The sequence below is a fragment of the Jezberella sp. genome (assembly GCF_964834465.1).
Genome location: NZ_CBAZRM010000004.1, coordinates 172,367 through 228,483 on the forward strand (window position 1 = coordinate 172,367; position 56,117 = coordinate 228,483).

Here is a 56,117-nt window from a genome sequence, read left to right on the forward strand (position 1 = left end):
CCATACACGCCATGGATGAGATTTTTTCAAAATGCGAGAAAATCACTCGGCTGATCGGTTTGAAAACGTCGCTTGACGAGCGCTTGTTCGGGTTCTCCCTGACGGCGCTTTTAGACCATCGTATAATCTTGCTTTGCGCTCGGAGCTTTCTATGCGTCTTATCCAAACCGCGCTCACGTTCGACGACGTGTTGTTGGTGCCCGCCTACTCTTCAGTACTGCCCCGAGATACTTCTTTGGTCACGCGTTTGACCAGAAATATCTCTCTCAATATCCCCCTAGTATCAGCCGCCATGGATACCGTGACGGAAGCCCGGTTGGCCATTGCCATGGCGCAAGAGGGCGGTATTGGCATCATCCATAAAAACCTCACTGCCGCTGAGCAGGCTCGTGAAGTAGCTCGCGTCAAACGTCATGAGTTCGGCATTGTCACTGACCCAATTACCGTGACCCCGATGATGAAAGTGCGTGATGCGATTGCGTTGCAACGTCAGCATGGGATCTCAGGCCTTCCGGTGGTTGAGGGCGGCAAGTTGGTCGGCATTGTCACCAACCGCGATTTACGTTTTGAAGATCGGCTTGATGAGCCTCTGCGCAACATCATGACCCCTCAAGAGCGTCTGATTACGATGAATGAGGGCGCCACTCTCAGCGAAGCTCAAACGCTGATGCACAAGCATCGGTTAGAGCGTGTGTTGATCGTCAATGATGCGTTTCAGTTGTGTGGCCTGGCGACCGTCAAAGACATTGTCAAAAACACTGAACACCCGATGGCTTGCAAAGATAGCCACGGTCAATTGCGTGTTGGTGCGGCGGTCGGTGTGGGTGAAGGGACGGAAGATCGGGTCGAGAAACTCGTGGCGGCTGGCGTTGATGTCATCGTCGTAGATACCGCGCACGGTCACTCTCAAGGCGTAATTGACCGCGTTCAGTGGGTCAAGCGTACTTTTCCCAAAATTGAAGTGATTGGTGGCAATATCGCCACCGCGGCGGCGGCTCGTTCGCTGGCCGATGTGGGTGCAGATGCCGTTAAAGTCGGTATTGGTCCTGGCTCGATTTGCACCACGCGCGTGGTCGCTGGTGTTGGTGTGCCCCAGATTACGGCGATTTCTGATGTTGCCCGTGCGCTCGAGGGTACTGGCATCCCGCTGATTGCCGATGGTGGCGTGCGTTTCTCTGGTGATATCGCGAAAGCACTGGTTGCTGGTGCGTCAACGGTCATGATGGGTGGGATGTTTGCTGGCACCGACGAGGCGCCCGGTGAAATTGAACTCTATCAAGGGCGCTCTTATAAATCCTATCGCGGCATGGGCAGCCTGGCGGCGATGGCTGAAGGTTCGGCGGATCGTTACTTTCAAGACCCAGCCAATAATGCCGACAAAATGGTGCCAGAAGGGATTGAAGGTCGCGTACCGTACAAGGGCAGTGTGCTGGCCATTATTTATCAATTGGTCGGTGGCATTCGCTCATCGATGGGCTATTGCGGTTGTGCCACCATCGAGCAAATGCGAACCAAACCTGAGTTTGTTCAGATCACGTCGGCGGGTTTCCGCGAGTCGCACGTCCATGATGTGCAGATCACTAAAGAAGCCCCTAACTATCGTGCTGACTAATTCATTGACCATGTCTCATCAACGTATCCTTATTCTTGATTACGGTTCACAAGTTACTCAGCTGATCGCACGTCGTGTGCGTGAGGCTGGTGTGTATTGCGAATTGCACCCTGGTGACGTCTCCGACGAGTTTTTGAAGCAGCAATTGTCACTTGGTCTCAAAGGCGTAATCCTGTCGGGTAGCCACGCTTCGGCCTATGACGTCGATTCCTTAAAAGTACCAGCCCTTGTGTTTGAGCTTGGGGTACCGGTGTTGGGGATATGCTATGGCATGCAGTCCATGGCACAGCAGCTCGGCGGCGAGGTTAGTTATTCTGATCATCGCGAGTTTGGCTATGCAGAGGTCAGGGCTCGCGGACACACTCGATTGCTCAAAGACATCGTCGATTTCACGACACCCGAAGGCCACGGCATGCTCAAGGTGTGGATGAGTCACGGTGATAGCGTCAGTCAGTTGCCACCAGGCTTCAAACTCATGGCATCGACCGACTCATGTCCGATTGCTGGCATGGCTGACGAAGTGCGTGGTTTTTATGCCGTGCAATTTCATCCTGAAGTGACGCACACTGTTCAAGGTCAAGCGATCTTGAATCGCTTTGTCAATGAGATCTGCGGCTGTGTCGGTGATTGGACCATGCCCAGTTATGTTGACGAAGCTGTTGAAAAAATTCGTCTGCAAGTCGGTGATGATGAAGTGATCTTGGGGTTGTCGGGCGGTGTTGATTCATCAGTGGCCGCGGCGCTGATTCATCGTGCGATTGGCGACCGTTTGACCTGCGTCTTTGTGGATCACGGTTTGCTGCGTCTGAACGAGGGTGCTCAGGTGATGCAGACGTTTGCACAAAACATGGGTGTCAAAATTATCCATGTCGATGCGATCGAGCAGTTCATGAGCAAGCTCGCTGGTGTGTCTGATCCAGAGGCCAAGCGCAAAATCATCGGTAAAGAGTTTGTAGAAGTGTTTCAAGTTGAAGCGGCCAAACTGAGTAAGGCCAAATGGCTTGCGCAGGGCACCATTTATCCTGATGTGATCGAGTCTGCCGGCGCTAAAACCGGCAAGGCGGTTGCCATCAAGTCACACCACAATGTCGGTGGTTTGCCTGATACCTTGAACTTGAAGCTGCTTGAACCGTTGCGTGAATTGTTTAAAGATGAAGTGCGTAAACTTGGGTTAGCCCTTGGGTTGCCTCATGGCATGGTCTATCGGCATCCTTTCCCAGGGCCTGGGCTTGGGGTGAGGATTCTGGGTGCGGTAAATAAAGAGTTTGCTGATCTGTTGCGCCGTGCAGATGACATTTTCATTCAAGAACTGCGCAACATGATCGATCCCGAGACCAAGAAGAGTTGGTATGACCTGACCTCACAGGCGTTTGCCGTATTTCTGCCGGTCAAGTCGGTCGGGGTGATGGGTGACGGGCGCACCTATGACTACGTGGTCGCTTTGCGCGCCGTTCAAACCTCGGATTTCATGACCGCTGATTGGGCGCCACTGCCTTATCCCTTGCTTGCTAAAGTAAGCTCGCGGATTATCAATGAAGTGCGTGGGATTAATCGGGTGGTGTATGACGTATCGTCTAAACCGCCAGCGACGATTGAGTGGGAGTGACTTTTTGAGCGTAAGTAGTTGATTTATATAGGTTTTCTACTTACACAAAAGTTTCACAAACTCAAAAAGTCTGTTGATTTTATTGAGAAAAGACTTTACAGTTACACGTAAAGCCGCACAGCGTTGCGGCTACTCAAAAACGTAGTTACTCTAAAGTCCAATGGCACTCAAAAAAGCTGAATTTAATGACGACGAAGTTCCAATATTTGAGGAAGCGTTAGTCTACAAACGTGGCGAATATTGGCAAATGCGTATGTGGCTTGCTAAGGAGCATACATAGTTGAGAAGGATAGAACTTAGCTTTTTGCTTAAAAGGTTAAGTTCATTATCACTATCGTTCATATCGTTCACTTTGCTTTTTTAGCTGAAGCTTTCTTTGCGTCAGCGGCTTTCTTCGCAAGAAATTCATCAACTTGCTTCTGCGTTACACGTGACTTGAGTAAGCCTTTGAAGTCTGTTGCTTTGAAGTCATAGAACTTGATTTCTTCTTTGATACGCTTAAGTGCGTCAGCTCTTTCGGATTGCTTAGCATCCTCAAGTTCAGCTTGTGCTTCTTTGATGCGGGCTTGAAGTTCTGCTACACGGCTCATAAAAGGCTCCATTTAAGTTAGTGTGACTTCCGATTGTCTTCAATTTTAGTTCCTTGTCAACAATTTACTTGTCAATTTTGTTGCCAATACTCATAAGAACTTAGGTAAGATATTCATCACTCAAGGAGTGGTGGATGATTACTTTAGAAGACATAAAGAAGATTTTTGAAGCTAACAAAGATGTATGGCTTGTTGGCACACACCAAGGCAATGACGGCAATCAAGGCAATACGCTGGAGGGCTTGTTAGGCGTTGCGGAGAATAATTTAAGCTTGCCAGATTTAGGTGTTTTTGAGTTGAAGACACAAAAAAATGAGACTGGTAGTTACATTACGCTTTTTCATAAAGAGCCTAAACCTCGTGCCTCAATTCCAAAATTACTTAAATGTTTAGGTTGGAAACATCAAGAAGCGGGTAGAGCTTATGGAGTTGACGAGATGAGTTTTCGTTCAACAACTTACGCCCATAGATATAGCGATAGAGGATTTACTATTCAACTTACAGATGAAAAAATAGAATTTGTTTTTGAACCCACTAAAGTCAATGTAGGAGCAAAAGACGCTACATCCGTCTACCAAAATTACGGAGATTGGTTGAGTGACATTGAGGCAAGAAGTCCAAACTATAAAACTGTTTTGCCGGTTTATTGGGATAGAAAAGACTTTGATAGTATATGTATTACAAAGCTTAACAATACTTTAATGTGTTATTGTGACACTAAGGTGATTGATAAGATAGAACATTTCAAAATAACTGAAGCATTTGTGTACAAGAACTTTAAGCACGATAACCTTTCAAGACTTTTTAATGAAGGTGCTGTTGTTATTGACTTTGACGCCAGAACAAGACACAACCACGGTACGAAGTTAAGGGTTAAACGTGATAAATTAGGTGAGCTTTTTGAATTTTCAGAGCGTCTAATTTAATCAAATAATCCATCTTGCTTCTTTTTCTTAGTCTCTTTCATCGGCTCCATAAAGACTTCCTTGAGTCTTTTCTCGGCAAGTTTTATGTAGTTTTTTGATAATTCAATTCCGACAAAATCTCTACCTAATTTTTTCGCGGCTATTGCTGTTGTTCCTGAGCCCATGAATGGATCAAGAATAAGTTGAGCGTCTGTACTGCTTATCACTCGTTCAATTAAAGCGACAGGGAAGGGGGCTGGATGCTCGTTTTTAAGCTCTTGTCCAATCTCCCATATGTCGCCGTGTGAGTTAGCACCTTTAGCAAGTACAAATTCTTTTTTGGTAATCATGTATATAACTTCAAAGGTTGGCAAAAAGTAACCTTTGTTAAAGTTTATGCCTCCCTTACGTCTCCAGATAATTATTTGACGTACTGGAAAGCCTTCAACTATGTCTGCTCTGTCTTGTAAAAGTCCTGCTTGTACACGCCATTTATGGTTGTAAAAGATGGCACCATTAGGTTTAAGAACACGCATCATTTGAGTTAAGCATTGGCGTTGCCAAGCAACGTATTCTTCGTGAGGTAAGTTGTCGTTGTACTCAGCTTCGGCATAACCCTTAAGTAAAGCCGCATTGGCCCACTTGCCGCCTCTACCATCTTTCATTCCGTTACCGGTTGAGTTTCTTAAGTTGTAAGGCGGCGAAGTGACGATTAAGTCTACGCATTCGTCTGGCATTTGTGCCATGACTTCTTCACATTTCCCGTTCAAAAACTTATTGATAAAGTCTTTTTGCTTCAGTACTTTTGCCATTTTTTAAGTAAACTCTTGTGTATTCTTTAGTGTAACTTTAGGTATATTCAAAGCTTCTCAGCTTTTTGCCTTGTACATTTTACTTTCTGTTGTGCTGTCTGTCTGTTTTCATTTCCTCTTAAGTGCTTACTTTTTTACTGACTACTTTCAGCCGCACATTGTGTAACAGGGGCTTGTTTAAGCTGTGGTTTAAGAATAGAATTGCCGTTACAATTTAACAACATTAAAATGAAAAAGTTACGCAAAAGTTACACACGGCTTTTAAGGTGTGCGATAAGCCGCACAAATACTGGCTTTTGTACTTGCGTCATTATTGAGTGGGAATAAGCGCGTTTGTTGACGTCGGATGAACACTGATCCCCAAGGGGGTTAGTGTTCAACCGGCGCGAACCTGGCGATCACATCGTGATTAATCCACCAGTGAAATTGTGAATTCAAATATTGGTGTTTATCTTTGCATTCGCCTGTCATAGACTATGCTTCGTCGTCAAAGCGATTGTGCTCGTATCTGTCCTGCATGCATGCCTTTGTTGATGTCCGACAAATTTGATGCAGGGCATCCTCATGAGCATGTCCAATAACGGCGTGAGCAAGCCATTGGGCTTGGCGTCGCCACAATCATTCATCTAAAGGGATCATCGATGCTCAACGAGAATCATGTTGAATTAGGGCTAGCCGCCAAAATCGGCGCGTGGCTTTTTGTTCTTTGGGGCGTACTGCACGTATGGGTGGGTGCCGAAGGTGTCAGGCAATTTTTGACTGCCGGGGCTCCGAGCTTGTGGGATATGCTGATAGGCGGAAGCGCAGTGTCGCACACTGCGTTTAAGCATGCCTCTGACCCCACAACGCTTTTGGCACACAGTCATTTAATACTGAATTTCTGCATCGACGTGGGTGGTTACGGTGTGCTGGGTTTCTTTGTGGCATGGATGATTCTCAAACAGGCCTCATGGACTGGCTATTTGCTGGGCTTGGTTGTCATCGGTATCGCGGATTTGACCTTTTTGTTTGCCATGGTAGTTTCGGGTGTAATCGAACTCAATGCTGGTACTGTCGGCGGGCCAGTCATCTGGTTTTTCGCCGTGATTCTGGTGCCGTTTGGTTTGCCCAAACGGAAGCGGTAAAAATAGTGGGGGGAGATTTTAGTTGAGGGAGGGGAGCCCCCCTCCTGTGATCACTGACGTAATCGCACCCGTGTCATCGCCAGTGCACCAATTGAACCGAACAGGATCAAACCAAACAGCATGATCACGGTGTTCATCCCCACGTGATGCGCCACCAGAACGCTGTATCCACCCACAAAGAGCAACACGGCAGCGTTCTCTGCAAAGTTTTGAATGGCTAGCGCGCGGCCCACACCGATCAACGAATGACCTTGTTCCTGCAACAGTGCGTTCAAGGGCACGACAAAAAAACCACCACAGGCACCGATGCCGACCATGACCAACATGGCCCAGTGTATGTCGTGAATCTGCATCAGCAGCAACGTCACGGGCCCCAATAGCAAACCACCGATGAGCGCTCGATTGACGTTCACGAGCGAGACAAAGGCGCCAGCTGCGACCGCGCCTAGCACGATGCCGATGGAAAGCACGCCCATCAGATTGGCGGGTGTCGAGTTGTCGTTAATGAGTAACGCGACGGGAACCCAGGCAAAAAGCACCAGACGCAGCGTTGATCCACAGGCCCAGAAAATGCTAGTCCCGAGCAAACTGAAACAGGCATCTCGATTGCTGAACAGTACCTTGAGTGCTTTGAAAAATTGCCAGATTTGAGCAAGCGGGTTGAATTGCAAGTCATGCCTTTCAGGCGCGATGACGGGGATCAATAAGTTAATGGCCGCGGCAAGTGCATAGGTGCCGGTAATCACCATCAACGCGAGATGAATGGATACGTCAGCCAGTTGACCACCGATCAATACACCGGCGAGTATGGCCACAATGGCAGACCCCTCCATCAACCCGTTGGCTTTGACCAGCAACGATGGGCCAACGAGATCCGACAAAATGCCGTATTTCGCTGGTGAGTACACAGCAGCACCCACACCAATCAACCCGTAGATCACGACTGGATTCAGGCCCTGCATCATGGCAATGGCTCCACCTAGCTTGAATAGATTGCCTGCGAGCATCACGCGCCCTTTGGGGAAACCGTCAGCGATTTGGCCAAGAAAAGGGGCGAGCACAATAAACGGGATGACGAAAGCCTCTTGCAATAAGGAATCTAGATGCTCGCTTGCTCGAGACTTTAATAAGCCGATTGCTACGATCAAGACGGCGTTGTCGGCGAGGGCCGAGAAGAACTGGGACACCAAGACTGAAACCATCGGGATGGTTAACAGGCTCTCAGCGGGTTTGATTTGCATCGAAGTATTCGTGTTCATATGTGTTGTGCCATTTGTTTGAGCGTGACGTAATCAGTTTTACCAGTGCCCAGCAAGGGCAGTGTTGCTACCTGTTGTATGTGCCGCGGGACTGCAATCTCGGGCAACCCCAACCGCTTTGCTGTCGCCACCAACGCGTCGCGCGTTAAGTGCTGAGCGTTGGTAAACAGCACGATGGCTTCCCCTTTTGCCCCATCCGGACGGCTACTTGCAGCGTGTTGAGCATCCGGTAGCGCGTGCGCGGCGATTGACTCGACAACTTCCAGTGAAACCATCTCGCCGGCGATTTTGGCGAATCGCTTCACCCGTCCAATGATTGATACGAAGCCCTCTTGGTCAATGGATGCAACATCCCCAGTTTCATACCAGCCTTCTCCCGCCTCAGAGCTCGGGGGCTGAAGCAAGCCCGGCGCCTCATGGCGATAGTAGCCGGACATCAGGTTGGGACCACGAACATGGAGCATGCCTCCCTGGGCGATCCCTGAAACGGGAATCAACTTGTACTCAACGGATGGCAACAACTGACCAACAGATCCTGCTTGATAAGCCATTGGGGTATTCACTGACAATACAGGCGCTGTCTCCGTTGCACCATATCCCTCGAGAATGCGAATGCCAAACTTGTTAAACCACGCATCACGAATTTCGTTGGATAATTTCTCAGCGCCCGAAACAACGTAGCGTAGGCGATTGAAGTCATAAGGATGTGCGTGCTTGGCGTATTGACCCAGAAACGTGCTTGTACCAAACAAAACGGTACAGTTTCGATCGTAAACGAGCTCGGGAATGATGCGATAGTGCAGAGGGGTTGTGTATAAAAATAATTTCATCCCTTTGAGCAAAGGAAGTAACGTACCTGCAGTGAGCCCGAAAGAATGAAAGATGGGCAACGCATTGAGCACCGTGTCTTCCCGCGAGAAGTCGATGATGGCGCTCAGCTGGGCGACGTTTGACAAGAGCGCATAATGAGACAGGACAACCCCTTTAGGTTTTCCCTCAGAGCCAGACGTAAAGAGCACAACGGCCGTATCTCTGGGGTTCGCTGGTTGAATTGCCCACTGCGGGAAAATCATCCCAACTGCGACGGATACCTTGTCAGCTAACGTCAGTTCGCCACGCAAATCTTCCAGATAGAGGACGTTAATCCCCTGAAGCTGGGCGACATCTACCTCAAGCTGCGCTTGTTGTACAAACGCGCGTGAGGTAATTATGGTGTCAATATTGGCGACCAAACAAGCATCCTTCATACCCGCAGCACCCGCTTTATAGTTAAGCATCGCGGGGATACGACCGTGCGCACTTGTACCTATCAGCATGGCAACACTGGCCACCAGGTTAGGCATGAGAATACCGATGTGTTCTCCTGGGGTGCTGTGTTTGCAGATCAGCTTGCCTAAGCCCAGCGTCATCTTGAGAACGTCATGGTAGGTGTATGAGGACTGCTTTACGTCTTCTGCGACCAGCGTTCGACTACCGTAGACGTCAATGGCGTCAATGAGTGCGCGGTATAGCGTGTGCTTGGGTTGCGATTCGAACGTCATCTGCTGCATCAATTTGCGCATCGACTCACCGACAGCCCGCCGCTTCTGCTTATTGCTGCCGGCGCTTGGCATGGGGATGGTGGTGGGTTCAAGCGCGGTGATCGTTATCCGAGGTAAAAAGCGTCTGGGGTGCGCTTTCTTTACTCGCGTAAAGTAGGTTCTCACCGTACCGTCCAAACGGATCGGCAGAACGGTAGCGCCCGTCTTTGCGGCGACGAAGGCAGGTCCTTCGTAAATTTTCATCAGCGATCCTGTCACCGTGAGTCGCCCTTCTGGGAAAATTACCACGGGCCTTCCGCGATTGACCAAGTTGATAATCGTCTTGATCGCCATCGGATTGGTTGGATCCACACAAAGGTAATCCGACAAGCTCAGGATTCGTTTAAAAAACCAGTGTTTGGCGATGTCAGTGTTTACAACGAAGACTGGGTCAAAGGGAAGAAATAATCCGAGGAGAAGTCCATCGAGAAACGACGCGTGATTGGCAATCACGAGCAATTTATGCGAATCGATGGGACGTTGCAGGCCGTTTGCCCGAATTCGAAAGGCCGTCTGAAAAAGTGCTCTTAGCAAAATGCGGAATATTTTTTTCATCGTTGTCTCCCTGATTAGATCGCCTTGCCGTCAAAGACAAGGTGCATTTGTCGATCATTTAATTGACTTGCCGGTGTGACGGTTTCGCGCCGCCACGGAATGAACCCGAGGAACCAGAGTCGCCAAAATAATAGCCGTGTGTCCGGATTTTTGTTGAGTAGTGCGGCAAACGTTTCTGCTTGACCGACAGAGATACCTGTTGCCTCCTGAATGACTTCGCGGACATACCGTGAACAGAATTGACGGCGCGAGTGCAAGCTAAACCCGGTGTCGTAAGCGACGTTGCACCTTGCGCGCGCGGCAAGCTGTAACCGGTCGACTTCGTGACGGTTCAGTGACCGCGGTAAACGGGTGATGGCGATGCGACCTTGATCAGAGCGGCGCACAAACTTTTGCAAAGTGGTGATGCCTGATAGCGGGATCCTGCTCTCTGCAACTTGCACACCGTGCGCATCGATATTGATGACGACACCCACGTGATTGGTCCAACTCATTGTCGCTTCGGATATTCGAGCGAAGAGAGGCACGCGCACTCGGATAAACACGAGATCGCCAATCGCTAGCTTGGCTTGCAGTTCTTGAATCTTGATGGCGTGGCTGATTTCTTGCATGGCTGTTTCCTCTTGGGTGATGAGGTTTTCAGCTTAGTGATTTACATCAAAAAACAAAACGTTTTATGAAAAAAGTGTCGTGATATACACTGATAAGTATTGTTTATTGATACTTTACGCCATGAACGAACTTGACCATTTAGTTAAAACAATCAAAAAGCAACTTAAAAATCAGGGGATGACTTATGCAGAACTTGCTCAAAAATTAAGGTTGTCAGAACCTAGCGTCAAGCGCTTGATGTCTGCTCAGCGCATGACCGTTGATCGGCTGGCAGAAATTGCGAAAGCCCTGGGTTATACATTGGCTGAACTGATAAGAGAGGCAACGGAGCTTGAGCCCAAGATCAGTATCTTGACAGAGAAGCAAGAACTTGAAGTCGTGTCAGATATACAGCTTTTGATCGTCGCCGTGTGCGCGCTCAATCATTGGACACTTGATGACATTGCCCACTACTACAAGATGACAAAGGCGCAATGTATCAAGCATCTTTTAAAACTTGACGAGCTGAGGTTGATTGATCTGTTGCCAAATAATCGAATTCGTATCATCGTCGCGAGAGACTTTGATTGGCTACCGGAAGGGCCGATTCGGCAGTATTTTAAACGGCGCGGCATGCCTGAGTTTTTAAATCATCGCTTCTTGGGAAAGAACGAGGCAATGACCTTTGTTCACGGGATGTTCAGTGAGCAAGCAATGAGCCAGTTACAGACCGATTTACGTCAGTTGCAAAAGAAATTTGCGCAGTTGCACGAAGAGAGTCTGATCACCGATTTAGCTGACCGTAAAGGATGTGGGCTGCTTTTTGCTTTCAGGGCATGGGAGCCGGACGACTTTAAAACATGGCGAAAAATGCCGTAACAAAGACGTCGTTTTCAGAAAAATGAGTTGAGACCGTCGATGTTTGGGTCTCAGACCGGTGTGCCATTGAATTTGAACTTCCAAAGAGTAGGCACTTGTAGGTACGTGCGTCCTGATTTTATTTCGCTTATTTAGGACAACGATGACTCAGACCTGCTCAGCCAATGACTCGGCATCCTTCACGCTACCCCAAAGGCCACACCGCATTGCTATCGTCTCGGCGAGTTGGCATCGCGAGATCGTCTCGAGTTCGACGACTGCAATTGATGATTATTTTCACGAGGTTGATGCGGGCTTTAAGGTTGATGAGTTTCGGGTGCCCGGCGCGTTCGAGATCCCGCTGCACGCCAAAAGGCTGGCGTTGAGCGCTCAGTATGACGCGATCATTGCCTGCGCGCTGGTGGTGGATGGTGGGATCTATCGGCACGAGTTTGTCGCTGCTGCTGTCATCGATGGCTTAATGCGCGTGCAACTCGATACCAACGTGCCGGTCTTCTCTGCAGTCTTGACCCCTCATCACTTTCATGAGCACGAAGAGCATCGTCAAATATTTATCAACCATTTCGTGAAGAAAGGGCGAGAGGTGGCACAGGCATGCTTGCAGACATTGGCAGGCTTGCACGCAATGTCTGCAACCGTTTCTGCGCCTCGGTGAAGCGTATGGACGTCGACGTGTCAGGGATGCATTAGCCCGAGACCTCAAGGTTTTTACTCATCGCGATCAGCCGTTGTTCAAGCGAGTCACTTGCAGCACCCATCGGTGCTCGCAGCTCTGGCGCAAGATGGCCCTGGTGTGCCAAAAGCGCTTTAACTGGCGAGGGATTAGGCTCAGCAAATAACGCATCGATGATTGGTAGCAACTTAGACCAAAGGGCACGCGCCTGCGGCAAATTGCCCTCTTTGAGCAACCTGATGACTGCGACAAATAAATGGGTATGAACGTGACTGGCCGCGGCAATCGCGCCTTGACCGCCCAGCGCCACGGTGCTGAATATATTAGCGTCATCCCCCGCTAAGACGATCAATCGGCCAGAGGCAATCAGTGATTGCGTTTTGATCCAATGGCCACCACAATCCTTTATCCCCACGATATGCTCGTGCTGACTGAGCGCGAGGAGGGTACTTTCATGTAACTCAACACCGGTTCGGCTTGGGATGTCGTAAATAATGATAGGCAAACGACTTGCATCTGCCATTGCCGTAAACCATTGAATCAATCCTGACTGAGAAGGACGGATGTAGTGAGGGGCAGACACCAATAAGCCGTTCAGTGGCAGTGTAGAGAGTTCTCGCACCCAAGCAACAGTATCCTCTAAATGATAGCCAGAGACACCCATGATCACTGGTAGAGTCGTCACAGACTGCACGCTTTGAAGTGCGGCGAGTTGTTCGGCTTTGCTCAACGCTGCCGCTTCTCCGGTTGAGCCACAAACGACAAAGCCGGCAATGCCTTGCGAGGCGAGATGCTGGGTTAACTGTCGCAGCGCGATGTGATCGATTTGCCCCGCGCTAAACGGCGTGACGATGGGGACCCATAGATCGGTAAAAATAGAATTTTCTTTCATGACCCACTTCCTTTTTTAACGCATGACCGATGGAAGAAACCGTCAGACAGCGGGCGAAAGTAAGCAGCGAAAAATGTTCTTTGCAGTCCCGTCGCTCATCTGAGGACGGAACCGCAGCCCCGATCAGATGAGCTTTGGTTTTTTTGATTTTGAGACATTCGCTGACGGCCACAGGACACCGATCGATTCAGATGAATCGAGCAGGGTGACTAGGTGGGGTTGAGTCGTGCGCATGAACTCAATTTAGCATATTCCGACACAGCCATGTTTCGCAGTCGCGTTTGATCCGCCAAAGTCAAGGGTATGACGTTTGTTTTTAGATCACAGCGAACGGGCGGGTGAATGCATTAGTACGACTTCGCAGACTTTTCCATCCAACGCGACTGGGCAGTGCTCAACCCCCTTGGGCACGACGATGAATTCACGCTCTTCAATCAGTTCTTCACGATCGCGCAATTTCATGAGCAGACGACCGCTTTTGACAAAGAACAACTCGTGGTCATGGGGGCGAAATGACCACCTCGACGTCCCTTCGAAAGTCGCAAGCTGAAATTGTTCGTGGTTGAACGACTCGTCATCGGCGACTGGCAGAGGCTTTGGCAGTTGACCAAAAGCCGTTGGCAGGTCGTTTTTTTGAACTGGCGAGAGGTGCCGATTGAACGCGGCGACATCCCGAATAATTGCTGAAAGCTGACCCACGACGTCGTCACCGTCTGCGGGATACTTACCATCAAGTGCCGCGGTGCCGATCGTAAACCCTGCCGCACCTGCGTGTTTGACCGTCAATATTCTTGCTGGATGATCAATCGAGCCCGCGACATACACGGGTTTAGAGATCGCACCACAAACCGCTTTGATCAACGCGGGCACATCCTCGTTCGAGCGGTAAGCCAACAGATCAAGCCCATGTACACCGGGTCGCGCCGCCAAGGTCTTAGCACACTCGACGATTTCACCAATACTACCCTCTAAGACGCTGGGGTGACCCGTGATCCGCCCCGGGAAAGGGAAGTACTGCAAGCCACTGCCTTCAATGACCGGCAACACATCATCGACATGCGTGCCGCCCAGCAAAATATCCACGCCAATGTCGACTGCTGCTTGGGCAGAAATGATCTCGCTTTCGCGATCAAGAGAGACGACTTCAAGATAAGAGGTAGCACCACCCGCCTTGATTGCTTTGTTGAGGGCTTTTAGTTCGGCCAAGGGTAGCCCGATATCCTTGAAACCGATATGGCGAACCCCCACACCGAGCGCCGTCTGAAGCTGCGTCGAAGCATCGGAGACTGTCCGGTCGTGTCGGGTGAGCATAAAAATAAAGCGAAGCCCCATCGCGATCTCCTCTTAACGTTCGCTGAACTTACACCAAAGAAATGCCGCCGTCCATGACTAAAGTTTGGCCAGTCACGACGCTTGAGGCTGCTGAGGTCAATAAGATCACCGCGTGCGCAATATCCTCGATCGTGCTGACACGTTGCCTGACCGTTCACGCCTACTCTGCGTCAGGGTCGACCCAGCAAGGCTGGCAGTTCGAGCGCACGCAACTCTGGCGGAGGCGATGTTTCTTCTGGCAATTGAGCAATGCCAAGGCGGGTCATCCATCTGCCGACGCGAGGCCACGATAGGATCACCGCCAGTGGGATCGGCGTCACCAATCCAAAAATAAAGAATAGTGAGTAAAAAAGAAGGCTGGGTTGGTAGTGAGCAATCAGACCAAGACAGGTGACGCCGAACGCCGTATGCGCCCAATAGAGCCTCAACGCAGACAACCAGGCGACCGAGTGGTCATCACGCGTTTGCGCTGCCCACCCTTTGCTGTTGCCCGTCGCCAATCGCAACAAGAACACGGTTTGGTTAAACCACATGATGGGGCAAATCAGTAGCGAGAAAATCGTTTCAAGCAAAAAACTCAACAAAAATTTGAAGACACCGCCAAAGGCAGTCAACTGCAATTTGCTCGCCAGAACATCAATCACGCTCACGATCTTGGGCAAATACGACATCACGAGGGTGATCGTAAAGACAAGTTGTAAGAGCGCAGGATTGAGCATCAACGGCGCATGTGCCGAGACGCTTGCCATGACGGTGGCACTCACCATCAGACCGATCCAGGCGGGGGCACCCGCGAACATCAACATGGCAAGCATCAATTGAATTCGACTCACCATGGCGAGGTTGGGCAGTGACACGAGGCTACCGTACTGCATATTGCCCTCGCACCATCGCAAGTCACGTTGAACGAATTCGGGTAAGGTCGGTGGGTTTTGCTCCCAGCTAGCGTCCTCAAGAGGAAGCACTCGCACAGCGTAACCCGCTCTGCGCATCAAGACCGCTTCTACCTGATCGTGGCTGAGAATATGTCTTGGGCCATCGCGATTAGGTTTGAGTAACGGTAGTTTGCACTGTTCTGTAAAAGGCTTTATCCGTATCAAGGCGTTGTGCCCCCAGTAGGGGCCGCAGTCGCCTTGCCACCAAGCGCTTCCCATGGTCCAAGAGCGCATGCCTAAACGCATACCGAACTGAAACAAGCGCGTGAAGCCACTTTGTGAAGGCATGGCGATGACCAAGCCTTGTAAAATGCCGAGTTGTGGATCTGCTTGCATCATGCGTACCAAACGCAAGATGGCCGATCCCGACATAAAACTGTCAGCATCCAACGTCAACGCAAACTCATGTTGATGACCCCAGCGTTCACAAAAATCGTGTACGTTGCCGGCTTTAAACCCCTGGTTGTGAGTGCGACGTCGGTAGGTCAGCGCTAAGCTGTCACCCAGCGACGCTTTAAAGGCCTCAAACTCAGCCTCTTCAGTCAAGGCCAATTGTTCGTTGTTGGTATCACTCAGAATATATAGATGAAAGTGCTGAGCTGCTTGAGCCCGCACTAAGCCTGCGACAGATAACGCCAGATGACGAATGACTTGCTTGGGGTTCTCATTGCGAATGCAAACGAGCAAGGCAGTTGACGCGGTGATGGGTGTCTCGTTCGTTGGATTGGCCGCAACCACGATGCTGGCAGGCAGCAGTTTTGCCAACGGTTGCTGACTGAAGCGCATGATCAGTAAGCCGATCACGGCGTTCCATAAGCCAATGCTTAGCCAGGGGAGAATGACCGCATACAGAGCCAACACGATGCCACCGCTAATTGAGGTACTTGCCTCCCCTAACGCGAGGTACATGAGCCACAAAAGCGCGAGGATGGTCAACAACACCAGCACGGCAAAAATAACTCGCCGGGGCAAGAAATTTGGTGAAAGGTCTTGAGATGGTTTGGGTTGCAAAAGTATTGCCTTGAGGTCATTTATACTGGGTCATAGCGTGCAAGAAGTATAGGTCATGCTCTGTGCGTCCATCAGTGATTTTTCATAGCGATACGTTGATAACCCGTATGACGAGCGTTCAAGCACTTTGGTACACGGCACCCAATCAAGCCGAAATTCGATCGCATCAACTGGCATCAATTGACCCAGGCGATTGCCAAGTTAAAACAATGTTTAGTGCGTTTAGTCGAGGGACTGAGGCACTCGTGGCGACTGGGCGCGTCGCAATCGAGGATTACGATCGGATGCGAGCCCCCTTCATGGGCGGAGACTTTCCGTTTCCGGTGAAGTACGGCTATGCCAACGTGGGGCTGGTCGAAGTTGGGCCCGACGCCTTGCTTGGTCAAACGGTCTTTAGTTTGAGCCCGCATCAAACGACGTTGCATCTGCCTCAGAGCGCATTGGTGCCGATCGGCAATATTGCGCCCAAGCGTGCGTTGCTAGCCGCCAACATGGAGACCGCCCTCAACGCCGTATGGACCGCTGCGCCTTGCCCCGCTGATCGCATCGCCGTGGTCGGGGGGGGAGTCATCGGTTTGTTGGTGGGCTACCTTTGCGCCAAATTGCCAGGCGCTGAAGTGACGTTGGTAGACATCAACCCGCTTCGACAGTACGAAGCACACAAGCTCGGGATGGCGTTTGCCTCGCCGCAAGATGCACCGCAGGGTTGCGATCTTGTGGTGCATGCCACGGCCAGTGCCGGGGGCTTGAACACCGCAATTGGTTTGGCTGGTGAGGAAGCCACCGTGCTTGAGTTGAGTTGGTTCGGCGCTGGCCAGGTACCGGTCACGCTTGGCGGGGCTTTTCATAGCAGGCAATTGAAGTTGATGGCTAGCCAAGTCGGGCATATCGCTGCCTCGCACCGACCCAGATGGGATTATGCGAGACGTTTGAATGCCGCGATGCGACTATTGGACGACCCGGCGCTGGATGTGCTGATCGAGCGCCCCATTGCCTTTCAACACGTTTGCCGTTACTTATTAAGAATTTTCGATCCTCATGCTGGTGTGCTTTGCCAGCCAATTTCATACGACGCTTAATCAGGACATCACCATGTTTACAGTCGAAGTTCGTGATCACATCATGATCGCCCATTCTTTCCGCGGGGCAGTATTTGGTCCGGCACAAGCGCTGCACGGCGCCACCTTTGTGGTCGATGCCGCGTTCATCTCAAAAGAGCTCGACGCTAATGGGATTGTTGTTGATATTGGTTGCGCATTGGAGGTATTGAAGGCCACGCTCAAACCACTCAACTACACAAATCTTGATGAAGTGCCCGCCTTCAAAGGGATCAATACGACGACCGAGTTTTTGACCAAGCATATTTTCGATGAACTGGCAGCCGCAGCCAAATCGGGCCAGCTGGGCCGTGCCAGCCATGAGCTTCATGCTATCCGCGTCACGATTTCTGAATCTCACGTGGCCCGCGCCTGGTACGAAGCGACCTTGTGAAGATGCGACGTGTCGCGTTTGCTATCCCAGGAGATTTGCAGACGGCAACCGGCGGCTACGGCTACGATCGTCAGATCATTGCTGCGTTAATCGCCCTGGGTTGGGACGTTGAGGTCGTGTCGCTCGGGGATGGCTTTCCGTGGCCAGACGAGCCGACGCTGGCCAAGGCACACCGGCTGCTGGCAGCACTCGATCCCCGTACACCGATTGTGATTGATGGTCTGGCTTTTGGGGTAATGCCTGAGGCCGCTGCGCAACTCGCACAACATTATCAGCTGATCGCCTTGGTACACCACCCTTTAGCGCTAGAAAATGGTTTAACCCCAGACGCTCGGCAACTATTGCAGGTCAGCGAAACGCGAGCCCTCGCTCACGCGCAACACGTCATTGTGACGAGCCGAGCCACCGCTCGTCTGTTGTCAGATTTTGAAGTTCAAGACGATCGAATCAGTGTCGTCTACCCTGGCACTCAAGCCTCGTCTAGAGCACACGGCAGCGACGGCAACATCGTCGAATTATTGTCTGTTGGTACGATCACCCCTCGCAAAGGGTTTGATATCTTGGTTGATGCCCTGGCGCAATTGCCGGATTTGAATTGGCATTTGACCGTGGTTGGTGACTGTGAGCGCGATGCGGTGTGTGCAGCCACGTTAGTTGAACAAATTGACCGCTGGCAGTTGCGCAACCGAATCACGTTGACCGGCACTTTATCGTCGAACGAGGTGGCAAATTACTATCGCCGGTCGGATGTATTTGTGCTGGCGTCTCATTTTGAAGGCTATGGCATGGCCTACGCAGAGGCGATGGCGCACGGCTTACCGATTATCGGCACGACCGGCGGGGCAATCGCAGATACCGTCCCACCTCAAGCAGGTTTGCTCGTCACGCCAGGCGATATCTTTGGTTTGGCGCAGGCCATCGCAATGATGGTGGGCGACTCAGCTTTGCGATCGCGATACGCGGACGGTTCATGGGCCGTCGGGCAGACCTTGCCAAACTGGCAGACGTCAGGGACGGCATTTGCCAACATCTTGACCGGACTGAATCTGCGCACAGTGCGCTGAAAGGTCGCAATCAAACAGGATTTCACCCTCAAGTGGGTGAACAGTGACCGATGGTTTGATCGCTTCACTGAGTTTTTGAATCTCTGTCAGGCACAGACCCGTTCTACCCGATCCCAAAATAATGGGGGCGACAATTAAATGCAGTCGATGTAGGCAGCCTGCCTGAATGAAGCGCGCAATCGTATCAGCCCCACCTTCAACGAGAATCCGTTTCAACCCTCGCGCTGCGAGGGCAGCCAGGATCGCTGGGGGGGTGATCTGATCTTTGGTGGTTGCCATGGCCAGATGTTCAACCCCCTCAGGGATGTCAGGGAGCACACCCGCACGAGTAATCACGATGCGCTGTACCCCATCGTCACACCAGACCCGGGCCTGGCTCGTGAGTTTGCCTGATGGATCAATCACGATTCTGGCTGGCTGCGGCCCAACGACTTTTCTGACGGTCAGCATCGGGTCGTCGGCCAACGCGGTACCTACGCCAATCACGATGCCGTCAACCAAGGCACGCAAGCGGTGAAGATGGGTTAACCCAGCTTCGCCATTGATATATTTTGAATCGCCTGTTGGGGTCGCTATTCTGCCATCGAGTGACTGACCCAGCTGACCGATAACGAACGATTCGCTGGCGGTACGCAATGGCCAGAAAATCGGATACCAGACGTTTTGAGGGTCAGGTGCCGATGTTTGAAAAGCATGAACAAATGCGTGCCATTGCTCATGATTTGTAAGGGTTTTAGGGATAAAGTTCATCACACTGGCATAATACAGGGTAATCCCGAATTTAAGGTTGTGTAACGTGTCGACGACTCAAAAGCAAAAATACGAGTTTGATCAGGCCTTGGCAGCAGTGGATCGTGCAATTGCAGATCTGCGTCGCGGGCTGCCAGTCTTGGTTCGAGGTGGCAAGCACTTGGTCCTGATGCTCTCAAGCGAAGGGGTAGGGCCTGAGACGCTTCACCTGTTCTCACAAGCTGGGTCAGGGGATATTTCGCTTGCAATCACCGGCAAAAGAGCTCGGTCGCTGGGGTTAGGTGAAACAGGACATGACTTTTATTTGATACGGGGCTCTCGACCCCTGCAGGCGGATGATGTCGAGTATCTGTCCGATCCGACCTCGTTGCTCGCGCCTCTCGATTTGGGTCAGTTTAAATTCAGCCACGGTGCGTCGATTGAGGGTGCTGGTTTGTTGTTGACAAAACTGGCGAGATTATTGCCTGCTGCCTTGACAATGCCGGTGACTGAAGCGCCCGAGGGCGTGTTGGTGGTCGATGTTAAAGATATCGAGTCGTATAAGACCATCGGTGCACAACAATTAAAGATCATTAGCCAGGCGCGAGTGCCTCTCGAAGACGCAGAGCAGGCACGGATGGTTGCTTTCAGACCGGGCGACGGCGGGGTAGAGCACTTTGCTATCGTCATTGGTGAGCCTGATCTTTCGCAGCCAGTGTTGGTTCGATTGCACTCAGAGTGTTTCACCGGGGATTTGCTTGGCTCGTTAAGATGCGATTGCGGCAGTCAGTTGCGGGGTGCCATTGAATCGATGTCCAAAGCGGGCAGTGGGATTCTGCTTTACCTCGCGCAAGAAGGGCGGGGGATTGGGCTGGTCAACAAACTCAGAGCTTATCAGCTGCAAGATGCGGGGTACGACACCATTGACGCGAATTTGCAGCTTGGTTACGACGAGGATGAGCGTGTTTATCTGCCGGCAGCACAAATGCTCAAGTTGCTGGGCGTGAGCCAGGTGAAACTCATGACCAATAATCCCACTAAAGTGACCTCGTTGAGCCAGCATGGCATTGACGTGATCGAGCGAGTGCGACATGTGTTTGCGTCCAACGAACACAATACCGGTTATTTACATACGAAAGCCATCAGAGCTGGGCACCTGATTTAAAAAGAATAGCGGGGAGAAGCGGGATGACAAGGTCGGTCAGTTTTTTAAGCTTTAGGAAAATGCTGCTCAAGGGATTTGCCGTCTTGGCGACATTCGCTTTGCTGTGGTCTCAGGCACAGGCTCAAGCGATTGAGCTGATCAAAGAAAAAGCTGAAGCGCCCGCTTGGCAACGAGTCAAGCTAGAACACAATGCACAGCCTTTCGAATTCGCTGCCTACGCGAACCATGATCTGGCCGAGACGGATTTCAACATTAAAGAAATTGTCGTTGTGCTGCATGGCGTGAGTAGAGATGGAAACAACTATTTCGCTTCAGCTCAATCCACCCTCAATCAGGTTCATCTCGACCAGACTTATGTCTTGTTGGTTGCCCCGCAGTTCGTTTCACCCGAAGATGTAGGCAAAGGGTATACGGGGTTGCCAACGTGGGGTAAATTTGATTGGGCAAGTGGTTTGGATGCATTAACAGGCCCCGGCGGATTGAGCTCGTACGAAGTCATGGATAAATTTCTGTTGATGCTGGCCGATAAAAACAAGTACCCGTCGCTGCGCAAAATCGTTTTTGCTGGTCACTCTGCAGGTGGTCAATTGGTTCACCGCTATGCCGTGTTGAATCAGATTGATCAACGTATTCGTGACAGTGGCATCGACCTCAAGTACGTTGTCGCCAACCCATCAGCCTACCTGTATTTTACGAAAGATCGTCCGACATCAGAAACCACCTTCGGGCCGTTTGCCGGGCGCGATACGTGTCCAAACTACGACCAATATCGTTATGGCACCAGAGATCTGATCCGCTTTGGCGGCAATGTTTCGGCACCAGCTTTGCTTGAGCGTTATTTGCAACGCCAGGTGACCTATCTGATGGGGACTGCCGACAATAATCCTCAACAAAATAACCTCGATAAGTCTTGCGCAGCCCAAGCCCAAGGCACAACGCGCATCCAACGTGCGCGGCGCTACATGGCCTACGAGCGATTTGTGGCGACCCCTTTCACCTTTATTAACCATGACGCTTTCGAAGTGCTCAATGTGGGGCATAATCAAAGCGGGATGTTTCAATCGACGTGCGGGGTGAAAACACTATTTGGCGCGGAAGTGGTTGCAAACGAGGTCTCGGCAAGTTGTGAATACAAGCCGGCTCAAGCCCTTAAATATAAGCCCGCCATTCGACAAGACCCGATTGACAGCCCAGGCCCTTAACTCGGCTGAACTCGAAGGCGAGAATAGGCAGCGACACCCTCTGAATCCAACGCCCAGTCAATGGGGTGTGCCAACAGTTTGAGGGCATATCTGACGAAGGCCTTTTCCCCCGCGCTGGCTGGCGGCTTATTGAGCAGCCGTAATGCCCAATCCGGCAGTAAATGAAACGCAGCCGCGATGACCAGCCTCAGTATTGGGCGATCCACTGGCCGACAGGGAAAGTGCTCGATCAACTCAACGACTGCACGGGTACGTTCATTGAAAACGAGTGCTGATCGATAGCTTTGCAACATCCAGTTTGCTTCGGTGACGCTGTGAGGTAAGCCCTCAGCGCCTAGTAGCTCACCGAGCAGTGCCATTTCGTTGATGTATTGATCTTCTTGTTGCAGCAGCAACGGAGAGTGACCAAATTGTTGATACCCACCCAAAAAGCTCAAGACTTCACCAAGGTGAACCCACTTGAGTAAGGTGGGGTCGTCGGCACGATAGACGGTACCGTCCGGCAAGCTACCTGTGACCTTGAGGTGGATATTGCGGACTCTCTCAATGGACTGCATGGCCATGTCGCGACCACCGTAGCTGGTTGAGGCGATGTAAAAAGCGGTACGTCCAAGCCGTGCTTTTAAATCTTGCCGAAATGACGAGTGATCCCAAACGCCAGCAAGGGCAAGTGGGTGTAACGCTTGAAGCAGTAGGGAAGACAATCCCCCCACGAGCATGGGGATAAAGTGCGCATGCACTTGCCACACCATCGAATCGGGCCCGAACAGACCCGGATCGCCTTTAGGTTCAAGAAATGCAGTCGGCCGACCTTTACCGCCAGTCATCTGCCGGACTTGCTGCGCAATCGATGCTTTGATGGGTAGAGAGATCATGCTACGTGATCCACATAGAAGTGAAACTTGGATCGAAGCAAGTCAAGGCGACGACTTTTAAACGGTCTTGAAGTGTCCTCTGATGTAATGAACCAAATCAGGCCCGTCTAGTTTTTCTGTCGCTGCCTGAGTTCTGACATAGAAATCTTTACCGTCGACATAAACCTCGGCAGGGGCGGCCTTGCAATCTATCTTCAAGACCATCTTGTCGTCGCATTCAACCAAACCATACGTGATGAATGAATGAAATTGAGGCGCGATTCGAGACTCAATCGTGGCTTGCGCCGACGATAGCAATTTGTCGTCAGACTTATGTAACTTGGCGACTTCTTTTTCTATGCCGGTTAATTGCCCATCGCTGGTGAGACCAATCAGCAGTGCGCCACCTGAGGTGTTTAAAAACGCCGCCACGGTGGTGACCGACAAATCTTCAACCGCTTTCTCTTTGGTCTGCTTGGTCACGTTTAAGCTAAAGGTTGGCTGAAACTCGACGTTCACCGACTGTCCGGCATACGTGTACTTTTTGACAATTTCATATTCTGTGAGATGGTTCCACACGTCGATGATGGTTTGAACTTTGCCCTTCAGAAAATAGTGACCATCGGTGCCCAGTAAACAGTTTTTGATGTCAACCGCGATGTTTTTTACTTGATCTTTTGCTTGATCGACGAGCTCAAGACTGTGAATGATGTTTCGTTGTACCTCAAGGGAAGGCACTGGGATTCTGATTGACGGCATGACGCTCAGCGCGGTGCCTTCAGCGCTAGCGCCGTTAGCTGACTGACGTTCGGCTTTTTCGTCGTGATAGCTCAGCAACTCGCGACCTATATTTGAGGTGACAAAGTAATAGAAGTATTTTGGGTCAATTAACCCTTCATCCATATCTAGCAAATAATTATTTGTATGTGCGTTCGGATAACCCACCTGCACGGTCGCAAAGGACAAATAGACTTTGCCTGTTAAAAATAGATGCCCGTGCCTATCCGTGGCAGCCACGAGCACTTGATTGCTCGAGATCTCGCCGCGCTTATTTGCCGATTTTTTTGTCAGCAACTGACAATGTTTCGTGAGATCAGCAACCGCCACCATCGGGGTAGGCTGAAAGCCATTTTCTAATCGACTGATCGCTTGATCTAAATCAATCGAGTTTGAATCAACGTTGGCCATTGCTGCAGAATCGTTATTAAGCATATCTGATCCACCCGGGAGTCGTGTTTGCTTATTATTGCCTGATTCTGACCTTGCTGGTGCCGATGAAAGGAATCGAACCCTCGACCTTCTCATTACGAATGAGCTGCTCTACCGTCTGAGCTACATCGGCACAGCCGAAAATTATATCAGAGCTGCGATAGTCGCTTGGTCTACAATAATCGTGTTGTCTGATGAGCTTGTTCTGCGCCTCGGCGTGCAAACTGTCACAATTTATGCTATAGTTTCGCGCTTAGTCCTAGTGACTATTCCCTGATAGCTCAGTCGGTAGAGCGACGGACTGTTAATCCGCAGGTCCCTGGTTCGAGTCCAGGTCGGGGAGCCAATATTCAAGAGCCTCACAGCGATGTGGGGCTTTTTGTTTTGCTCCGCAATTCTGGGTTTGCGGCTCTACCCCATAACGGGGGATGAGCAACTTCAACGTGCGTTGACGCGTAACCGACCCACCACGCCAGTCGGGAAGTAATAAACAGATAAGACAAACAAGAGCCCAAGCCACAACAGCCAACGGTCTGGTGACAATAAGGCAGACAGCATCGGGATTGCCACCGTCGCTTCACTGGCAATCTTCAACAGGTCTTGTAAATAGCTCTGGGCGAGCAAAAACAGGGCTGAACCAACAACGGCGCCATAGACAGTACCCATGCCGCCGATGACAACAATCAGCAAGACGTCCATCATGATTTCAAAACTCAACGATGTGTCCGGCCCGTTGTAGCGTAGCCAGATAGCAAGCATGGCGCCCGCGACACAAGCAAACAGCGCAGAAATGACGCTTGAGAGCGTTCGATAAACCACCACCCGATAGCCAATGGCCTCTGCACGAAATTCATTTTCGCGGATGGCCTGCAGCACCCTGCCAAAAGGCGAATTAACGATGCGAAGCATCAAGAGCATCATGATCAACGCAACGACGAAAAGCAGGTAGTAGCAAAGCAATCGGCCAGTGATATCTACCCCCCAGAAAGGATCAGGCAAAAACTCAGTCCCTGGCAACAAGGCTTTGGGCAATTTAAAGCTCAAACCGTCTTCGCCACCTGTGAAATCGGATAATTGGGATGCCAGCGTCTGAAACGCTGAGGCAATTGCCAGCGTAATCATGGCAAAGAAAATGGCTCGAACACGCAGCGAAAATAAACCAATCAACAGCGACAATACAAAGGAGAGGGTAAGGGCCAGCGCAAGGCCTGAAGCTAACGAACCCCAAGTAGGCCCCCAGATGTTGGACGCAATCGCAATGCCATAGGCACCAATACCGAAAAACATGGTGTGAGCAAAGCTAACAATGCCTGTAAATCCAAGGATCAGATCAAACCCCGCCACCAGCACAATAAAAATCAAGATTTTGGCCGCTACCGAAAGTGCTTTGACCCCGGGAAAGATAAAAGGGGCAAGCAAGAGGCTGAGCACAATGAACGCAAGCAAGGCCGTCAATATTCGACTGCGCGGCAGATCGTTCGACAAGAGACGTTTAAACATGTGCGTTAACTCATCGTTTAGCGGCGTATAAGCCTTGCGGCCGCCACAGCAGAATCACTGCCATTAAAAAGATATTCGAAAACAGAGCCAACTTTGGGGCTAGAAACCCCGTGTAGTTGGCCATGAGTCCGACAAGCAAAGCGCCGATCAAGGCCCCGCCAGTAGAGCCTAAGCCACCAATGATGATCACAATAAAGATGAGCACATTCACTTGTGTTCCGATTTGAACCACCACACTTTGTTGATACAGACCCCACATGACCCCGCCAAGGCCCGCAAGCGCACTGCCCGTCACAAACACGCCGATAAACAATCGTTTGATGTGATAGCCGAGGGATTCGACCATTTCGCGGTCTTGTACGCCCGCCCGAACCAGCAAGCCAAGCTTGGTTCGACTGAGCACCCAGCTCTGCGATCCAAACACCAATAAGCCGATCGCGACCGCGATGAGTCGATATTTTTCGATCGAAGCGCCGCCCACGATCAATGAACCACGCAGTGACACAGGCAAGGGAAGTGCAATTTGCAGAGGCCCCCAGACGACTTTAATGAGTTCTTCGCCGATGATCATCCCGCCCATGGTGATCAGAATCTGCTTGAGATGCTGACCGTAGACTGGCCGCACGATGAGTCGTTCAAACACGAGTCCAACAGCGGCGGCGACACTCATTGCAACGAGCATCGCGGCGAGCAAAGCCACCATGTTTTGCCACCAAAATCCGGATGCTGACCAGTTGCCCATCGCACCCATCACGGTAGTCGCCACAAAAGCGCCCACAGCGATAAAAAGCCCATGACCAAAGTTAAGGACATCCATTAAACCAAACACCAGCGTCAGACCCGACGCTGTAATAAAAATGATCATACCCATCGCTAATCCGGCAACCGTTAAGGTCGCCCATGTGGCGCTTGACGGGATCAATGGCCAGACCGCCAAAGCAAGCAGCGGCACAAGCAACAGAGGCCATAGGTCGCGATCTGCGGCAAGACGACGGGATAGCTTCATAAACACAAACCCAGCAAAGACTGTTGCAAGGCGGTGTCTTCTGCTAGCGCCTGCATTTGCCCGGTATAAACGATTCGACCGTTATCCATCACGGCAACCGTGTCCCCCAATTGCTGAGCGAAATGTATGTTCTGTTCGACCAGCAAAATGGTCACCCCACTGGTTTTTAGATGCTTGAACGCGTCGATCATGTTGTTGATGATGGCGGGTGCTAGTCCTTTGCTTGGCTCATCAATAATGAGCAAATCCTTTGGCTCTATGATCGCTCGTGAAACGGCTAGCATTTGCTTTTGCCCACCTGATAGCTTGCCAGCTGGGTGGTTCCAGAATTTTTCAATGGCCGGAAAACAACCCAAAATCCATTGCAAGCGAGATTCATCGATCTGAGCAACCGTGTTGGCATGGCGGGCAGCAAGCAGCATGTTTTCCTTCACGGTTAGATCCGAAAAGATCCCCATATTTTCGGGGACATAGGCGATGCTTTTTTGTGCAATGTCAGGTGTTTGTAAAGCAGTGATGTCTTGGTCTGCAAAACAGATACGCCCTTGGCTCGATCTCCAAAGGCCCATGATGGTACGAAGTGTTGTTGTTTTTCCAGCGCCATTGCGACCAAGCAGCATGGTCAGCTCGCCTTTGGGCACAGTCAGATCAACACCATGAAGAATGTGATACGCCCCAATATGCGTGTGAACGTCAGCCAGCGTTAATAAGCTCTTATTCATACCGGCGTGACCGCTTTGCCGAGGTAGGCCTCTTGCACGACGGTTGATGCCATGACTTCAGCAGGCAGTCCATCGGCAACGAGCGTCCCATTGTGTAAAACGATGATCCGGTCTGCTAGTTCTCGCACCACGTCAAGCTTGTGTTCAACCAGCAAAATCGTTTTGGATCGGTCTTTTTTGAGTTCACGAATCAAGTCCAGAATAATCGGTGCCTCGTCATGGCTCATCCCAGCCGTGGGTTCGTCGAACAAATAGACACTTGGGTCCAACGCCATCAGCATCGCTACTTCGAGTTTACGTTGAGCGCCATGGGCGAGGCTTGAAACGATGGTTGCCTGTTGTGCAGTCATCGACACTTGATCCAAAATCTCTTGGGCTCGCTCAGTCAATCGTTGGTGGTCGCTCCAGATGTGCCACAAATCTAAACCGTGTCGATGAGGTCCGGTGTTGATCGCTTGAACGGCGAGGCGCACGTTCTCGAGCACCGACAAGTTCGGAAACAAGTTTGTCAGTTGAAAGGCTCGCCCCAGACCTGCCCTCGTTCGGGCAGGAGCGGACAGGGGAGTGATATTTTTACCATTGAGAAATACCATCCCGTCGGTCGCAGGCAACTGACCTGAAATAAGGTTAAAAAAGGTCGTTTTGCCTGCACCGTTGGGGCCCACGATGGCAATGAGTTCTCCTGGCGTGAAGGTACAAGACACTGCATTGACAGCGACATGACCGCCAAAACGAACAGTGAGTGCTCGGGTTTCTAGCATGAGAAATAAAGAGATCAGCGGTTATTTCGGACGGGGATATCCATGTCTTGGGGCTTGATTTCACGCACCAGCTCAGGGATGCCCCATGCCACTGCGGGATCTGCTTTTATTTTGAAGTGGTACATGCTTTGCAGGGCTTGGTGGTCTTCTTTGCGGAAAATCATCGGGCCTTTGGGTGTATCGAAACTCATGCCTTCCATGGTTTGAATCAACTTCGTCGTATTCGTATCACCATTGGTCTTTTTCAAAGCAGTGACAACAGCCATCGCAGCCGAGAAACCACCCGCAGTGAAAAAGTCTGGTGGCGCTTTGAATTGACTGGTGTGCCGCTCGACCAGGGCGTCATTCACGGGGTTCTTCGGTAGGTCATAGTAGTAATAGGTCGCACCTTCCATGCCGGGGAACTGCTTGTAAGCGACCATTGCTGGCAGAATATTGCCTCCGGTAGCAATTTCAATGTCAAAACGCTTCAAATCCATATCTGCAATCTTGAATGGGTTACCGCCCGCCCAGATGATGAAAATAACTTTGCGGCCAGGTTGATCTTTTAATTTGTCGATCATGCGCTGCGCACCAGCCGTGAAGTCAGTCGTCGCGGGTGGAAGATATTCTTCGTGAATGATTTTTGCTTTTTTGATGGCCTCTTTAAAGGCCTTTACGCCGTCTCGACCAAAGGCTGAATCTTGCGCCATGGTCACCATGGTGACCCCCTCCTTATCCAGCGCAACGGCATTTGAAATCGCATCTTGGCTGCTATTGCGCCCCGTTCTGAAAATATATTTGTTCCATTTGTCGCCAGTAATTGAATCGGCGACAGCGGGTTCAACCAGCAAAATCTTTTTGTACTCTTCGGCGACCGGTAACATCGCTAAAGCAACGGGAGAGGCGGTCGGGCCGACCGCCAGATCTACCTTGTCGTCCCCATACGCGGCAGCAAGCTGGTTCTTACCCAAGTCCGGTTTGCCTTGATCGTCCTTCTCGATGACAACAATTTTTCGACCATTGATCATCATGGATCCAGCAGTCGCATACTCAAGGCCCATCATGAAGCCGGTCTGGGTCTGTTTGCCGTAGGCTTCCAACGGACCTGTCTTGCTGTAAATATGGGCAATCTTGATATCCTGTGCCATGGCCGAGGTTGCGACACACAGCGAGAAACCTACGAGGGCGCACCGTTGTCTGAGGGGGCGATGTTGCATGGTGTCTCCGATCTTGAGTTAGAAGCCCAATGAATTGTTTAGCAGTTAAACAATCCGAGCCGATTATAGGTAATTAGGGTGACGACAGTCGCCTTTGCATCCTATCGTAAACCATTGAATGCGCTGGCTTCTCTGGGTGACTACAGGTTTAGTTGAGCCACTTGTCAACGATACGTGTGTATTCTCCCGACGATTTGCTCAGATGCAACCAGGTGTCAAACCATGCTTTCATCGGCAGGTCGCCGCGAGGCAAGAGATAAGTCATCTCTCCATATTGCAAGGGTTTGTCTGGGTTGATTGCGCACAGCGACGGTTTAGCCTTTGCCTGAACAATCGCCTCGACGGACTCTGAAATCATCACATCAGCATTGCCTTTGACAATCTCATCGAAGATAGTGACGTTGTCATTGAAGACGTTGATGGAAGCGCTAGCTAAGTTAGCGCGCACGAATTTTTCGTTGCTGCCTCCCGGATTGGTGATCACTCTGACGGATGGTTTGTTCATATCAGCCACCGACTGAAACTTTTTTGCATTCGTGCACAAGGCAATGGGGGTCTTGCCGTTGACCATGTAGGCCGTCATAAAGCCGACTCGCTTTGCGCGATCTGTGGATGTCGAAATCCCCCCGACGGCGATATCGCACTTTTCGCTGAAGTCAGCGAGCAAGTTTGGCCAAGATGTTTTGACCATATCAATCTGTACACCCAAGGACTTGGCAGCAGACTGGATCAGATCAATATCGAGACCTTCAAACGTGCCATCGGGCTTGGCTAAAGAAAAGGGTTTGTAATCGCCCGGTGAGCAGACGCGTAATTTGCCGGATTTCAGTACTTCATCGAGCCGTGAACTTGATTGGGCGAGCGTGGGGCCGCTGGCGATGATTCCCGTAAGCAGGCAAGTGGCAAGGATTATTTTTTTCATGGTCGGTGGTCCAGTATCAGTAATAAGCGATTAGATGCACTTTTGGTTTTGGCTTAAGTTGACAAGTTTAAACAAAATCTAAAAAAGTCAAAGAACAGCGCTGGGTTGCCCCCAGCGTCTGCATAGACGTCGACCATCATTTCCCTCTGCGCAGCCATTTGTATATCATGAGACATTATGTCCAAATTTGGTGTGAACTCAATGAAGTCAAGAGCAGCGGTTGCATTTGGTCCCGGGCAGGCATTGCAGATGGTAGAAATTGATGTTGCACCGCCAAAGAAAGGCGAAGTGCTGGTCAAGATCACCCATACGGGCGTCTGCCACACCGATGCGTTTACGCTGTCGGGCGATGATCCCGAAGGGATATTTCCTGCAGTGCTCGGTCACGAGGGCGCTGGGGTTGTTGTGGAAGTGGGCGAGGGCGTTACCAGTGTCAGTGCGGGCGATCATGTGATTCCGCTCTACACGGCAGAGTGTCGTGCTTGCAAGTTTTGTTTATCAGGCAAGACCAACCTTTGCCAGGCGATTCGGGCAACACAAGGTAAAGGGTTGATGCCCGATGGCACCACACGTTTCTCATACCAAGGCAAGCCCATCTATCACTACATGGGCACAAGCACGTTCAGCGAGTACACCGTTGTCGCTGAAATTTCATTAGCAAAAATCAATCCGGCGGCTGAGCACGAGAAAGTCTGCCTGTTAGGCTGTGGGGTGACCACGGGGCTGGGTGCTGTTCAAAATACGGCGAAAGTCAAAGCAGGGGATACGGTTGCCGTATTTGGTTTAGGCGGCATAGGTTTGGCAGTTGTTCAAGGGGCAAAATTAGTCAAGGCTGGTCGCATCATTGGTGTGGATACAAATCCTGACAAGTTTGCGTTAGCGACGGTCATGGGGGCAACTGAATGTATCAATCCGAAAGATCACGATCGGCCGATACAGGAAGTCATTGCTGCAATGACAGATGGAGGGGTTGATTTCAGTTTTGAGTGCATTGGCAATGTTGAGGTGATGCGCTCGGCCTTGGAAGCATGTCATAAAGGTTGGGGTGAAAGCATCATCATCGGTGTGGCGGGCGCTGGTCAAGAAATCCGAACACGGCCATTCCAGTTGGTCACGGGCCGCGTCTGGCGTGGCTCTGCTTTCGGTGGGGTCAAAGGGCGCACCCAATTGCCTGGGATGGTTGAACGCGCGATGGCGGGCGAGATAGATCTTGATCCCTTTGTGACTCACACCATGCCACTTGAGCAGATCAACGAGGCCTTCGATTTGATGCACGCCGGTAAATCCATCCGAACTGTCATTCACTACGACTAGCTTTTGACACTGAAAGGCGCTCGGTCAAGTGCGCTGGCGCCCAACGGGCTCTTGACCTTGCGTCGGTTCAAACGTGACGTCTCAGCTGACGAGGTAACTAACAATCGCGCCGCAGGATAAGGTCGCGAGGGTTCCTGCGACGATAGTCCTCACCCCAAGTTCTAGAATGTTTTTCCGGTGGCTGGGCGCCATGGCGGTCATGCCACCAATTAAAATGCCCAGGCTTCCTAAGTTGGCAAAACCGCACATGGCATAGGTCAAAATGATTCGGCTTTTTGCAGAGAGAGCCGCCTCAGGTAAGTCGGCCATATCGATGTAAGCAACTAGTTCGTTTAACACCGTTTTGGTACCCAGCAGAGAACCCGCCACGAGTGACTCGCTCCAGGGGATACCGATGAGCCAAGCGAGAGGTGCCATCACATAGCCCAAAAGCCGTTGTAAGGTGACATGCTCAGCGCCAAACGGTACCCAACTTAAGAGCTCGTTGACAAGTGTCACGAGCGAGATAAAAACGATGAGCGTACCGCCGATTTGCACGATCGTGTGTAATCCCTCAGACGTTGCCCTGACGATGGCGTCAAAGCTATTCGTGTCAATCTGCTGAATCTGAACGGGTAAGTCACCCGCGCCTTTTTCTGAAGGCACCATCAGCGCTGAGAAGGCTAGTGCGGCAGGGGCACTGACAAACGAGGCGATGAGGATATGCCCCAGCGCATCAGGCACACGCTCTGAGAGGATGCCCGCGTATAACGCCATCACTGAACCAGCGACCCCAGACATACCGACAGCCATCACCGCAAACAAATCGCCTCTGGAGAGTCGTTTGAGATACGGTTTGATGAGCAGGGGGGCTTCGACCATGCCGAGAAATACGTTGGCAGCGGTGGATAGCCCAACGGTCCCGCTGACGTTCATGATTTTTTCGAGAACGATTGAAAACAACTTGACCAAGCGAGGCAAAACACCCCAATGGAACAACAGGGCAGACAGCACACTCATGAGTAACACGATGGGCAGTGCTTGAAATGCAAGAATAAAGGAAGAACCCGATCCAGACGCAGTGAAAGGAGATGGCGCCCCGCCCAGATAGCCGAAGACCGCGCTGGTACCACTTCTGGTCGCTGTCAACAGGCTTTGCATCACATCGTTTAAGCCGGCAATCATGGTTTTCAACACGGCGATCTTGAAAAACATGATGGTAAAGACGGTTTGTAAGGCCACGCCACCAATGACCGTGTGCCAACGAATAGCTTTTCGATTTTCAGAGATTAACCAGGCGATGCCTAGCAACATTGCATAACCAAATACTGCTTTGGCAAGTTCACTCATGAGTAATGCCCATTTTTGGCGTGACCGATAAAATTGAAAGTATCCGCACTGTAATGGACGAAGCGGGGGGCACGCAAACCAACACGTCCCCGCGGCAAAGCATTTCATTGGATTCATTCTTGGGCAATGTTCGCTTCTTGAATGACTTTTGCCCATTTTGCGATTTCATTGTTGAGATAAGTTGATACTGCTTCTGGCGTAGAACCTGCAATTTCAATGCCTTGCTCGCGCAACTTTGCCTTTAGCTCGGGATCAAGCAACACTGTATTTACCTCCGCATTTAAGCGGTCAATGATCGGTTGAGCCGTGCCTGTTGGTGCAAAAAATGCGTAGGCTGCAACCGAGTCAAAACCCGCAAATCCGGATTCTGCAATGGTGGGTACCTCTGGTAAGAGAGGCGAGCGATCGAGCATCGTGACTGCTAAGGCTTTGATTTTCCCAGACTTAATGAGTGGGATATAAGGTGGGATGTTATCTAGCGTCATCGTGACTCGACCGGTGATCAAATCTGGGATCAGCATCGTTGTCCCCTTGTAGGGGATATGTAAGACCTTGAGTTGAGCAGCCGTTTTAAACATTTCGCACGTGAGATGAATCTGACCGCCGGTCCCAGATGATCCACAGGTGAACTCGTCGGGATGGGCACGGGCGTCAGCGACCAGTTCGGCAAGGTTCTTGGCTGGGTTGTCTGCACTGACCAAGACAGCATTGCCGATCGTCCCTGTACGCGAGATGGGCGTAAGATCTTTTCTCAAGTTTCTCTAATATCTTTTGCTGACGCGAGTGGATCAGGGACACCATTTGGCCCTTCGGGATTGACATAAATCAATCCCATCTGCACTGCGGCGAGAGGGTTTTCTAACTGACGGTTGCCTGTATAACGGGTATCGCCAAGCCACGTGACTTCAGGCCCCCAATACGTCGGATCTGTGTGCCAGGCGTCTTCGCGTCCACCACCAAAGCCGATGATCTTCAGCCCCATCGACTGCAGTGCGATCGTTCCTGCCAAGACAATCAAATCGGCCCACGACAGCTTTTCTGCATATTTTTGTTTAATGGGCCAAAGCAAACGTCGTGCCTTATCCAGATTGACGTTATCGGGCCAACTGTTGAGCGGAGCAAAGCGCTGGGCACCACTCGCCGCGCCACCAGTCTTGTGAGGTTGTCATCAAAAGATTCAAATCTTGAATGACAGCAGTCAGCTCTAGGCGCTTGAAGGCGGATGCGTAATCAAAGTGTTGACCGATGGGGCACGAGAATGCAGAAGATTGACTCAAAGCCGTCAAATCCAGTTGCTGTGGCCACCAATCCTGGCTGGTTCGCACTTTATGATTGCCTGTCGAAAAGGGGCAGGAGGATGCTGAGGTCATGGTTTTCGCCTTTAGCGCTAAACGGTTAACTCGGTAAGCACTCAGAGTAGGGGGGCTCGGGTAGGCGGGTCTGTCTGTTATCAGACAGTCGGCTCGGTTGAGGGTCGGTAGGGTTGAGAGCCAAACGATACTGGTGTATAACACCCATACAGACAATAGCGAAATAAACGCAGACAATAACGAGACGGGGCAAACAACATGCAAGCAACTTCACTCAGAGGCAACAATGGCCCTCGTTACCGGCATACGTTGCAAGACAACGGGCCGTATAAGGCCATCAGGGTTGAAAAACTCACACCGATTATTGGTGCCGAGATTTTTGAGGTTGATTTGTCGCAAACATTGTCTGAGCAGCAACAGCTTGAGATTCACCGGGCGTTAGCTGAAAATCAAGTGATTTTTTTTAGAAATCAAGACATCACCAAAGAACAACATTTGGCGTTTGGGCAACTGTTTGGCGATTTACATATTCATCCCGCCGCCCCGCATGTCGAAGGTCTGCCCGCGCTGATGAAAATCCACGCCGATGAGCATTCAAACCGCGCGAACGGCGAAGGGTGGCACACCGATGTGAGTTGCGACGAACAACCACCCATGGGCAGCATTCTGCATATTCATACTTGCCCACCGTATGGCGGCGATACGCTGTTCGCCAGCATGTACGCTGCCTATGACGCTTTGTCTGATCGGATGAAAATCTATTTAGAGGGATTGAGCGCTTTTCACGACGGCGAACCAGTCTATAGAGGCACTTATAAAAACTTTGGTGTCGCTGATAAAGAGGTTTATCCCCATGCTGAGCACCCTGTGGTCAGAACGCATCCCGTGACAGGGCGAAAAGCGTTGTACGTCAATCGCGGTTTTACCAGCCATTTGATTGGTGTACCTGCTGACGAGAGTGCAGGGGTGCTGCGATATCTTTTCGATCATCTTGAGAACTCGTTATTTCAGTGTCGCTTTCGCTGGCAGAAGAATTCAATCGCGTTTTGGGATAACCGCTGCGTTCAACATCGGGCCATGTGGGATTATTGGCCAAATACTCGCAGCGGGCATCGGGTCACCATCGCAGGTGAGCGACCCTTTTAAGGGGTTCTCGTCGTCGTTTTTTAAACGGCATTGAGATGGCGTCTCGGATTAGACGTGATAATGTCCGGTGATTCGTGTCATTGACCCGCCTCCGAAGATGACGCGAATGCCGTGCTCGAGGTCAGGGATCGTCGCTAGGCGGATGATGTTGGGGTTTGAACGTTCTGCATTTTGTTCGATACGGATCGCAGAACCATCCCACTTGCCACTGCGATGCAGGTGGTAACCCAAGGCTGCGTTACCAGACCCAGTCGCGGGATCTTCCAGATAGCCAAACGTCGCTGCAAACACTCGCGATCTGATTTGATTCAACGGATCGGCGGTATCAGTCGTAAAAATGGTAACGACATCGAGATCAAACTTTTGGCAGAAACTTAAAACCGCGTCAAAATCAGGTTGCAGTTCGATCACGTCGACCATTGATTTCAGGGGAATACACAGGGTTTGATTGCCAGCGTTAACCAACCCGAGTGGTATGGATTGATCGATTTGATCTAAGCGCACGTTCATGGCGGCGCAAATTTCTGCTAAACCGGCTTGAACTGTCGTGTATGCCGGTGTCGGTGCGTGAATAAAGACGGCATCCTGCTGTCGTACTCTATTTTCAACCGGTAAAACGCCTTTGTTGGTGTGTAATTGAATCACTGCCTGTTGTGCAAGCACTGGGTCTGTCTTGATTAAGTCATACATCATCCCAACGGTGGCGTGCCCACAGAATTGCACCTCTCGCTCTGACGAGAAATAGCGGACGCTGAAAACCCCCGGTGTCATTTGCGAGAGAAATGCCACTTCGCTGACGAAACCTTTCAAGTCTTTGGCAATACGTTGCATCTGTTGGTCACTGATTTTTATACTCCTGTGTGTTTTACGATTGGGCTTTTGGGCTTAGCTCGCTGACTTTGTTGATGGCAAGGCGATCCCAATGGCGTTCTCCAGGTTTGAATCCTCAGCCACACCAGAGTAGCTGGCCCCGTGCGTCAAAAATACGATCATATTGCAAATAGACCTTCAGGCCCTGATCGCCGATTGCGTGATGACCTGAACGTTGGACGCGAATGGGCAGAGATTATTTCGATTGAACCAACAAATCGAACGTACAATCGTCGCAAGATAAACAGCGATTGATCAACATGAACACACGACTAAATAGCCTTGCAACGTCCAACATCCATTTAATCGGCGGAGAAAAGGGTGGCGTGGGTAAATCCATGGTCGCTCGGCTGGTGGCTCAATTTCTGATTGATCGCCGGATGCCTTTCGTCGGATTCGACACTGATCGTTCGCACGGTGCGTTGCTGCGGTTTTATGGCGATTATGCATCCCCCATCTTGATCGACCGCTATGAGGCACTCGATAGCATCATTGAGGCCGCCGTCGCGCAACCTGGTTGGCGCGTTCTGGTTGATTTGGCTGCACAGACCCATGAACCACTGATGCGCTGGATGGACGAATCTGGCGTGCTGGGCATGGCCGACGAATCAGGCTTTGCGCTGAATTATTGGCATGTCATGGATTCGGGACGCGACTCTGTCGATTTATTGGCTCGCGTTTTCGATCGTTTTGGTGATCGGGTTGGTCATGTGGTGGTGCTGAATCAATTGCGCGGCAATGATTTTAGTTTGCTGGAAAAGTCCGGCGAACTCGAACGTGCGACAGCACTCGGTGCGAAGGTGATTACGCTTCGACACCTACATGACGCCGCTGCCCAAAAAATTGATCGTCAAAACAGCAGCTTCTGGTCTGCTCAGCACTCAGCCACAGCCGAAACCGGTCTTGGTTTGATGGATAGGCAACGGATCAAACTATGGCTAAATCATGCCTACTCAGAATTGCTCAAAGCAGAAATTTGAACGAGGTATTTCGCGCGTTGAGTAGATGCACGATTATCCGCCAGGCGCATACACCGGTCCATAACCATACGGATAAGGTGCGGGATAAGAAGGGTAGGGTGCGGGATATGATCGGTAGTAGTAGGGATAAGACGGGTCTGCGATTGCGCCGCCAAGAATTGCACCTGAGAGCAGACCAAAGCCAAAGCTAGCCCCACCGTCATAGCCGCCATTGCCTCGGTAGTCACGGTTGTTGTGATACCCATAGTCTGGGTGATTGTTGTTTCCTTCCTGGTGACCCTCAGATTGTGAGGCGCCTGTGAATCCGAGGGCTATGCTAGCGCTCAGCAAGACCATGAGTGCTTTAACGTGTTGTGTGTTCATGAGAGTTACTCCAGTTTACTGGTTAGACATGTGCGTTGAATGCATATGTTCATGCCGGAAGGATGATTCACTCCAGAACATGTCAAAAATGGTTTGTTGGTCTTATCGGTGACGCAGTGCGGGTGATTGAAGCGCTGCGCGGTCTAGGGTTCAAATTCTCTGTGGATGATTTTGGTTCTGGCTATTCGTCATTGACTTATTTAAGAAAGATCCCCTTTGATACGATCAAGATTGATCAAGATTTTGTGCTTAACGACGGGCTAAATGAACGAAATGCCGATATCGTTAGGGCCATCATTGAACTCGCTCGAATTTTCAAACGGCAAGTCATCGCAGAGGGTGTTGAAACCATTGAGGCTGGCACGACGCTCATCGAAATGGGGTGTGCAAACGATGCGAATCCGCCTATCGTGACGTCAGTTGAATCGAGCTAATTCGACATTCATGAGATGGCGAATCTCGGGCGCCATTTCACTAGGGGTCAAACCAATCGGTCCACCATTTTTCTGCACGAGTTGATCCCCAGCGGTGGCGTGTAGTTCAACCGCTAAACACGCAGCATCCCAAAGGCTGAGTCTATCGGATACCCCTTGCGCCACGACGCCCGTGAGGCTGCCGGTGAGTATGTCTCCCATGCCAGCGACTGCCATCCCGGGGTTCCCTTGTAGACATTTAACCGTCTCGTGCCCTGGTGCGGCGATCAGTGTGTGATGTCCTTTAAGAACAACCACGGCGTTGGTCGCTTGAACGAGCGCATGAACAGCTGATTCGCGATCGTGCTGAATCTCAGTGGTGTTGCATGCGAGTAGCCGCGCAGCTTCGCCGGGATGAGGGGTCAGTACGGTTCCGCGCACTCGTTGCTTTACCTGCGCTAACAAGTGTGGGTTGGCCGATAGCAAATTGAGCCCGTCTGCGTCGATAATCAACGGGCCATCCCATTGCAGTGCCGCCGAGAGCCATTGTTTAGCGTGAGCGCTCGAGCCCATCCCCGGCCCGATGCCGATTACTGCAGGCTCAATCTGCCGTAAGGCCTCAAGCGCAAGGCATTGTGTGGCATCGTGCATCATGAGTTCCGGTTGTTCAGGAACAAGGTGTGCGCTAAGTGAGTCTAGCATCATCAAGACGGTCAAGCCCGCGCCACTATAGAGGGCGCCTCTGCCCGCCAGCACCAAAGCACCAGCCATGGTCGGTGCCCCACCGACTAAAAGGGCTTTGCCGTTGTTGCCTTTGTGGGCCGCTGGTTCTCGGCGAAGATGGCGCATATAACCAAAGGCGTCGAGCGTTTTCATCGGCGTATCCAAAGAGGGCTTATGGCCACTTTAACTGATGACCTGTGTTCTGTGCGAGCCGTACAACGTCATCAGGGCTATCTACATCAATGACGTAGTGTTGGTTAGATGACGACCACTGATGTACACGATCACGATTGGCAGCGCGCCATTGCTTTCCACCCACGTTGGCATCACCGTCGAGCATTTCTTGCTTGACGCTCGCACTAAAGATCACCGGATTGCCCGGAGAGCCATCAACGTAGGGTGCAACTAAGTCACGGCCCCGCGGGCGTTGTTGATAGGCGTTGAGCAAGTCTTGAATATCTTGTGACTGAATGAGTGGCTGATCCGCCAGTGCGACAATGACCGCCTCAACCCCGACAGGCAAGGCGTTTAGACCAAGTCGCAATGAGGAAATTTGTCCGTCATCCGGGTTAGGGTTACGGATGAGTAAAACAGGGAATCCTTTAAGGCGAGGTTCAATTTGTTGCGCATAGTGTCCCGACACTACGACGATTTCGCCGATCCCTGCCTTTAAAAGCGCTGTCAACTGACGTTCAATCAACGATATCCCGTCAAGTTCGAGAAGGCATTTCGGACGTCGCCCCATCCGCGTGGCTGAGCCAGCCGCAAGCACGATAGCGCCTATCATGATTTCAGATCGCGCATGCTTGCTGGACGATGATGAAGCCTTTAACGACCAAATCCATGCGCTAAAACGATGGTGGTCGTTACTGTAGCTTCGTTTTGTTGGTTACAGGTCACGTTGACCTCAGACCAAGAGTTCAGTCTGATGACCCCGTGCTTTCGGTCCTTTGCCAAGGCAGAAAACCCAATGGTTCTCACCAGTTTATTCATCGTGATAGTTTCTTGAAGCACGGCGGTGTCAGAAACATCGTCAGGGATAATGATTTCACTGAACCGTTGATCAGTCTTTACGTTTTCGATCGTGGTTAACAAACAGCTAACGATTTCGGGTCGCTCGCCTTTGACAACCAATTCACGAAAAACCCGATCAGTGTGTTTGCCGCTGTTACCACCTTTGGCACCTACATCCGACGTCTCGATGACGAGAAAGGTAGCTAAACACAAAAGGAAAGCAGTCGGGACGAATGATTTGTTGACTCTGCGCATCGGTGATTTGCTAATCATGAGACACCCAAAGTTGTTTGCCAGATTCATCGCGTAGTTCAGACCATACGGTTTCAATTTGCTGAATCAGTTTTTGATTTTCTAGCGGCAAGAGGTTGTTCTGTTGAGCGATCACTTGCCCGTGGTGATAGATCCAGTGCATGAACTCGATAGTGCTTTTAGTTTTACTTTGGGCGCCGCTCGTTTTATGGATTAAGCCATATGAGACAGCGAGGATTGGCCAGCAATCTTTGCCGCGCACATCCACCAAAATCTCGTAAAAACTATTTCGAGCCCACTCTAGTCGTTGGCTCGCTGCTTTGATCGAATCCAAATTAGCTTCAACAAACTCGCCGCTGCTGTTTTTCAAGGTAATACGCGAGATGTTGGCGCTGACCGCTTGCCCATATTCTAGATAACCAATACTGCCAATCGTCTCTTGCACACTTTGCTTCATGCCAGATCCGCTTTTTACACCTGCGCCTTTGATCGGCCAATTCAAGCGAGAGCCAATGCCCGCTGTGCGGCTCCATGTCTCACTATTTTTTGCCAGGTAGTACGTGAAGGTGTAACTGGTACCCGAGTTGTCTGCGCGATGAAACGGCACGATCGCGGTGTGTGGTAGGTGAATGCTTGGGTTGTTTGCGATGATCTCCTGATCATCCCAATAGGTGATTTTGCCAAGATAGATGTCCGCCAGTACTGAAGCCGATAATTTCAACGGGCGGTCACCAGCAGCTGGCAAATGATAGATCGGTACCACCGCGCTGATTGAGAGCGGGAATTGAATTAAATCGTCATGGGACAGATCAGCCGCCGTCAGTGGGATATCGCTCACCCCAAAATCAACCGAGCGAGTGGTGATGCTGCGTATCCCTTCGCCTGAACTAGAGGGCAAGTAGGTGACTTGCAAGGGATTCTGAGACTGAGCGGCGAATGCTTTTGACCAGTCCTGTACGATCGCAGAGGCCAGTGAAGACCCGGCACCGACGATGCTGTTGTCGGCTGCAAAAGCGCTGATATGCAGGTAGCTACAACTGAAGACGATAAGCAAATTTAGAAAACGCACGACAGATTCTCTCGTTGAGGCGAACACGACGGGGTCTAAGCAACCCGTGTTGTTTGTACAAGCTGACGAGCTTTGTACCATGTATTTTTGCAGATCATTGTCAAATTGAGTGATGTCCCGAGGTGCTTCATCAGCGTCCAACCCTGATCGAAAGCACGATGAATAGTTGACACCCCATTTGACTGAAAAAGCCTTAGTTTCAACTGTTCTATTTTTACTGGCTAACGCTCGAAGATCGCCTCGGGTAGCAGCGCGCTGACGCAGACGTTTGGCAGGTCGACGGCGTTGCTGATGCGCAGATCAACAGCCAGTGAGCAGATGACATAAGCTTGTTCGCGACTAAAGCCTCGCTCGCCCAGCAAGGCGATCATCTCTAGGACGGCGTTTCTGGCCGCGAGCGTCAGATCTTCACAACCCTGAGTACCGTCAGCATGGATGGGTAGCCCTGTGGTTGCCACGAAGTTGTGCGGCGCTGCCCACTCAGGTGCGGCAAAATATCCTGGATGCGAAAACCGTGGAAAACGCATCTTGCGGCGCGTTGCTTCACCTTTCAATAGGTGAAAGCGGACAATCGCTGTGGCACCCATTTCAATTGCGGTGATGCAGCACTCAGAGTCGCCTTGCGCGTAATGGGCATCGCCAGTTGAAAATAGGGCGCCAGCGACCCCGACAGGCAATTGCAGTCTCGAGCCGCGCGTCAGTTGTTTGATATCAGCGTTGCCACCATTCTCTCTGGGTGGCATCGTTCTCAAGCCCTCGCTTGCGAGCGGTTCAACGCTAGGGACTGCGTCTTGCGAGTCGGGCAACAGTGCAATCCCACCACGGCGTACCAGATCAGCTTCGCGTGCCGTCCAAAGACGCATCTGTTCATGAGAGGGCGCCACGCCAGCTGTACCCATAAAGATCCCTTCCGGGATTCGAACGCCCGGTATTTGCGGGGATCGGGCAAATTTTCCATCGACATGCCAATGCGCGAGAAATTCAGCGTCGAACACCTCACGCAAAAACCCAACGCCGGGTCGAATGACCGTCCAACCATAAGGCTGTGGGGTCATCTCAACGAATTCAACTTCAAGGATGTCGCCAGGCTCAGCCCCTTTGACAAAGACCGGGCCAGTCAGAGGGTGCCCCGCTTTTTTGTCATTCTTTGCTAAATCTTGAAATGACATATCAGGCTTGACCTGCCCGTCTGCGGCATCACGCGTTTCAAGCAAGATATCTTCACCAGGCGCCACTTCGACGATAGGTTCAATATCAGGATGCCAGCGGTTATGGCCAGTGCCTGGGTCATCGCGCAAGCGACGGTCGCGATGGATGCGAATGGATTTCAAAAGAAACTCTCGTGAAAGTGAAGACTCGAAAACCGAACCACATTTGTGATTACTCAAATCTTAACAGCCGGATGATCGGTGAATGATGCAAAAACCTAGGGTTAATCCTAATGTTTCTGTAACACAACTTCGTTTAAATAACATTAAAAAAGTCTTAAATTCGGCGAAAAAATAGTTAACTATTGTTAACTGCTGCACCCATCGTTGCAAACCTCTCGTAATATCTGCGCCAAGTCTTTCTCAAGAAGACCAAGAGTGGTGAAGGTTAGCTCGCCAATTTAAAAAATATAGCCAGTCGACGGCCATGTGCTGAGGGACTGGCAGGGAGTTTCTTACATGATGCAGTTTGTAAAACGTCAAACCATGACGACATGGATTTTGGTCTGTTTGGTGCTTGGCCTTGTCGTGGGCTACCTAGTGCATGAGGGATTGCCAAACCCCAAAGAGGCGCAGGTCGTCTCGGGTTATATCAATATAGTGACGACCGTGTTTTTGCGCTTGATCAAGATGATCATTGCCCCCTTGGTATTTTCGACCTTGGTGGTTGGCATTGGTCACTTGGGCGACACCAAATCGGTTGGTCGTATCGGTGCCAAGGCGCTTGCCTGGTTTGTCACGGCCTCACTCGCTTCACTGATGCTTGGTCTGTTGTTAGCGAATTGGCTTCGTCCAGGCGTGGGCATTCAACTGGCCCTGCCGGACGTGACTGCGAGTTCAGGTCTGAAGGCGACGGCATTTACACTGGCTGCGTTTGTTGAGCACTTGGTACCCAAGTCTGTTGCCGAAGCGATGGCGACCAACGAAATTCTGCAAATCGTTGTGTTTTCTATTTTCTTTGGGACCGCAATCAGTGCCCTGGGTGCCAAGGCAAAGGTCTTGCTCGAAACGATTGAAGGGCTTGCCGATGTGATGTTACGCATCACTGGTGCCATCATGTACATGGCGCCGCTTGCCGTGTTTGCTGCGACAGCATCCATAGTGACGACACAGGGGATTGCGGTGATGATCCCCTTGGCTAAGTTCATGGCCAGCTTCTACTTTGGTCTGATTGTGTTGTGGGCGCTGTTGATTTTTGCGGGCTACCTGTTTATTGGCAAACGGGTGTTCACCCTGGTGAAACTCGTGAGAGAGCCTTTCTTGCTGGCGTTTTCGACAGCATCTTCAGAAGCCGCTTACCCCAAAATTCTCGAGGCACTCGACAAATTTGGTATCAAACGTAAGATCAGCAGCTTTGTGATGCCGTTGGGTTACTCGTTCAACCTCGATGGTTCGATGATGTATTGCACGTTTGCAGTACTCTTCATCGCGCAAGCTTATGGGATCGATTTGCCGATTGGTACACAGATCACCATGTTGCTTTTGCTGATGCTGACTTCGAAAGGGATGGCTGGTGTCCCACGTGCGTCGCTGGTGGTTATTGCGGCAACGTTGAATCAGTTCAACATCCCCGAGGCTGGTTTGCTCTTGATCATGGGCGTTGACACGTTCTTGGATATGGGCCGGTCTGCAACTAACGCAGTGGGTAACTCGATTGCAACTGCTGTTGTGGCAAAGTTTGAAAACGGCTACGACGACGAAACTCAACAAAATCATCATGAGTCATTAAAAGCAGCTGCTTAATGAACGTGCATGGTTAACACTGATGATGAAAGCGGCTGGTTAATGCGTGGTGGTACCGAGTAAAATATAATGTAGATGGGCCAGGCCTCAACGTCTGGCCCTTTTTTATGGCAAAGCGCTTTGCTGAAAAAGAATTCTGTATCGCGTGAAAGTAGTAGAACAGTGAGAGCATTTAGGATGAAAAAAATGAACCAATCAATTTTCCCCAGCTATCTGGATCTAGAAAGCCCAGCACCCTGGAGCAATTTCGTTTCACAAGTTGAATCGATCAAGCACCATCTGGGCGATCTCGAGCGCTGGGTTGAAAGTTTATTGCACCCTAAACGGGTATTGATTGTTGATGTTCCCATTATTCGGGATGATGGCTCAGTCGCTCACTTCGAGGGTTACCGTGTACAACACAACATTTCGAGAGGTCCGGGTAAGGGTGGCGTTCGTTTTCACCAAGACGTCACGCTCAATGAGGTGATGGCTTTGAGTGGCTGGATGACGATCAAAAATGCAGCGGTTGGCCTACCATTCGGTGGGGCGAAAGGCGGTGTTCGGATAGATCCGCGTCAGTACAGTGCGGCCGAGATTGATCGAGTAACCCGCCGCTATACCAGTGAGATCAGTTTTCTGATTGGGCCTCAAAAAGATATCCCAGCACCGGATGTGGGTACCAACGAACATACCATGGCCATCATGATGGACACCTATTCACAAGGTGCTGGCCAGACGACCTCGGGGGTGGTCACGGGCAAGCCCGTCTCTTTGGGTGGGTCGCTTGGCCGTCGTGAGGCGACTGGCCGCGGGGTGTTTATTTGCGCACGAGAAGCGGCCAAGCGGGCGGGGGTGAGCATACAAGGCGCCCGGGTCGCCATTCAAGGCTTTGGCAACGTCGGCGCGATTAGCGCCAAAATGTTCTCAGAAGCGGGCGCAAAAGTAGTGGCTATCCAAGACCATGAGACCACGGTGTTCAATGCCCAAGGGATTAACGTTGCAGCGGCGCAGGCTTATTGCAATATGCATAAAAGCTTGGCTGGTTTTGAAGGTGCTACGCATATCAACGGGGCTGACTTCTGGCTGGTTGAGTCTGATTTCTTGATTCCCGCTGCCCTTGAATCCCAGATCACGGACGACAGAGCGAGAAACCTTAAAACCAAATTTGTCGTCGAAGGTGCCAATGGCCCGACCATACCGACGGCAGATCTTATCTTGCGCGACAGAAATATTATGGTGGTGCCCGATGTGCTGGCAAACGCTGGAGGCGTGACAGTTAGTTACTTTGAGTGGGTTCAGGATTTTTCGAGTTTCTTCTGGACAGAAGAAGAAATTAATGCGCGTCTTGAGAAAATCATGGTGGGCGCGTTTGATGCGGTTTATCGTCATTCACAACAGAAAATGCTCACCTTGCGTGAATCGACTTTTGTGATTGCGTGTATCCGTGTTCTCGATGCTCGTAATCAACGAGGCATTTACCCGTAAACTGAGTGTGCGAAAGCCTCGGGCGCATCTGAGGTTTTCTTAAACCTACCTCAGAGCGCCTCACCTTGTTCAATTTTGCTTTCGTTGATATAGAAACGACAGGGTCGCATTTCGAAAGAGATCGCATCACTGAAGTGGCAGTCAAAACGCTTCACCACAACCAAGACATTGAGACGTGGGATCAACTTCTGAATCCCGAGACGTCGATACCGGAGAACATTCAGCGATTAACCGGCATTTGTCCGAAAATGGTGCAGGATGCCCCCCGTTTTGACGAAATTGCTCACCAGTTGTACCAGGTGCTAGAAAATAAGATTTTTGTTGCCCACCATGCTCGGTTTGATTATGGGTTTCTCAAAGCCGCGTTTAAACGGGTCGATATTGATTTCAAACCTAAAGTACTCTGCACCGTCAAGCTGTCGCGACGGCTCTTTCCTGGTGAGTCAAGACACAACCTCGATACTTTGATAGAGAGGCATGGCCTTGAGGTCAGTGCGAGGCATCGCGCGCTGGGTGACGCAGATTTGCTGTTGCAATTTTGGCGCGTCTGCGAAGCGACATTTGGTCTCGAGCGACTGTTGGCAGAAGTCACCGATTTGTTGGGTTCTGCGAGTGTGCCGCCCAATATTGATAAAGCGCTAATTGACGCTATCCCAGATACGGCAGGGGTCTATACCTTCTACGCCGAAGGCGGTGCACCTCTATATATTGGCAAGAGTATTCACATGAGAACCCGTGTGATGAGTCATTTTCAAGCCGCGCTGACGAACCGTAAAGAGATGAAGCTGGCGCTTCAGGTGAGGGATATTGGCTGGATTGAAACCTCTGGTGAAGTCGGCGCCTTACTGCTTGAATCCACCATGATCAAACGGCATTTGCCCTTAATGAACATTAAACTCAGGCGCTCAAAGGATTTGTGTGCCTGGCAGATTCAAACAACGACAGCAGGCGCGTTGCATCTTGAATTAGTCAATCATGCTCGGCTTCTACCAGGCATTCAAGACAATCTTTACGGTGTGTTTAGCGGCAAGAGAGAAGCCAACTTGTGTTTACGTGCGCTGGCAAAAAAACATCATTTATGCGAAGCGGTGTTGGGCATTGAAAAAACCACCTCGGGCAAGCCCTGTTTTGGATTTCAACTGAAGGTCTGCCGTGGCGCCTGCGTCGGGGTTGAACCTATTGCAAGTCATAACCTCAGGGTAAAGGCTGCCTTTGAAGCATTAAAGATTCGTGTTTGGCCTTACTCAGGGCCAATTGCGATCAAAGAAAATGATTGTCTGCATGTCGTCCATCGCTGGTGCTATCTGGGGGTCGCTCGCGACGAAGAAGAATTGTTATCGCTCACACGCCGCGCAGAGGCGGATTTTGATGTTGATATTTACAAGATTTTGAAAAAAACGCTGAGTATGTTGCCGTCGAACCGATTACTCTTGATTGCCGATATTCAAGCGTCGTTGCAACGCGATTAGAGCACTGCTCTTAACTTTGGTTTTGATTTTGTCTTAAACGGCAAGCGATTGATCTCATCGATAAGCGCTGGGCTCATGTCTTTAGTAGGCAATAGCCCGGTTCGCTGATAGGCCAACTCGTCAACCCATTTAGTCAATTGCTGAACCGACAAATTCCCTGCCTGCACTTTGCTCAACATCAGTCGGGTGGCGGTAATCATCGCGTCGACTGAAATATCTTCTGATAAATGATCAGCGACGTGAGTGGGATTGAACAGATCCACCCCTTTGATTTCTTGCGATCCAAGGACGTAGGTCAGCAACACACCATCGTCCGCTGGTTTACGTGAGGCAGAGCGATTGTTCATGTCAATCCTTTTGCGTAAGCCGACGCTCATTCGTCAGACCAAATTCGCAGCAATTCAGCGGCTGTTGAGCCAAGCATGGTGCAAAGATACAAGACAAATTCGATGACAATGTTAACGATCGTAAACTGGATAAGGTATTTGCCTATGCCCCTACAAGTTGTGTTGTTAATTGATCCGTCTTTTAACGATTGTTAACAAATTGTCTCAATCAAAATCGGTACAGTGATTATCTCACGCAGGGAGTAATAATGGATAACAATGCTGAATCGATGAGCCAGCGGTTCAATTCCTTGACCGCGGAAGAGCAACAAGATCTTGCAAGCACGTTTTTGAAGCAACGAGACATCACCATGTTTTCGATGTGGTTTGAAAAACAAATGGAAAACAAGATGCAACTGATTGCGGCTGACACTCGCAAAGCCGTGAATACCTCTGCTTACTCGCTATAAAGACGCGCGTCTCAAGCTTGATGGTTGGGTAATCAGGCCTATCAAATTGAACAATGTTTCTTTGGCTAAGTGCGTTAGCATTTACCACTAAGCAAGAAACATCACATAAGTTGTTTGCGTCAAATCCCCGTTGCTGTTGTAATAATACTGTAGTCAGGCAGACGCACTCAGGCGTTTTCGGGTTGGATTTGGGGTAACGATTGAATATTGCGATTTTGGAAGATGATGCAACCTTGGCAAACGGTCTGCAAAAGCTTCTATCTGAAGCTGGTCATACCTCTCAGGTGTTTAAAGACGGCGATGCGCTACTCAGAATCTTAAGACGAGGTCTATTCGACCTCTATGTGCTGGACTGGAACGTTCCCAAGGCAACTGGCCTTGATGTGCTGATACACATCCGTCAGGCACTCAATATGACTGAGCCGGTGATATTTTTGACCAGTGTGACGTCTGAGCCAGAAATCGTCCATGTATTAAATAACGGCGCAGATGATTACTGCGTCAAACCGGTTCGGCTCAACGAATTCTTGGCGAGAATACATTCTGTTGACCGACGCGTTGCCAGAACCTCAGTTGAACCAACCGCGCTCAAAACCGTTTGTGGATACACCTTTGATACGGCTCGTTCGGTGGTCTCTTTCGACGGCACCGAGCTTGAGTTGCGCGATCGCGAGTTTGCGCTCGCCCAATTGCTGTTTTCTGAATTGAACCGACCCGTGCCGAGGCAAAAAATTTTAATGACGATCTGGGGGACAACCGCAGATGAGTTCTCGCGCACGCTCGATGTGCACATTGCACGAATTAGAAGGCATCTCAAGCTCGGGCCTGAAAATAAGCAGGTTCGCCTCTCATCAATCTATGGGTTCGGCTATAGGCTGATGCAAATTTTCCCTGACGAGTAACAATTTGTGTCGATTGTTAAACAGTTTTTGAAAGAATTCGGTGCAGTTAATCCGGTACTGTTGAGACGATGGTCATGGCTTCTCGTTGTGTCGTTAATGGTTGTGTCGCTGCTTGTCTCCTTCGGTGCTTTTAAAAATATCAGCAACGTTTTTTACGATTATGTTCAGCGACTGAGCGTTGAAGTCCCCGATAAAAATATTATTGTTGTCGGGATCGATGAAGGGACCATCAATGAGTTTGGTGGTTGGCCAATCCCTCGAAAGCATTATTCCGATTTTCTGCTGCGCCTTGACCAGACACGAAATTCGCCTCGTGCGATTGGACTTGACCTGCTGATGCTAGAGCCGACGCCAGATGACTCTTTAATCTGGTCAGTGCTTCAGAGCACCGGCACATTTGTTGCTACCCAGATGGTACCAGGGCGCCTAACAGGCGAGAAAATCCCTCAGACGTTGGCGATTGGGCCTCCGAGTGGTTCGCCGTTGATTGCCCATATTAATTTTTCAATTGACGACGACGGATTGATTCGTAGCGTTTACTTGTTCGACTCGGGCATTCCGCAGTTGGCCTTGTCCTTGTCGGGTAAAAGTGCGTCCTTTGATCCAAAAGAGACGAGCTTAAAGCGCTTCAAACTCGTCAATCCGCGTTTTGGTTTTACTACCATCTCTCTGGCTGATGCGTTGTCACCCAATTATCCCCTGTCGACCTTCAAAGATGCTTATGTTTTGGTTGGCGTCACTGCGCAGTCGCTAGTCGACCGCTATCCGTCGAGCAGTAGCGGGAAAAAGCAGGTTGATACCGCTCGGGTCATGTACAACGCGAGTGTGTTGAATGCCCTCCTGCACGATCACCTAATCGATGTTGCACCTTTATGGTTATTACTCGCTGTCTACGGCTTGATCCTTTGTGTGGTGATGCTCGGGTATTTATTCTTGTCGCCGTCAGTCAAGCTGTTTGTGACCCTATCGATTTTGATTGTATTTGCGCTTTTCAGCGGGCTGTTATTGCTGTTTGCCAAGTATTGGATTGATCCAACCCCCGTGCTGATCGCCATACCGCTTCTCAAGCTGGTCTGGTCTTGGACCCAAATGCAGACGATTGTTTCTTATGTGCAGCAAAAGACGTTGGATCTGCAAGTGCTCCAACCGTCCACTCGAACGGAAAAGTCTCGCAGCGGCACTTTCACGCAGACTGCCGGCATTTTAAATATAGCGATTCTCTCGGTTAAAAATCGCTTCAATAACTTAAAAGCAACGATTGATAACTTGCCAGAAGCCATGTTCATCATGGGGCCAGATCACCGAGTGGTTCTCCACAATGATAAGTTTAGCGGTTTATTTGCCGCTGGCATGTTGGATGCCCCAGCGCGACTGGATCATTTATTAATCAGCGCGGGATCGACCTTTGCTGAGCTTGAGGCCAAACTGCAGTCGAAGGCTGGCGATCAGTACCTCACGTTGACTGATCGAGAAGGCAAGCGCCATAAGTTTTTACCCAGCCGAGTCAATATGAGCTGGAACGAGCGCGACACGCTCTCTCTGATTATGTTGGTTGACGTAACCACGATTATTTCTTTGCAAGATCAGCGAGATCGAACGCTACAGTTGTTATCGCATGATATGCGCACGCCAGTCGCCGGTATTCTGATGCTATGCAGGGAGGCTAGCGTGGCGACAGATGCAAGTGACTGGGCAAACCGGATCGCGAAGCACGCCAGAAGAACGTTGTCAATGATGGATGATTTTATTCATTCAATCCGAGCCGAAGCAGACCACTACGAACAGAGCGAGCAATTTTTTGATTCTCTCATGGAGCAGTCTTTGCATGAGGTCCGGACATTGGCCAATGACAGGGGGATCATCTTTGACTTGAATCTCGAAGATTACCCATATTTAAAGTGCGACCCTCGATTAATTGAACGCGTACTCGTCAATCTCTTTGTCAACGCCGTGCGATATTCACGACCAAACTCAACTATCACGGTGAATGTTTCTATTGATCAAGCCATACCAGGATCGGCTCAACTGGTGTGCACCATACAAAATGTCATGAGTGTCGAAGGGTCTGATGGGCCGCATGAGATCGCCCACAAGGGTTTTGGACTCGGTCTGGCCTTTGTTCAACAAGTCGTCGCTCGGCATCATGGCACGTTTACTCAGGATTTTCAGGGAGTAAACGGTATCGCTAGCGTGACACTGCGCTTACCCTGCCTTCCGGCAGAAGCATAAAAATATTTTAGTTAGTAAGAAATATTTAACACTATTTAAGAATCTTCGATATATTATGTTTGCAACACGGGATGAAATGGGAGACTACGATGTTAATAAGATCTGTCCTTTGTTCGCTGCTTGCATCGTTTTGTTTGTGCTGCTGGTCCGCTCCGGTAGCAGTGATTGATTTGTCGTACAAAAATACCAACGGGGTTTTTGTTCAAACCAGTAAAGAAAACGCTTCGAATCCGCGCTTGTTTGACTATGTCAAAGGATTGTTTAGTCCTGACAGGCGAGATCACGGCAACTCGATGGGGGTCGTGATCAACAGTGTCAATCCGAATGCTGAGGTCATGAAAATCAAAATTAGTAACAGCATGAACGGTTTGATTGACGCGGTTGAATTTCTGACAGAGTTACCGGCAGAGATGCGCCCTCACATCGTCAATATGAGTATCGTGTCGACCATGCCGTGTACCACTAGATTGCAGCAAAAAATTGATGCAGGAATGAAAGAGGGCATGGTGTTTGTCGCGGCCATGGGTAACGATGGGCTCGATCAGGCGTTGACGCCTGCCTCATGCAAAGGCGTTGTGGCAGTGGGATCGTACCGGCACGGCACCACCATCCCCGCAGATTTCAGCAATCGCAGTCAAAAAGGGATCTATGTTGATATGGATCAGACCAATGTTCTGCCGCATTGGAGTCATTCATACGTCGGCACAAGCTACTCTGCCGCAGTCGTGTCCGGGGTGTTGTCGTTAGACGCACCTTCCAATGCATGGCTTGCCAGTGAGCACGCTGCTAGCCGAATTCAACAATATTTTCAGGGGGAAGTTGAAAAATCAAAAAAAATGGCAACCAAAAGTCGCCGAGAATTGAGTAAATAGCATTGGCTGAGTTTGGTCGCTAACCGCAATGACGAGTGCCGCAAATGAAGGTGGATAATAATGTTGAAGGCTGCATGGTGGCGAATACCGATTTACCTAGGACTCTCGTTTTGGTTGACGTTCGCTCATGCCATCTCGCCAGAGGCGTTCAAAGATGCGGTAACAGGTCAGTTTGCTGGCACTGCGCTGGCTCGTGATTTTGACGAAATCATCAAGTCGGCCATCGTCACTACTATCGGAGACGGTTCGCGCAAAGTAATCGTTTTCGTCGATCCCTATTGCCAATACTGTGCCAAATTAGAAAAAAACTTTTCGTATGTGGGTAATGTAACGGTTTATACCGTCATGTTCCCACTGGATCCAACGCAAGCGAAAGCAAGAAACGCGATTGACTATATTTGGTGTGCGAGTGATGCAGATGCAACCATGCGCTCATGGTTTGGGCAAAAGACAAAACGCGTCGTTCGAGAGGTGCAGGGCTGTCATGCACCCATCGATTTAATGAATGCCGTCGCTGCATCGCTTAAGATCACAGCGACCCCTGCCATTGTGTTTAGCCACGGTGGTATCAAACTTGGGGCGCTTTCGCCTTATAACCTCGAAGATAGTCTGGGAAATTAACAGGGTCAGGGGTCGGTGGGATTAATATCGTTTAATGTAGTTTAAAAATAGTTTCTCAGCCGCCTCATCATCGATACCCAAACTCGCGTGCTTGAGGAACAACTCATTTGACACGATTTCGTACAGCCTAACGACCGTGAGCTGCGCTTCTTCACTCCATTTTTTTTCGTCGTGCCAGTCTTCTGCACTCGGCGTAATCGTCGTCATCATTGGATCATTTTGCATCCGATCAAATGCTTGATTGATACCGTCTTTTAACGTGCGCTTAGTGATGAAATCAACAGGTTTGAAAAAGCCACCCCAGATATAGATTTGAATCAGTGGTACGTCCAAATACGTGGCGAATTTCTTTACCGTGGACTCTTCGGCTTTTACGATTCGACGAAGCCCGTTTTTGATGGCAATAATATAGCTGTACGGTACGTCAATTTCATGCGCCAATTCTTCAATAGAATGGCCGTTTTCATCCATCTTCGCAGCCAAGCGCTTTAGAAACATCGCCTGTTCTTTGGCAGTATCAATGGGCGTTTTTTTTGATCGGCCACTGCCCGCGGGTGCAAGCGTGCCATCCTTGCCTTCAGGCATTTTTGGATTGTCGTAAAAGCTCACATCATCCATTTTGATGATCTCGCAGGCGATTGAAGTTTAGTGTAGTTCACAGTGTTGTTGTCGAGCGAATAATAATGAAGTGCTGGTGAAAGGCACACACAATTATGGCGATAAATATCTTGAACATTCATAAGAATCATTAAATAGTCAGAAACTCTGTGTTTCTCAGCTCAACGCCATGCGCGTACCGCGAGATTGGACGACTTCTGTTAACGTTGCCTAATTGATGATCAATTCATCAATTCATCAATTAATCAATCAATCAATCGATCAATCAACGAAATGGCTGCAAATTTTATTTTCTCGCTCATCCCGCTGACGACGGCCGAGGATTCAGCCCACGTTGTCGAGCCGAAGATCAAGCTAGAAAAACGAGTCCGTCAGGGGGGCACCGGGCCTGAGTGGTTTTCAGAAGCCTGCCAAGAGATCAACGCCATCTGCACCGAGATCGGATTAAGCGGGCTCGAACTCAGTCGTGAATTGAGCGAGTTTGACAATAATCCTATCACTCGGGAGTCATTGCAGTCTTACAAACAAGGTTACGTCTTGGGTCAAGATGGGTATATGATCTTGCTGGCGCGTCTTCGGTCTCTTCTCGTCGTGCGCCGCCGAAAATATGGCCGCTTGATGCGTGCCTCTGCCGTTGAAATTATTGATGATTGGATGTTGTTGCTCGGGATCGATATGAATGATCCTAAACGATCGCCCTGGAAAGCGTTTTCTGAACGCGTGGGCAGCGTGCGTCGAAATAATCGATTCATTAAGATAGATCACAGCACGATCTATCGTTGGTATCGAAGCAATAAAAAACCTGCTTCGATGAATGATTTGATCTGGTACGATGAGGTGGTGAATGCCGCCAGTCGGCAATCGTCTTGACCAACGTATGCGGTCGGATCGTCCGGCCTTAAAAGCAAGGCCCTATTTCATCCGTTTCTACCACACCACTCAAATAACCAACAGCAGGGTGGTTCTTCGCAATACACATTTTCATTTGTTCTTCACTGCGAACCGACAAGATTTTGGACTGTGTCGTTCCATCAGAGGCCGCTAATTCATTCAACGTCGACGAATCTCCGTCTACTTCACGCATTGCGCTTTCGGTCAGTTTGCTGTTTTCGATATAGCAAGCCGAGAGCGGTTTTGAACCCATCAACACCGTGCCGCCAGAATAAATTTGAAATAAATCCATCAAGGCTATCTCAATCGTGGTTGACTCGCTCAGATCAAATGACATCGTGTCTTTCGACTTGGGGGCGCCAACTGGTGCTGATCGAGAACAGGTCCAAATGGGATCTTCGGCGTGAGCCGGCACCACAGCCGCCATAGCAGCGACGCAGACAATCGCCCGCCAAAGGTGAGCGATACATAAGACAGATGTTGATCGGTTAAACCACATTAACGTAGACTCTTAAGATCTGCTACCAGGCTCGCTGGCGAACACTGTGGACAAGCCTCTACCATCGGGGCCGGGCGCTGCACATTTTTAATTTCTGCAAACCAGTCTCTGGGCGTTTTTTCAGGGTGATACGAAAGCCACAAGGAAATATATCCAGCGACAATTGGAGACGCATAGCTGGTCCCGACCGCCGTTTCTTTGACGACGGGATTTTCGCCCCCACCGGGGTTGGGGTCAAAACTCGCAACACGGATTTTATTGATGGCCCAGCTGGTTTCTTGTTTCAGTTTTGCACCCCCACCTGGGGCATAAATGGTAGTGCGACTGTCCAGCGCAGAATGTCTCTCGACTCGATTGTCGGCACTGATGGATCCTACAGAAATAACCCCTCGACAGTTCGCGGGTTCGCCCAATGGCTTATTGAAATTGTTGCCACCCGCCGCGACAATGAAAATGTTTTTGTCCGATAGCCGGTCGATCGCTTGTTGTAATGGGGGAGAACAATCGAGATTGGTCCCACTGATGCTGATGTTGATGATTCGGGCGGGGTTAGGGTTAACCGGCAGATTGCCAACCTTAAAACCCACAGCCCAATACATCGCATCAATCAAATCGCTGACATTCATGCCACAAACACCAAATACTCGAATGGGTAGAATTTTTGCCTTTGGGTTCACCCCTTGCATGCCACCTTTGCCATTGGCGGCAATTAAACTAGAGACCTCGGTACCGTGTGTCCGAAAAGACGAAGACACCAAACGGCCACCACATTTTGCCTCTCGCTCGTCAGGTGCGAAATTGGCAGACCGATGTTGCCTAGTATTGAGGCTCGATGAAACCATGTCGTACCCGTCGAGTACCACGCCATCGAGGCTAGGGTGCGACGTGATCACGCCGCTGTCGATCACGGCGACGACAATCTGATGTGGACCTGGCGCTGTTTGATAAGTGCCAATGGCGGCAGGGGCAACCAAATCTTTCTTCACGTCACCGAGATGCCATCCCGCGCGATCCGAGGCCATTGCCAATATCGGCAACGCGCCCAGTAACCCCAGCAATAAGTGCAGCAACCATTGACCGCCGAATGTTTGAATTGAAGTTCGTGTCATCACTCGGTGGATCCATCCAGCGTTTTATAAAACCAAGAATCTAGATTGTTTTGCAACTTGCTTGCCGCCGCCGCCGGGGTAAGGGTTTCGTTCAATATTTCGGCGTCAATGTCCCAAAGCATTTTTTCAACAGACTCCGGCCCACGTTCAAGGAATTGACTGTTTAGCCTGATGGTTGATTTACACGTCTTTCTCCACCCCAACATTTCGTTGACGAGCACGTTGTCAGCGACAACTGGAAAACTTGATAAGGGATAGAATCCAGTCAGCGATTTTGCGAAAAGATTGGCAAACTCTCGAGAGGACAACCAATTCAAGAAGATGATGGCATCCGCTTGATTTGGGCTGTTTGCATTGATCCCAAGCCCCGCATCTAAATGGTTGGTCACATAGCACTGATCGTCGGCGTTAACGACAGGATAGTGAAATACACCGATATCTTTAATGCCCGCGTTCTCAAAAAAACTGATATCCCAAGACCCGGCTGGCAAGATTGCCGCGCGGCCAGTCAGAAATAGCCTGCGCGCTTGATCATAGGACAATTTATTTCGATTGAGTGGCATGTAACCATCTAGCCGCGACATACTCTTCCAGGTGTCGACGAACGCCGAATCAGTGAATTTGAGGTCACCTTTTAACAGCGCTTTTCGTCCCACTTCGCCACGCCAGTGGTTAGGCCCCACCTCGGCCATTAGCACTTGACTGCTTTCCCATTTGTCTTTGGTTCCAA

56 protein-coding genes, 2 tRNA genes and 2 pseudogenes (2 of these 60 running past the window's edge) are annotated in these 56,117 nt (G+C 50.4%); 26 read left to right on the forward strand and 34 right to left on the reverse strand.

All coding sequences use genetic code 11. From position 1 onward, the window contains the following. The 3 genes from purL to guaA form a co-directional block, all read left to right on the forward strand. On the forward strand, positions 1-54 hold the final stretch of the coding sequence (purL, locus tag AC1W8Y_RS04490) for a phosphoribosylformylglycinamidine synthase (protein ID WP_482013270.1). The gene continues 3,981 nt to the left of window position 1, outside the view; 54 of the gene's 4,035 nt are visible here — the last part of the coding sequence; the start codon falls outside the window, past its left edge; it ends in the stop codon at positions 52-54. Positions 55-151: 97 nt separating this feature from the next. Continuing rightward, positions 152-1,612: an IMP dehydrogenase gene (gene guaB, locus AC1W8Y_RS04495; RefSeq protein WP_482013271.1), complete on the forward strand. Its 1,461-nt coding sequence runs from the start codon at positions 152-154 to the stop codon at positions 1,610-1,612. A gap of 10 nt (positions 1,613-1,622) precedes the next feature. Beyond that, the gene (gene guaA / locus AC1W8Y_RS04500; RefSeq protein WP_482013335.1) at positions 1,623-3,218 is read left to right on the forward strand and encodes a glutamine-hydrolyzing GMP synthase; all 1,596 of its coding nucleotides are present in this window, start codon (positions 1,623-1,625) and stop codon (positions 3,216-3,218) included. Between the two features lie 347 nt (positions 3,219-3,565). Here the strand turns inward: guaA and AC1W8Y_RS04505 are convergent, their stop codons facing one another. Beyond that, a complete protein-coding gene (locus tag AC1W8Y_RS04505; RefSeq protein WP_482013272.1) occupies positions 3,566-3,808 on the reverse strand; it encodes a hypothetical protein in 243 nt (80 codons plus the stop codon). Between the two features lie 134 nt (positions 3,809-3,942). On the opposite strand from AC1W8Y_RS04505, the gene AC1W8Y_RS04510 reads away from it, so the two are divergent. Further along, positions 3,943-4,734, forward strand: coding sequence for an MvaI/BcnI family restriction endonuclease (locus tag AC1W8Y_RS04510; protein ID WP_482013273.1), 792 nt, complete (start codon positions 3,943-3,945; stop codon positions 4,732-4,734). Here AC1W8Y_RS04510 and AC1W8Y_RS04515 read toward each other — a convergent pair. Further along, positions 4,731-5,525: a DNA-methyltransferase gene (locus tag AC1W8Y_RS04515; protein ID WP_482013274.1), complete on the reverse strand. Its 795-nt coding sequence runs from the start codon at positions 5,523-5,525 to the stop codon at positions 4,731-4,733. The genes AC1W8Y_RS04510 and AC1W8Y_RS04515 overlap by 4 nt on opposite strands. 641 nt (positions 5,526-6,166) lie before the next feature. On the opposite strand from AC1W8Y_RS04515, the gene AC1W8Y_RS04520 reads away from it, so the two are divergent. Continuing rightward, positions 6,167-6,649 (forward strand): hypothetical protein, encoded by a 483-nt coding sequence (locus AC1W8Y_RS04520; protein ID WP_482013275.1) that lies wholly within the window; start codon positions 6,167-6,169, stop codon positions 6,647-6,649. A 50-nt stretch (positions 6,650-6,699) separates the two neighbouring features. Here AC1W8Y_RS04520 and lplT read toward each other — a convergent pair whose 3' ends face one another. From lplT to AC1W8Y_RS04535, 3 genes are read right to left on the reverse strand one after another with little or no spacing between them, the layout of a single operon-like run. After that, positions 6,700-7,908 carry a lysophospholipid transporter LplT gene (gene lplT, locus AC1W8Y_RS04525; RefSeq protein WP_482013276.1) on the reverse strand — a complete coding sequence of 403 codons (1,209 nt, stop codon included), beginning with the start codon at positions 7,906-7,908 and terminating at the stop codon, positions 6,700-6,702. Further along, a complete protein-coding gene (gene aas, locus AC1W8Y_RS04530) occupies positions 7,905-10,043 on the reverse strand; it encodes a bifunctional acyl-ACP--phospholipid O-acyltransferase/long-chain-fatty-acid--ACP ligase (protein WP_482013277.1) in 2,139 nt (712 codons plus the stop codon). Before aas ends, lplT begins: the two co-directional genes overlap by 4 nt. A gap of 14 nt (positions 10,044-10,057) precedes the next feature. Further along, positions 10,058-10,654: a YebB family permuted papain-like enzyme gene (locus AC1W8Y_RS04535; RefSeq protein WP_482013278.1), complete on the reverse strand. Its 597-nt coding sequence runs from the start codon at positions 10,652-10,654 to the stop codon at positions 10,058-10,060. Positions 10,655-10,775: 121 nt separating this feature from the next. Between AC1W8Y_RS04535 and AC1W8Y_RS04540 the strand changes: the two genes are divergently transcribed. Next, positions 10,776-11,513, forward strand: coding sequence for a helix-turn-helix domain-containing protein (locus AC1W8Y_RS04540; protein WP_482013279.1), 738 nt, complete (start codon positions 10,776-10,778; stop codon positions 11,511-11,513). Positions 11,514-11,655: 142 nt separating this feature from the next. Further along, the gene (locus AC1W8Y_RS04545; RefSeq protein WP_482013280.1) at positions 11,656-12,168 is read left to right on the forward strand and encodes a 6,7-dimethyl-8-ribityllumazine synthase; all 513 of its coding nucleotides are present in this window, start codon (positions 11,656-11,658) and stop codon (positions 12,166-12,168) included. A gap of 31 nt (positions 12,169-12,199) precedes the next feature. Here the strand turns inward: AC1W8Y_RS04545 and dapA are convergent, their stop codons facing one another. From dapA to mdoH, 4 genes and pseudogenes are all read right to left on the reverse strand, one after another. Further along, positions 12,200-13,078, reverse strand: coding sequence for a 4-hydroxy-tetrahydrodipicolinate synthase (gene dapA / locus AC1W8Y_RS04550; protein WP_482013281.1), 879 nt, complete (start codon positions 13,076-13,078; stop codon positions 12,200-12,202). Between the two features lie 321 nt (positions 13,079-13,399). Then, positions 13,400-14,410: a cupin domain-containing protein gene (locus AC1W8Y_RS04555; RefSeq protein ID WP_482013282.1), complete on the reverse strand. Its 1,011-nt coding sequence runs from the start codon at positions 14,408-14,410 to the stop codon at positions 13,400-13,402. Between the two features lie 28 nt (positions 14,411-14,438). Then, positions 14,439-14,543, reverse strand: a pseudogene (locus tag AC1W8Y_RS04560) (SDR family oxidoreductase); the annotation flags it as partial. A gap of 37 nt (positions 14,544-14,580) precedes the next feature. Beyond that, the gene (mdoH, locus tag AC1W8Y_RS04565; protein ID WP_482013283.1) at positions 14,581-16,356 is read right to left on the reverse strand and encodes a glucans biosynthesis glucosyltransferase MdoH; all 1,776 of its coding nucleotides are present in this window, start codon (positions 16,354-16,356) and stop codon (positions 14,581-14,583) included. A gap of 107 nt (positions 16,357-16,463) precedes the next feature. Here mdoH and AC1W8Y_RS04570 point away from each other — a divergent pair, with 107 nt between their 5' ends. From AC1W8Y_RS04570 to AC1W8Y_RS04580, 3 genes are read left to right on the forward strand one after another with little or no spacing between them, the layout of a single operon-like run. Continuing rightward, complete coding sequence (locus AC1W8Y_RS04570) at positions 16,464-17,435, forward strand: zinc-dependent alcohol dehydrogenase (protein WP_482013284.1); 972 nt, start codon at positions 16,464-16,466, stop codon at positions 17,433-17,435. Positions 17,436-17,448: 13 nt separating this feature from the next. Continuing rightward, a complete protein-coding gene (locus AC1W8Y_RS04575) occupies positions 17,449-17,847 on the forward strand; it encodes a 6-pyruvoyl trahydropterin synthase family protein (RefSeq protein WP_482013285.1) in 399 nt (132 codons plus the stop codon). 2 nt (positions 17,848-17,849) lie between these two features. After that, entirely contained in the window at positions 17,850-18,911 is a 1,062-nt protein-coding gene (locus AC1W8Y_RS04580; RefSeq protein WP_482013286.1) for a glycosyltransferase family 4 protein, read from the forward strand. Here AC1W8Y_RS04580 and AC1W8Y_RS04585 read toward each other — a convergent pair. After that, positions 18,855-19,661, reverse strand: coding sequence for a RibD family protein (locus AC1W8Y_RS04585; protein ID WP_482013287.1), 807 nt, complete (start codon positions 19,659-19,661; stop codon positions 18,855-18,857). The two genes, AC1W8Y_RS04580 and AC1W8Y_RS04585, sit on opposite strands and share 57 nt — an antisense overlap. A gap of 46 nt (positions 19,662-19,707) precedes the next feature. On the opposite strand from AC1W8Y_RS04585, the gene ribA reads away from it, so the two are divergent. Both ribA and AC1W8Y_RS04595 read left to right on the forward strand, forming a co-directional pair. After that, positions 19,708-20,805: a GTP cyclohydrolase II gene (gene ribA, locus AC1W8Y_RS04590; protein WP_482013288.1), complete on the forward strand. Its 1,098-nt coding sequence runs from the start codon at positions 19,708-19,710 to the stop codon at positions 20,803-20,805. Positions 20,806-20,828: 23 nt separating this feature from the next. Next, complete coding sequence (locus tag AC1W8Y_RS04595) at positions 20,829-22,007, forward strand: hypothetical protein (RefSeq protein ID WP_482013289.1); 1,179 nt, start codon at positions 20,829-20,831, stop codon at positions 22,005-22,007. Here the strand turns inward: AC1W8Y_RS04595 and AC1W8Y_RS04600 are convergent. From AC1W8Y_RS04600 to AC1W8Y_RS04610, 3 genes are all read right to left on the reverse strand, one after another. Continuing rightward, positions 22,004-22,882 carry an oxygenase MpaB family protein gene (locus tag AC1W8Y_RS04600; protein ID WP_482013290.1) on the reverse strand — a complete coding sequence of 293 codons (879 nt, stop codon included), beginning with the start codon at positions 22,880-22,882 and terminating at the stop codon, positions 22,004-22,006. The two genes, AC1W8Y_RS04595 and AC1W8Y_RS04600, sit on opposite strands and share 4 nt — an antisense overlap. A 57-nt stretch (positions 22,883-22,939) precedes the next feature. Beyond that, complete coding sequence (locus tag AC1W8Y_RS04605) at positions 22,940-24,073, reverse strand: RNA-binding domain-containing protein (protein WP_482013291.1); 1,134 nt, start codon at positions 24,071-24,073, stop codon at positions 22,940-22,942. A 54-nt stretch (positions 24,074-24,127) separates the two neighbouring features. Then, positions 24,128-24,203, reverse strand: a tRNA-Thr gene (locus AC1W8Y_RS04610). Between the two features lie 137 nt (positions 24,204-24,340). Here AC1W8Y_RS04610 and AC1W8Y_RS04615 point away from each other — a divergent pair. Beyond that, positions 24,341-24,416: transfer RNA gene (locus AC1W8Y_RS04615), tRNA-Asn, on the forward strand. Positions 24,417-24,508: 92 nt separating this feature from the next. Here AC1W8Y_RS04615 and AC1W8Y_RS04620 read toward each other — a convergent pair. The 6 genes from AC1W8Y_RS04620 to AC1W8Y_RS04645 all read right to left on the reverse strand — a co-directional run bounded on the left by AC1W8Y_RS04620 (position 24,509) and on the right by AC1W8Y_RS04645 (position 30,180). Continuing rightward, positions 24,509-25,570 (reverse strand): branched-chain amino acid ABC transporter permease, encoded by a 1,062-nt coding sequence (locus AC1W8Y_RS04620; protein ID WP_482013292.1) that lies wholly within the window; start codon positions 25,568-25,570, stop codon positions 24,509-24,511. 10 nt (positions 25,571-25,580) lie between these two features. Then, a complete protein-coding gene (locus AC1W8Y_RS04625; protein WP_482013293.1) occupies positions 25,581-26,576 on the reverse strand; it encodes a branched-chain amino acid ABC transporter permease in 996 nt (331 codons plus the stop codon). Continuing rightward, a complete protein-coding gene (locus AC1W8Y_RS04630; RefSeq protein ID WP_482013294.1) occupies positions 26,573-27,298 on the reverse strand; it encodes an ABC transporter ATP-binding protein in 726 nt (241 codons plus the stop codon). Before AC1W8Y_RS04630 ends, AC1W8Y_RS04625 begins: the two co-directional genes overlap by 4 nt. Then, positions 27,295-28,059 (reverse strand): ABC transporter ATP-binding protein, encoded by a 765-nt coding sequence (locus tag AC1W8Y_RS04635; RefSeq protein WP_482013295.1) that lies wholly within the window; start codon positions 28,057-28,059, stop codon positions 27,295-27,297. Before AC1W8Y_RS04635 ends, AC1W8Y_RS04630 begins: the two co-directional genes overlap by 4 nt. A 14-nt stretch (positions 28,060-28,073) precedes the next feature. Next, the gene (locus AC1W8Y_RS04640) at positions 28,074-29,258 is read right to left on the reverse strand and encodes a substrate-binding domain-containing protein (protein WP_482013296.1); all 1,185 of its coding nucleotides are present in this window, start codon (positions 29,256-29,258) and stop codon (positions 28,074-28,076) included. A gap of 148 nt (positions 29,259-29,406) precedes the next feature. After that, a complete protein-coding gene (locus AC1W8Y_RS04645) occupies positions 29,407-30,180 on the reverse strand; it encodes a transporter substrate-binding domain-containing protein (RefSeq protein WP_482013297.1) in 774 nt (257 codons plus the stop codon). A 201-nt stretch (positions 30,181-30,381) separates the two neighbouring features. On the opposite strand from AC1W8Y_RS04645, the gene AC1W8Y_RS04650 reads away from it, so the two are divergent. Beyond that, positions 30,382-31,494, forward strand: coding sequence for an S-(hydroxymethyl)glutathione dehydrogenase/class III alcohol dehydrogenase (locus AC1W8Y_RS04650; protein ID WP_482013336.1), 1,113 nt, complete (start codon positions 30,382-30,384; stop codon positions 31,492-31,494). Between the two features lie 81 nt (positions 31,495-31,575). Here AC1W8Y_RS04650 and AC1W8Y_RS04655 read toward each other — a convergent pair whose 3' ends face one another. The 3 genes and pseudogenes from AC1W8Y_RS04655 to AC1W8Y_RS04665 all read right to left on the reverse strand — a co-directional run. After that, entirely contained in the window at positions 31,576-32,823 is a 1,248-nt protein-coding gene (locus AC1W8Y_RS04655) for a NupC/NupG family nucleoside CNT transporter (RefSeq protein ID WP_482013298.1), read from the reverse strand. A 113-nt stretch (positions 32,824-32,936) separates the two neighbouring features. Further along, complete coding sequence (locus AC1W8Y_RS04660; protein ID WP_482013299.1) at positions 32,937-33,578, reverse strand: tripartite tricarboxylate transporter substrate-binding protein; 642 nt, start codon at positions 33,576-33,578, stop codon at positions 32,937-32,939. Further along, positions 33,578-34,193: pseudogene (locus AC1W8Y_RS04665) on the reverse strand (peroxidase family protein); the annotation flags it as partial. The pseudogene AC1W8Y_RS04665 and the gene AC1W8Y_RS04660, both read right to left, overlap by 1 nt. 198 nt (positions 34,194-34,391) lie before the next feature. On the opposite strand from AC1W8Y_RS04665, the gene AC1W8Y_RS04670 reads away from it, so the two are divergent. Continuing rightward, a complete protein-coding gene (locus AC1W8Y_RS04670) occupies positions 34,392-35,279 on the forward strand; it encodes a TauD/TfdA dioxygenase family protein (RefSeq protein WP_482013300.1) in 888 nt (295 codons plus the stop codon). A 48-nt stretch (positions 35,280-35,327) separates the two neighbouring features. Here AC1W8Y_RS04670 and AC1W8Y_RS04675 read toward each other — a convergent pair whose 3' ends face one another. Continuing rightward, complete coding sequence (locus AC1W8Y_RS04675) at positions 35,328-36,131, reverse strand: PhzF family phenazine biosynthesis protein (RefSeq protein ID WP_482013337.1); 804 nt, start codon at positions 36,129-36,131, stop codon at positions 35,328-35,330. A gap of 278 nt (positions 36,132-36,409) precedes the next feature. Here AC1W8Y_RS04675 and AC1W8Y_RS04680 point away from each other — a divergent pair, with 278 nt between their 5' ends. After that, positions 36,410-37,129 carry a P-loop NTPase family protein gene (locus tag AC1W8Y_RS04680; protein ID WP_482013301.1) on the forward strand — a complete coding sequence of 240 codons (720 nt, stop codon included), beginning with the start codon at positions 36,410-36,412 and terminating at the stop codon, positions 37,127-37,129. A gap of 33 nt (positions 37,130-37,162) precedes the next feature. On the opposite strand, the gene AC1W8Y_RS04685 is transcribed toward AC1W8Y_RS04680, so the two are convergent. Continuing rightward, complete coding sequence (locus tag AC1W8Y_RS04685) at positions 37,163-37,492, reverse strand: hypothetical protein (RefSeq protein WP_482013302.1); 330 nt, start codon at positions 37,490-37,492, stop codon at positions 37,163-37,165. Positions 37,493-37,608: 116 nt separating this feature from the next. On the opposite strand from AC1W8Y_RS04685, the gene AC1W8Y_RS04690 reads away from it, so the two are divergent. Beyond that, the gene (locus AC1W8Y_RS04690) at positions 37,609-37,926 is read left to right on the forward strand and encodes an EAL domain-containing protein (protein ID WP_482013303.1); all 318 of its coding nucleotides are present in this window, start codon (positions 37,609-37,611) and stop codon (positions 37,924-37,926) included. Here the strand turns inward: AC1W8Y_RS04690 and AC1W8Y_RS04695 are convergent. The 5 genes from AC1W8Y_RS04695 to AC1W8Y_RS04715 all read right to left on the reverse strand — a co-directional run bounded on the left by AC1W8Y_RS04695 (position 37,909) and on the right by AC1W8Y_RS04715 (position 42,294). Then, entirely contained in the window at positions 37,909-38,781 is an 873-nt protein-coding gene (locus AC1W8Y_RS04695) for an NAD(P)H-hydrate dehydratase (RefSeq protein ID WP_482013304.1), read from the reverse strand. The two genes, AC1W8Y_RS04690 and AC1W8Y_RS04695, sit on opposite strands and share 18 nt — an antisense overlap. Positions 38,782-38,800: 19 nt before the next feature. Beyond that, complete coding sequence (locus tag AC1W8Y_RS04700; RefSeq protein ID WP_482013305.1) at positions 38,801-39,415, reverse strand: nucleotidyltransferase family protein; 615 nt, start codon at positions 39,413-39,415, stop codon at positions 38,801-38,803. A gap of 41 nt (positions 39,416-39,456) precedes the next feature. After that, positions 39,457-39,915 (reverse strand): hypothetical protein, encoded by a 459-nt coding sequence (locus AC1W8Y_RS04705; protein WP_482013306.1) that lies wholly within the window; start codon positions 39,913-39,915, stop codon positions 39,457-39,459. Next, positions 39,908-40,963, reverse strand: a complete 1,056-nt coding sequence (gene pstS / locus AC1W8Y_RS04710) for a phosphate ABC transporter substrate-binding protein PstS (protein WP_482013307.1) — start codon at positions 40,961-40,963, stop codon at positions 39,908-39,910. Before pstS ends, AC1W8Y_RS04705 begins: the two co-directional genes overlap by 8 nt. A gap of 221 nt (positions 40,964-41,184) precedes the next feature. After that, complete coding sequence (locus AC1W8Y_RS04715) at positions 41,185-42,294, reverse strand: acetamidase/formamidase family protein (RefSeq protein ID WP_482013308.1); 1,110 nt, start codon at positions 42,292-42,294, stop codon at positions 41,185-41,187. Positions 42,295-42,633: 339 nt separating this feature from the next. On the opposite strand from AC1W8Y_RS04715, the gene AC1W8Y_RS04720 reads away from it, so the two are divergent. The 3 genes from AC1W8Y_RS04720 (at position 42,634) to AC1W8Y_RS04730 (ending at position 46,850) form a co-directional block, all read left to right on the forward strand. Further along, entirely contained in the window at positions 42,634-43,914 is a 1,281-nt protein-coding gene (locus tag AC1W8Y_RS04720; RefSeq protein ID WP_482013338.1) for a dicarboxylate/amino acid:cation symporter, read from the forward strand. 177 nt (positions 43,915-44,091) lie between these two features. Further along, entirely contained in the window at positions 44,092-45,381 is a 1,290-nt protein-coding gene (locus AC1W8Y_RS04725) for a Glu/Leu/Phe/Val family dehydrogenase (protein ID WP_482013309.1), read from the forward strand. Between the two features lie 65 nt (positions 45,382-45,446). Further along, positions 45,447-46,850, forward strand: a complete 1,404-nt coding sequence (locus AC1W8Y_RS04730) for an exonuclease domain-containing protein (RefSeq protein WP_482013310.1) — start codon at positions 45,447-45,449, stop codon at positions 46,848-46,850. Here the strand turns inward: AC1W8Y_RS04730 and AC1W8Y_RS04735 are convergent. Then, the gene (locus AC1W8Y_RS04735) at positions 46,847-47,197 is read right to left on the reverse strand and encodes a hypothetical protein (protein WP_482013311.1); all 351 of its coding nucleotides are present in this window, start codon (positions 47,195-47,197) and stop codon (positions 46,847-46,849) included. The genes AC1W8Y_RS04730 and AC1W8Y_RS04735 overlap by 4 nt on opposite strands. Before the next feature lie 248 nt (positions 47,198-47,445). On the opposite strand from AC1W8Y_RS04735, the gene AC1W8Y_RS04740 reads away from it, so the two are divergent. The 5 genes from AC1W8Y_RS04740 to AC1W8Y_RS04760 all read left to right on the forward strand — a co-directional run bounded on the left by AC1W8Y_RS04740 (position 47,446) and on the right by AC1W8Y_RS04760 (position 52,270). Next, complete coding sequence (locus AC1W8Y_RS04740; protein WP_482013312.1) at positions 47,446-47,646, forward strand: hypothetical protein; 201 nt, start codon at positions 47,446-47,448, stop codon at positions 47,644-47,646. Positions 47,647-47,846: 200 nt separating this feature from the next. Beyond that, complete coding sequence (locus AC1W8Y_RS04745; RefSeq protein ID WP_482013313.1) at positions 47,847-48,548, forward strand: response regulator transcription factor; 702 nt, start codon at positions 47,847-47,849, stop codon at positions 48,546-48,548. A 6-nt stretch (positions 48,549-48,554) separates the two neighbouring features. After that, positions 48,555-50,777, forward strand: coding sequence for a CHASE2 domain-containing protein (locus AC1W8Y_RS04750; RefSeq protein WP_482013314.1), 2,223 nt, complete (start codon positions 48,555-48,557; stop codon positions 50,775-50,777). Between the two features lie 170 nt (positions 50,778-50,947). Then, positions 50,948-51,649 carry a S8 family serine peptidase gene (locus AC1W8Y_RS04755; RefSeq protein ID WP_482013315.1) on the forward strand — a complete coding sequence of 234 codons (702 nt, stop codon included), beginning with the start codon at positions 50,948-50,950 and terminating at the stop codon, positions 51,647-51,649. A gap of 60 nt (positions 51,650-51,709) precedes the next feature. After that, complete coding sequence (locus tag AC1W8Y_RS04760; protein ID WP_482013316.1) at positions 51,710-52,270, forward strand: DsbC family protein; 561 nt, start codon at positions 51,710-51,712, stop codon at positions 52,268-52,270. 21 nt (positions 52,271-52,291) lie between these two features. Here AC1W8Y_RS04760 and AC1W8Y_RS04765 read toward each other — a convergent pair whose 3' ends face one another. Continuing rightward, entirely contained in the window at positions 52,292-52,888 is a 597-nt protein-coding gene (locus AC1W8Y_RS04765) for a helix-turn-helix domain-containing protein (RefSeq protein ID WP_482013317.1), read from the reverse strand. Between the two features lie 273 nt (positions 52,889-53,161). Between AC1W8Y_RS04765 and AC1W8Y_RS04770 the strand changes: the two genes are divergently transcribed. Then, positions 53,162-53,758, forward strand: a complete 597-nt coding sequence (locus tag AC1W8Y_RS04770) for a hypothetical protein (protein WP_482013318.1) — start codon at positions 53,162-53,164, stop codon at positions 53,756-53,758. A gap of 28 nt (positions 53,759-53,786) precedes the next feature. Here AC1W8Y_RS04770 and AC1W8Y_RS04775 read toward each other — a convergent pair whose 3' ends face one another. From AC1W8Y_RS04775 to AC1W8Y_RS04785, 3 genes are all read right to left on the reverse strand, one after another. After that, positions 53,787-54,116, reverse strand: coding sequence for a hypothetical protein (locus AC1W8Y_RS04775; RefSeq protein ID WP_482013319.1), 330 nt, complete (start codon positions 54,114-54,116; stop codon positions 53,787-53,789). 161 nt (positions 54,117-54,277) lie between these two features. Continuing rightward, the gene (locus AC1W8Y_RS04780; protein ID WP_482013320.1) at positions 54,278-55,387 is read right to left on the reverse strand and encodes a S8 family serine peptidase; all 1,110 of its coding nucleotides are present in this window, start codon (positions 55,385-55,387) and stop codon (positions 54,278-54,280) included. Beyond that, a protein-coding gene (locus tag AC1W8Y_RS04785; RefSeq protein WP_482013321.1) for an ABC transporter substrate-binding protein crosses the window boundary here: on the reverse strand, positions 55,387-56,117 show its 3' portion. 595 nt of this gene lie beyond the right edge of the window; only the last 731 of its 1,326 coding nucleotides appear in the window; its start codon lies beyond the right edge, outside the window — the gene reads right to left on this strand; it ends in the stop codon at positions 55,387-55,389. The genes AC1W8Y_RS04780 and AC1W8Y_RS04785 overlap by 1 nt, the downstream gene beginning before the upstream one ends.

What these genes read in the sequence shown, in the direction of transcription:
- guaB (WP_482013271.1), top strand. Translation starts at nt 152, where the DNA reads ATGCGTCTTATCCAAACCGCGCTCACGTTCGACGACGTGTTGTTGGTG.
- guaA (WP_482013335.1), top strand. Translation starts at nt 1,623, where the DNA reads ATGTCTCATCAACGTATCCTTATTCTTGATTACGGTTCACAAGTTACT.
- AC1W8Y_RS04505 (WP_482013272.1), bottom strand. Translation starts at nt 3,808, where the DNA reads ATGAGCCGTGTAGCAGAACTTCAAGCCCGCATCAAAGAAGCACAAGCT.
- AC1W8Y_RS04510 (WP_482013273.1), top strand. Translation starts at nt 3,943, where the DNA reads ATGATTACTTTAGAAGACATAAAGAAGATTTTTGAAGCTAACAAAGAT.
- AC1W8Y_RS04515 (WP_482013274.1), bottom strand. Translation starts at nt 5,525, where the DNA reads ATGGCAAAAGTACTGAAGCAAAAAGACTTTATCAATAAGTTTTTGAAC.
- AC1W8Y_RS04520 (WP_482013275.1), top strand. Translation starts at nt 6,167, where the DNA reads ATGCTCAACGAGAATCATGTTGAATTAGGGCTAGCCGCCAAAATCGGC.
- lplT (WP_482013276.1), bottom strand. Translation starts at nt 7,908, where the DNA reads ATGAACACGAATACTTCGATGCAAATCAAACCCGCTGAGAGCCTGTTA.
- aas (WP_482013277.1), bottom strand. Translation starts at nt 10,043, where the DNA reads ATGAAAAAAATATTCCGCATTTTGCTAAGAGCACTTTTTCAGACGGCC.
- AC1W8Y_RS04535 (WP_482013278.1), bottom strand. Translation starts at nt 10,654, where the DNA reads ATGCAAGAAATCAGCCACGCCATCAAGATTCAAGAACTGCAAGCCAAG.
- AC1W8Y_RS04540 (WP_482013279.1), top strand. Translation starts at nt 10,776, where the DNA reads ATGAACGAACTTGACCATTTAGTTAAAACAATCAAAAAGCAACTTAAA.
- AC1W8Y_RS04545 (WP_482013280.1), top strand. Translation starts at nt 11,656, where the DNA reads ATGACTCAGACCTGCTCAGCCAATGACTCGGCATCCTTCACGCTACCC.
- dapA (WP_482013281.1), bottom strand. Translation starts at nt 13,078, where the DNA reads ATGAAAGAAAATTCTATTTTTACCGATCTATGGGTCCCCATCGTCACG.
- AC1W8Y_RS04555 (WP_482013282.1), bottom strand. Translation starts at nt 14,410, where the DNA reads ATGGGGCTTCGCTTTATTTTTATGCTCACCCGACACGACCGGACAGTC.
- AC1W8Y_RS04570 (WP_482013284.1), top strand. Translation starts at nt 16,464, where the DNA reads ATGACGAGCGTTCAAGCACTTTGGTACACGGCACCCAATCAAGCCGAA.
- AC1W8Y_RS04575 (WP_482013285.1), top strand. Translation starts at nt 17,449, where the DNA reads ATGTTTACAGTCGAAGTTCGTGATCACATCATGATCGCCCATTCTTTC.
- AC1W8Y_RS04580 (WP_482013286.1), top strand. Translation starts at nt 17,850, where the DNA reads ATGCGACGTGTCGCGTTTGCTATCCCAGGAGATTTGCAGACGGCAACC.
- AC1W8Y_RS04585 (WP_482013287.1), bottom strand. Translation starts at nt 19,661, where the DNA reads ATGAACTTTATCCCTAAAACCCTTACAAATCATGAGCAATGGCACGCA.
- AC1W8Y_RS04595 (WP_482013289.1), top strand. Translation starts at nt 20,829, where the DNA reads ATGACAAGGTCGGTCAGTTTTTTAAGCTTTAGGAAAATGCTGCTCAAG.
- AC1W8Y_RS04600 (WP_482013290.1), bottom strand. Translation starts at nt 22,882, where the DNA reads ATGATCTCTCTACCCATCAAAGCATCGATTGCGCAGCAAGTCCGGCAG.
- AC1W8Y_RS04605 (WP_482013291.1), bottom strand. Translation starts at nt 24,073, where the DNA reads ATGCTTAATAACGATTCTGCAGCAATGGCCAACGTTGATTCAAACTCG.
- AC1W8Y_RS04620 (WP_482013292.1), bottom strand. Translation starts at nt 25,570, where the DNA reads ATGTTTAAACGTCTCTTGTCGAACGATCTGCCGCGCAGTCGAATATTG.
- AC1W8Y_RS04625 (WP_482013293.1), bottom strand. Translation starts at nt 26,576, where the DNA reads ATGAAGCTATCCCGTCGTCTTGCCGCAGATCGCGACCTATGGCCTCTG.
- AC1W8Y_RS04630 (WP_482013294.1), bottom strand. Translation starts at nt 27,298, where the DNA reads ATGAATAAGAGCTTATTAACGCTGGCTGACGTTCACACGCATATTGGG.
- AC1W8Y_RS04635 (WP_482013295.1), bottom strand. Translation starts at nt 28,059, where the DNA reads ATGCTAGAAACCCGAGCACTCACTGTTCGTTTTGGCGGTCATGTCGCT.
- AC1W8Y_RS04640 (WP_482013296.1), bottom strand. Translation starts at nt 29,258, where the DNA reads ATGCAACATCGCCCCCTCAGACAACGGTGCGCCCTCGTAGGTTTCTCG.
- AC1W8Y_RS04645 (WP_482013297.1), bottom strand. Translation starts at nt 30,180, where the DNA reads ATGAAAAAAATAATCCTTGCCACTTGCCTGCTTACGGGAATCATCGCC.
- AC1W8Y_RS04650 (WP_482013336.1), top strand. Translation starts at nt 30,382, where the DNA reads ATGAAGTCAAGAGCAGCGGTTGCATTTGGTCCCGGGCAGGCATTGCAG.
- AC1W8Y_RS04655 (WP_482013298.1), bottom strand. Translation starts at nt 32,823, where the DNA reads ATGAGTGAACTTGCCAAAGCAGTATTTGGTTATGCAATGTTGCTAGGC.
- AC1W8Y_RS04670 (WP_482013300.1), top strand. Translation starts at nt 34,392, where the DNA reads ATGCAAGCAACTTCACTCAGAGGCAACAATGGCCCTCGTTACCGGCAT.
- AC1W8Y_RS04680 (WP_482013301.1), top strand. Translation starts at nt 36,410, where the DNA reads ATGAACACACGACTAAATAGCCTTGCAACGTCCAACATCCATTTAATC.
- AC1W8Y_RS04685 (WP_482013302.1), bottom strand. Translation starts at nt 37,492, where the DNA reads ATGAACACACAACACGTTAAAGCACTCATGGTCTTGCTGAGCGCTAGC.
- AC1W8Y_RS04695 (WP_482013304.1), bottom strand. Translation starts at nt 38,781, where the DNA reads ATGAAAACGCTCGACGCCTTTGGTTATATGCGCCATCTTCGCCGAGAA.
- AC1W8Y_RS04700 (WP_482013305.1), bottom strand. Translation starts at nt 39,415, where the DNA reads ATGATAGGCGCTATCGTGCTTGCGGCTGGCTCAGCCACGCGGATGGGG.
- AC1W8Y_RS04705 (WP_482013306.1), bottom strand. Translation starts at nt 39,915, where the DNA reads ATGATTAGCAAATCACCGATGCGCAGAGTCAACAAATCATTCGTCCCG.
- AC1W8Y_RS04720 (WP_482013338.1), top strand. Translation starts at nt 42,634, where the DNA reads ATGCAGTTTGTAAAACGTCAAACCATGACGACATGGATTTTGGTCTGT.
- AC1W8Y_RS04725 (WP_482013309.1), top strand. Translation starts at nt 44,092, where the DNA reads ATGAAAAAAATGAACCAATCAATTTTCCCCAGCTATCTGGATCTAGAA.
- AC1W8Y_RS04735 (WP_482013311.1), bottom strand. Translation starts at nt 47,197, where the DNA reads ATGAACAATCGCTCTGCCTCACGTAAACCAGCGGACGATGGTGTGTTG.
- AC1W8Y_RS04740 (WP_482013312.1), top strand. Translation starts at nt 47,446, where the DNA reads ATGGATAACAATGCTGAATCGATGAGCCAGCGGTTCAATTCCTTGACC.
- AC1W8Y_RS04760 (WP_482013316.1), top strand. Translation starts at nt 51,710, where the DNA reads ATGTTGAAGGCTGCATGGTGGCGAATACCGATTTACCTAGGACTCTCG.
- AC1W8Y_RS04765 (WP_482013317.1), bottom strand. Translation starts at nt 52,888, where the DNA reads ATGGATGATGTGAGCTTTTACGACAATCCAAAAATGCCTGAAGGCAAG.
- AC1W8Y_RS04770 (WP_482013318.1), top strand. Translation starts at nt 53,162, where the DNA reads ATGGCTGCAAATTTTATTTTCTCGCTCATCCCGCTGACGACGGCCGAG.
- AC1W8Y_RS04775 (WP_482013319.1), bottom strand. Translation starts at nt 54,116, where the DNA reads ATGTCATTTGATCTGAGCGAGTCAACCACGATTGAGATAGCCTTGATG.
- AC1W8Y_RS04780 (WP_482013320.1), bottom strand. Translation starts at nt 55,387, where the DNA reads ATGACACGAACTTCAATTCAAACATTCGGCGGTCAATGGTTGCTGCAC.